Annotated in this window: 55 protein-coding genes and 1 tRNA gene; 25 read left to right on the top strand and 31 right to left on the bottom strand. The window is 66.5% G+C overall.

Annotated elements, in window-relative coordinates; genetic code table 11:
- Positions 1-356: 356 nt before the first annotated feature.
- Positions 357-971 (bottom strand): NIPSNAP family protein, encoded by a 615-nt coding sequence (locus U5798_RS32920; RefSeq protein ID WP_322084425.1) that lies wholly within the window; start codon positions 969-971, stop codon positions 357-359.
- 104 nt (positions 972-1,075) lie between these two features.
- Positions 1,076-2,209 carry an alpha/beta hydrolase gene (locus U5798_RS32915; protein ID WP_322084450.1) on the bottom strand — a complete coding sequence of 378 codons (1,134 nt, stop codon included), beginning with the start codon at positions 2,207-2,209 and terminating at the stop codon, positions 1,076-1,078.
- A gap of 258 nt (positions 2,210-2,467) precedes the next feature.
- Here U5798_RS32915 and U5798_RS32910 point away from each other — a divergent pair, with 258 nt between their 5' ends.
- On the top strand, positions 2,468-3,049 hold the full coding sequence (locus U5798_RS32910; RefSeq protein WP_322084424.1) for a TetR/AcrR family transcriptional regulator: 582 nt from the start codon (positions 2,468-2,470) through the stop codon (positions 3,047-3,049).
- Between the two features lie 268 nt (positions 3,050-3,317).
- On the opposite strand, the gene U5798_RS32905 is transcribed toward U5798_RS32910, so the two are convergent.
- The 9 genes from U5798_RS32905 to U5798_RS32865 all read right to left on the bottom strand — a co-directional run bounded on the left by U5798_RS32905 (position 3,318) and on the right by U5798_RS32865 (position 10,357).
- Complete coding sequence (locus U5798_RS32905) at positions 3,318-3,935, bottom strand: 3'-5' exonuclease (protein ID WP_322084423.1); 618 nt, start codon at positions 3,933-3,935, stop codon at positions 3,318-3,320.
- Positions 3,936-4,216: 281 nt separating this feature from the next.
- Positions 4,217-4,666, bottom strand: coding sequence for an acetyltransferase (locus tag U5798_RS32900; protein WP_322084422.1), 450 nt, complete (start codon positions 4,664-4,666; stop codon positions 4,217-4,219).
- Positions 4,667-4,763: 97 nt separating this feature from the next.
- A complete protein-coding gene (locus U5798_RS32895; protein WP_322084421.1) occupies positions 4,764-5,252 on the bottom strand; it encodes an NUDIX hydrolase in 489 nt (162 codons plus the stop codon).
- Positions 5,253-5,301: 49 nt separating this feature from the next.
- On the bottom strand, positions 5,302-6,186 hold the full coding sequence (locus U5798_RS32890; protein ID WP_124450532.1) for an NAD(P)-dependent oxidoreductase: 885 nt from the start codon (positions 6,184-6,186) through the stop codon (positions 5,302-5,304).
- A gap of 105 nt (positions 6,187-6,291) precedes the next feature.
- Positions 6,292-6,570: a gamma-butyrobetaine hydroxylase-like domain-containing protein gene (locus tag U5798_RS32885; protein WP_124450530.1), complete on the bottom strand. Its 279-nt coding sequence runs from the start codon at positions 6,568-6,570 to the stop codon at positions 6,292-6,294.
- The gene (locus tag U5798_RS32880; protein WP_322084420.1) at positions 6,567-7,562 is read right to left on the bottom strand and encodes a HEAT repeat domain-containing protein; all 996 of its coding nucleotides are present in this window, start codon (positions 7,560-7,562) and stop codon (positions 6,567-6,569) included. Before U5798_RS32880 ends, U5798_RS32885 begins: the two co-directional genes overlap by 4 nt.
- Before the next feature lie 31 nt (positions 7,563-7,593).
- Positions 7,594-7,839, bottom strand: coding sequence for a ferredoxin family protein (locus U5798_RS32875; RefSeq protein ID WP_069353262.1), 246 nt, complete (start codon positions 7,837-7,839; stop codon positions 7,594-7,596).
- Between the two features lie 11 nt (positions 7,840-7,850).
- Positions 7,851-9,590, bottom strand: a complete 1,740-nt coding sequence (locus tag U5798_RS32870) for a fumarate reductase/succinate dehydrogenase flavoprotein subunit (RefSeq protein ID WP_124450524.1) — start codon at positions 9,588-9,590, stop codon at positions 7,851-7,853.
- A complete protein-coding gene (locus U5798_RS32865) occupies positions 9,587-10,357 on the bottom strand; it encodes a GntR family transcriptional regulator (protein WP_322084419.1) in 771 nt (256 codons plus the stop codon). The genes U5798_RS32870 and U5798_RS32865 overlap by 4 nt, the downstream gene beginning before the upstream one ends.
- A gap of 290 nt (positions 10,358-10,647) precedes the next feature.
- On the opposite strand from U5798_RS32865, the gene U5798_RS32860 reads away from it, so the two are divergent.
- From U5798_RS32860 to U5798_RS32810, 11 genes are all read left to right on the top strand, one after another.
- Positions 10,648-11,865 (top strand): MFS transporter, encoded by a 1,218-nt coding sequence (locus U5798_RS32860; RefSeq protein ID WP_322084418.1) that lies wholly within the window; start codon positions 10,648-10,650, stop codon positions 11,863-11,865.
- 280 nt (positions 11,866-12,145) lie between these two features.
- On the top strand, positions 12,146-12,547 hold the full coding sequence (locus U5798_RS32855; RefSeq protein ID WP_012328731.1) for a DnaJ family domain-containing protein: 402 nt from the start codon (positions 12,146-12,148) through the stop codon (positions 12,545-12,547).
- Positions 12,544-13,140, top strand: coding sequence for a tRNA adenosine(34) deaminase TadA (gene tadA / locus U5798_RS32850; protein ID WP_124450518.1), 597 nt, complete (start codon positions 12,544-12,546; stop codon positions 13,138-13,140). The genes U5798_RS32855 and tadA overlap by 4 nt, the downstream gene beginning before the upstream one ends.
- A gap of 81 nt (positions 13,141-13,221) precedes the next feature.
- Positions 13,222-14,160: a muramoyltetrapeptide carboxypeptidase gene (ldcA, locus tag U5798_RS32845; protein ID WP_124450516.1), complete on the top strand. Its 939-nt coding sequence runs from the start codon at positions 13,222-13,224 to the stop codon at positions 14,158-14,160.
- A 306-nt stretch (positions 14,161-14,466) separates the two neighbouring features.
- Positions 14,467-15,171 carry a GntR family transcriptional regulator gene (locus U5798_RS32840; RefSeq protein WP_124450514.1) on the top strand — a complete coding sequence of 235 codons (705 nt, stop codon included), beginning with the start codon at positions 14,467-14,469 and terminating at the stop codon, positions 15,169-15,171.
- 149 nt (positions 15,172-15,320) lie between these two features.
- Positions 15,321-16,805 carry an NCS1 family nucleobase:cation symporter-1 gene (locus tag U5798_RS32835; protein ID WP_322084417.1) on the top strand — a complete coding sequence of 495 codons (1,485 nt, stop codon included), beginning with the start codon at positions 15,321-15,323 and terminating at the stop codon, positions 16,803-16,805.
- 10 nt (positions 16,806-16,815) lie between these two features.
- Positions 16,816-17,607: an aspartate/glutamate racemase family protein gene (locus tag U5798_RS32830; RefSeq protein WP_322084416.1), complete on the top strand. Its 792-nt coding sequence runs from the start codon at positions 16,816-16,818 to the stop codon at positions 17,605-17,607.
- A gap of 148 nt (positions 17,608-17,755) precedes the next feature.
- The gene (puuE, locus tag U5798_RS32825) at positions 17,756-18,709 is read left to right on the top strand and encodes an allantoinase PuuE (protein ID WP_322084415.1); all 954 of its coding nucleotides are present in this window, start codon (positions 17,756-17,758) and stop codon (positions 18,707-18,709) included.
- The gene (gene uraD / locus U5798_RS32820; protein ID WP_124450506.1) at positions 18,706-19,227 is read left to right on the top strand and encodes a 2-oxo-4-hydroxy-4-carboxy-5-ureidoimidazoline decarboxylase; all 522 of its coding nucleotides are present in this window, start codon (positions 18,706-18,708) and stop codon (positions 19,225-19,227) included. The genes puuE and uraD overlap by 4 nt, the downstream gene beginning before the upstream one ends.
- Before the next feature lie 62 nt (positions 19,228-19,289).
- Entirely contained in the window at positions 19,290-20,303 is a 1,014-nt protein-coding gene (gene alc / locus U5798_RS32815; protein ID WP_322084414.1) for an allantoicase, read from the top strand.
- Positions 20,300-20,812 (top strand): ureidoglycolate lyase, encoded by a 513-nt coding sequence (locus U5798_RS32810; protein ID WP_124450504.1) that lies wholly within the window; start codon positions 20,300-20,302, stop codon positions 20,810-20,812. Before alc ends, U5798_RS32810 begins: the two co-directional genes overlap by 4 nt.
- 97 nt (positions 20,813-20,909) lie before the next feature.
- Here the strand turns inward: U5798_RS32810 and U5798_RS32805 are convergent, their stop codons facing one another.
- Positions 20,910-21,872, bottom strand: coding sequence for a LysR substrate-binding domain-containing protein (locus U5798_RS32805; RefSeq protein ID WP_322084413.1), 963 nt, complete (start codon positions 21,870-21,872; stop codon positions 20,910-20,912).
- 152 nt (positions 21,873-22,024) lie between these two features.
- Between U5798_RS32805 and U5798_RS32800 the strand changes: the two genes are divergently transcribed.
- Entirely contained in the window at positions 22,025-22,429 is a 405-nt protein-coding gene (locus U5798_RS32800; protein ID WP_322084412.1) for a RidA family protein, read from the top strand.
- A gap of 16 nt (positions 22,430-22,445) precedes the next feature.
- Here the strand turns inward: U5798_RS32800 and U5798_RS32795 are convergent, their stop codons facing one another.
- Entirely contained in the window at positions 22,446-23,261 is an 816-nt protein-coding gene (locus tag U5798_RS32795; RefSeq protein WP_322084411.1) for an aminotransferase class IV family protein, read from the bottom strand.
- 133 nt (positions 23,262-23,394) lie between these two features.
- On the opposite strand from U5798_RS32795, the gene U5798_RS32790 reads away from it, so the two are divergent.
- The gene (locus U5798_RS32790) at positions 23,395-24,315 is read left to right on the top strand and encodes a LysR substrate-binding domain-containing protein (RefSeq protein WP_322084410.1); all 921 of its coding nucleotides are present in this window, start codon (positions 23,395-23,397) and stop codon (positions 24,313-24,315) included.
- A gap of 72 nt (positions 24,316-24,387) precedes the next feature.
- A complete protein-coding gene (locus U5798_RS32785) occupies positions 24,388-24,798 on the top strand; it encodes an ACT domain-containing protein (RefSeq protein ID WP_322084409.1) in 411 nt (136 codons plus the stop codon).
- 100 nt (positions 24,799-24,898) lie between these two features.
- On the opposite strand, the gene U5798_RS32780 is transcribed toward U5798_RS32785, so the two are convergent.
- Positions 24,899-26,092 carry a urate hydroxylase PuuD gene (locus tag U5798_RS32780; protein WP_124450496.1) on the bottom strand — a complete coding sequence of 398 codons (1,194 nt, stop codon included), beginning with the start codon at positions 26,090-26,092 and terminating at the stop codon, positions 24,899-24,901.
- 52 nt (positions 26,093-26,144) lie between these two features.
- Positions 26,145-26,498 carry a hydroxyisourate hydrolase gene (gene uraH / locus U5798_RS32775; RefSeq protein ID WP_011352401.1) on the bottom strand — a complete coding sequence of 118 codons (354 nt, stop codon included), beginning with the start codon at positions 26,496-26,498 and terminating at the stop codon, positions 26,145-26,147.
- Positions 26,499-26,992: 494 nt separating this feature from the next.
- On the opposite strand from uraH, the gene U5798_RS32770 reads away from it, so the two are divergent.
- The gene (locus tag U5798_RS32770) at positions 26,993-28,405 is read left to right on the top strand and encodes an 8-oxoguanine deaminase (protein ID WP_322084408.1); all 1,413 of its coding nucleotides are present in this window, start codon (positions 26,993-26,995) and stop codon (positions 28,403-28,405) included.
- 100 nt (positions 28,406-28,505) lie between these two features.
- Here U5798_RS32770 and U5798_RS32765 read toward each other — a convergent pair whose 3' ends face one another.
- Both U5798_RS32765 and U5798_RS32760 read right to left on the bottom strand, forming a co-directional pair.
- Positions 28,506-29,435, bottom strand: coding sequence for a LysR substrate-binding domain-containing protein (locus tag U5798_RS32765; protein ID WP_006478550.1), 930 nt, complete (start codon positions 29,433-29,435; stop codon positions 28,506-28,508).
- Between the two features lie 220 nt (positions 29,436-29,655).
- Positions 29,656-29,865 carry a dodecin gene (locus tag U5798_RS32760; protein ID WP_006493215.1) on the bottom strand — a complete coding sequence of 70 codons (210 nt, stop codon included), beginning with the start codon at positions 29,863-29,865 and terminating at the stop codon, positions 29,656-29,658.
- A 146-nt stretch (positions 29,866-30,011) separates the two neighbouring features.
- Between U5798_RS32760 and U5798_RS32755 the strand changes: the two genes are divergently transcribed.
- Complete coding sequence (locus U5798_RS32755; RefSeq protein ID WP_322084407.1) at positions 30,012-30,905, top strand: NAD(P)-dependent oxidoreductase; 894 nt, start codon at positions 30,012-30,014, stop codon at positions 30,903-30,905.
- A gap of 66 nt (positions 30,906-30,971) precedes the next feature.
- Here the strand turns inward: U5798_RS32755 and U5798_RS32750 are convergent, their stop codons facing one another.
- The 4 genes from U5798_RS32750 to U5798_RS32735 all read right to left on the bottom strand — a co-directional run bounded on the left by U5798_RS32750 (position 30,972) and on the right by U5798_RS32735 (position 34,342).
- Positions 30,972-31,418: a hypothetical protein gene (locus U5798_RS32750; protein WP_027784713.1), complete on the bottom strand. Its 447-nt coding sequence runs from the start codon at positions 31,416-31,418 to the stop codon at positions 30,972-30,974.
- A 333-nt stretch (positions 31,419-31,751) separates the two neighbouring features.
- On the bottom strand, positions 31,752-32,183 hold the full coding sequence (gene mscL, locus U5798_RS32745) for a large conductance mechanosensitive channel protein MscL (protein ID WP_124450490.1): 432 nt from the start codon (positions 32,181-32,183) through the stop codon (positions 31,752-31,754).
- Between the two features lie 223 nt (positions 32,184-32,406).
- On the bottom strand, positions 32,407-33,570 hold the full coding sequence (locus U5798_RS32740) for a tetratricopeptide repeat protein (protein ID WP_322084406.1): 1,164 nt from the start codon (positions 33,568-33,570) through the stop codon (positions 32,407-32,409).
- Between the two features lie 91 nt (positions 33,571-33,661).
- Complete coding sequence (locus U5798_RS32735) at positions 33,662-34,342, bottom strand: PspA/IM30 family protein (protein WP_059233905.1); 681 nt, start codon at positions 34,340-34,342, stop codon at positions 33,662-33,664.
- A gap of 442 nt (positions 34,343-34,784) precedes the next feature.
- Here U5798_RS32735 and U5798_RS32730 point away from each other — a divergent pair, with 442 nt between their 5' ends.
- Positions 34,785-37,307 carry a penicillin-binding protein 1A gene (locus U5798_RS32730; protein WP_322084405.1) on the top strand — a complete coding sequence of 841 codons (2,523 nt, stop codon included), beginning with the start codon at positions 34,785-34,787 and terminating at the stop codon, positions 37,305-37,307.
- A gap of 83 nt (positions 37,308-37,390) precedes the next feature.
- On the opposite strand, the gene U5798_RS32725 is transcribed toward U5798_RS32730, so the two are convergent.
- The 4 genes from U5798_RS32725 to mfd form a co-directional block, all read right to left on the bottom strand.
- Positions 37,391-37,819 (bottom strand): DUF3574 domain-containing protein, encoded by a 429-nt coding sequence (locus U5798_RS32725; RefSeq protein ID WP_124450484.1) that lies wholly within the window; start codon positions 37,817-37,819, stop codon positions 37,391-37,393.
- Between the two features lie 144 nt (positions 37,820-37,963).
- Positions 37,964-38,983 carry a threonine/serine dehydratase gene (locus U5798_RS32720; RefSeq protein ID WP_322084404.1) on the bottom strand — a complete coding sequence of 340 codons (1,020 nt, stop codon included), beginning with the start codon at positions 38,981-38,983 and terminating at the stop codon, positions 37,964-37,966.
- A gap of 60 nt (positions 38,984-39,043) precedes the next feature.
- Positions 39,044-40,264 (bottom strand): acetylornithine deacetylase, encoded by a 1,221-nt coding sequence (gene argE, locus U5798_RS32715; RefSeq protein WP_322084403.1) that lies wholly within the window; start codon positions 40,262-40,264, stop codon positions 39,044-39,046.
- Between the two features lie 105 nt (positions 40,265-40,369).
- Positions 40,370-43,840 carry a transcription-repair coupling factor gene (gene mfd / locus U5798_RS32710; protein ID WP_322084402.1) on the bottom strand — a complete coding sequence of 1,157 codons (3,471 nt, stop codon included), beginning with the start codon at positions 43,838-43,840 and terminating at the stop codon, positions 40,370-40,372.
- Positions 43,841-43,947: 107 nt separating this feature from the next.
- On the opposite strand from mfd, the gene ispD reads away from it, so the two are divergent.
- Together ispD and ispF are read left to right on the top strand one after the other, a co-directional pair.
- On the top strand, positions 43,948-44,658 hold the full coding sequence (ispD, locus tag U5798_RS32705; RefSeq protein WP_124450477.1) for a 2-C-methyl-D-erythritol 4-phosphate cytidylyltransferase: 711 nt from the start codon (positions 43,948-43,950) through the stop codon (positions 44,656-44,658).
- A 28-nt stretch (positions 44,659-44,686) separates the two neighbouring features.
- Positions 44,687-45,172: a 2-C-methyl-D-erythritol 2,4-cyclodiphosphate synthase gene (ispF, locus tag U5798_RS32700; protein ID WP_034188783.1), complete on the top strand. Its 486-nt coding sequence runs from the start codon at positions 44,687-44,689 to the stop codon at positions 45,170-45,172.
- Between the two features lie 137 nt (positions 45,173-45,309).
- Here the strand turns inward: ispF and U5798_RS32695 are convergent, their stop codons facing one another.
- The 4 genes from U5798_RS32695 to ompR form a co-directional block, all read right to left on the bottom strand.
- Complete coding sequence (locus U5798_RS32695; RefSeq protein ID WP_322084401.1) at positions 45,310-45,837, bottom strand: carboxymuconolactone decarboxylase family protein; 528 nt, start codon at positions 45,835-45,837, stop codon at positions 45,310-45,312.
- A gap of 76 nt (positions 45,838-45,913) precedes the next feature.
- Complete coding sequence (locus U5798_RS32690; RefSeq protein ID WP_006478563.1) at positions 45,914-46,462, bottom strand: peroxiredoxin; 549 nt, start codon at positions 46,460-46,462, stop codon at positions 45,914-45,916.
- A 189-nt stretch (positions 46,463-46,651) separates the two neighbouring features.
- A complete protein-coding gene (locus tag U5798_RS32685) occupies positions 46,652-48,013 on the bottom strand; it encodes an ATP-binding protein (RefSeq protein WP_124450475.1) in 1,362 nt (453 codons plus the stop codon).
- 40 nt (positions 48,014-48,053) lie between these two features.
- Complete coding sequence (ompR, locus tag U5798_RS32680) at positions 48,054-48,788, bottom strand: two-component system response regulator OmpR (RefSeq protein ID WP_006478565.1); 735 nt, start codon at positions 48,786-48,788, stop codon at positions 48,054-48,056.
- A 258-nt stretch (positions 48,789-49,046) separates the two neighbouring features.
- Here ompR and U5798_RS32675 point away from each other — a divergent pair, with 258 nt between their 5' ends.
- From U5798_RS32675 to U5798_RS32665, 3 genes are all read left to right on the top strand, one after another.
- Positions 49,047-49,325 carry a hypothetical protein gene (locus U5798_RS32675; protein WP_124450473.1) on the top strand — a complete coding sequence of 93 codons (279 nt, stop codon included), beginning with the start codon at positions 49,047-49,049 and terminating at the stop codon, positions 49,323-49,325.
- A 132-nt stretch (positions 49,326-49,457) separates the two neighbouring features.
- On the top strand, positions 49,458-50,960 hold the full coding sequence (locus tag U5798_RS32670; protein WP_322084400.1) for a DUF1800 domain-containing protein: 1,503 nt from the start codon (positions 49,458-49,460) through the stop codon (positions 50,958-50,960).
- A 67-nt stretch (positions 50,961-51,027) separates the two neighbouring features.
- A complete protein-coding gene (locus tag U5798_RS32665) occupies positions 51,028-52,248 on the top strand; it encodes a DUF1501 domain-containing protein (protein WP_124450469.1) in 1,221 nt (406 codons plus the stop codon).
- Positions 52,249-52,258: 10 nt separating this feature from the next.
- Here U5798_RS32665 and hpnD read toward each other — a convergent pair whose 3' ends face one another.
- On the bottom strand, positions 52,259-53,092 hold the full coding sequence (gene hpnD, locus U5798_RS32660) for a presqualene diphosphate synthase HpnD (protein ID WP_124450467.1): 834 nt from the start codon (positions 53,090-53,092) through the stop codon (positions 52,259-52,261).
- Positions 53,093-53,328: 236 nt separating this feature from the next.
- Here hpnD and U5798_RS32655 point away from each other — a divergent pair.
- Positions 53,329-53,415, top strand: a tRNA-Leu gene (locus tag U5798_RS32655).
- 173 nt (positions 53,416-53,588) lie between these two features.
- Positions 53,589-54,791 (top strand): tyrosine-type recombinase/integrase, encoded by a 1,203-nt coding sequence (locus U5798_RS32650; RefSeq protein ID WP_322084399.1) that lies wholly within the window; start codon positions 53,589-53,591, stop codon positions 54,789-54,791.
- Between the two features lie 287 nt (positions 54,792-55,078).
- Here the strand turns inward: U5798_RS32650 and U5798_RS32645 are convergent.
- A partial coding sequence (locus U5798_RS32645; protein ID WP_322084398.1) for a hypothetical protein occupies positions 55,079-55,799 on the bottom strand: 721 nt, incomplete at its 5' end.

The following is a 55,799-nucleotide window of genomic DNA, read 5'->3' as shown; positions in this document are numbered from 1 at the left end:
CACAGCCAATCCCTTTAACCACGGGGGTTTGGGCGATCTGTTGATGATTGAGTGGGAGTGACTCGACGTCCTTCAGGGACTATCGCCAGCCGCCGAAAAAATCGTCGTGACGTATTGATTTGAAAATGCGTCGCGGCACGTATCGGGGGTTATCGCCGGCCAGCAAAAAGGTTGGCGATAAAACCGGCGGCAAGAATCGAGGGCGGACTGAGACGCTCTCATTCACCATTCGGACTTTTACCGTCCTTGACGGTAAAAGTCTTCTCGGGAAAGCGGGTGTTACGCCGCAGTCCCAGATTGACGAGGCTTCTGCCCGGCGCGGCGCCGTGCGCAAGCCCATATCGCTCTCGTTGACCTCAGCACATCGGCGACCACGCTTCAGGCAGGCAGATGGTCGAGGTCGCCTTTTCGATCTGCTGGGGGCCGCCCTTGGGTGGCCAGAGCCCCGCGGAATAATGCTGCGCGCGCAGGTTCATGCGTTCTTCCAGGCTCGAGAATCCCCAGATGTGGGTGATGCGAGGCGGGCCATCGAGCGCGTACATGTTTGCGACCAGATGCGACGTGTAAGCCTTGGCCGGTGCGATGGCCTGCTCCCAGGCGGCGATGGTCGGCGCGATTCCACCGGGTTTCAACCAGTAGCGGCGAAGTTCGTAAAACTTGCCGAACGTCGCGGGTTGAACCTCGGGCAAAAAAGGAAACAGCGCATAGCTTTCCATATCCAGCCGGATGTGCGGGTTCGTTACATGAAACGGCTGTCCGGCCAAATAAGCGCGTTCACGTTCGCGCTGGAGTTCGTGCAGGTTCTCGAACTTGCGCAACACGATGATTTGCCCGAGCTCGCCGATTTCCGTTCGCCATGAACCCAGGAGCGTGCCAGCCGCGTCAGTGTCCGACACCCAGCGGCGGGCGTCGTCGGATACGGTGGCCTGCTCCAGAAGCGAGCACGAAAGGGTCGTCAGTTCATACAGCATGCCAATGCTCCTTTCCCGGTTCCGAAATGCATCCGTTCGTTTCTTCATCGAAAGGGTGAGCCGGGCAGGCGATCTTTTCGAGACCGGACGACAGGCCCCCCGACCTAACCGACGGTGTGATGATCCACCGCGCCCACGTCCTTGACGAAGGCAAGCAGGTGTTCGGCGAGTCGAGCCGGCTGCTCCTGCTGGATCCAGTGACCGGCGCCGTCGATCAGCTCGATGCCCGCCATTCTCGTCGCCGCCTTCGTCCTCATGAGATCGAGCGAGCCAGGCGCGGAATACGTGCCCCAGTCGCTTTTCCCGCCAATGAAAAGCGAAGGGACATCGATCGTCTTGCCCGAGAACAGGCGCAACTCGGCGTTCAGGCCAGGATCGGAAAAGACACGATAAGCCTGCAGCGCGCCTTGAAACCCCGTGCGGCCGTACTCCGCCGTGTACACCGCGAGTTCCGGCTCGGTGAGCCATGTGCAGGCCATGACCTCGGCGGCGGAAGGGTGGAATGGTGCGACGGTCTCGGGCATCGTCTTGCCGAGATCCATGACGTAATAGGTGGGCATCCGTGCAAATTCCGCGGCGGTTGGCGCCTGCAACGGATGCGGCTTGTTTCCCGGCCAGTCGGCGCTCTTGACGTGGAAAAATGCACGAAGTAACGCGTGCAAGCCTTGAGGCGGGTGCCACATGTCAGGGTTCGCCGCTCGTGAGCTCAGGTATTGCTGGTAATACTGCCTCGGCGGATCGAGTGCCGCCAGCGCGGCCGCCAACTTTTGCATGCCCGTGTTCGGCTGAACCGACGAGACTTCGTTTTCCGCGACGTCGAACGGAAACGTCGGCGGACCGGGGAACGGCGCGCTCATCAGCACCACCGACGGAAAGACGTCAGGTCGGGCCAGCGCACAATAGGCCGCCACGGGCGAGCCGAGATCGTACCCGGCGAGCATCGCCGTACGCCGATAACCCAACGCGAAAACCAAGCCCAGGGCGTCGCGCGTCATGTTCAGCAGGCTGAAGGGCGCAAGCGGGGCGTCATAGTCGTTCACGGAACCGGTGGTGCGGCCACAACCGCGCTGGTCAGGCGCCACGACGTGGTAGCCGGCGTCCGCCAGCAACGGGATCACGTGCCGCCAGCCGTAAGCCAGATCGGGGAAACCATGCAGAAGCAGGGCGAGCGGCCGACCGGGGCTTTCGTAACCGGCCTCGAGGATATGGACGTCGAGGCCGTTGACACCATGGACCATCCGCGAGCGCACCCCCGTCGGAAGGGTTCCGTCGCCATACATTGACGTGGTCAAAGCAGTTCCTCCTATCGGGGTTGCGCCGGCAGCAGGTCGAATTGAAGCCGCAACCAGGCTGGCCGCGCCCATCGCCAGGAAGGCTCGACGGGACGCCGATGGCTTGTCGGGGTCATGGGGCATCGTCGGGGCTCGAAATATGGTGATCACCATAGTATGGCGGTCACCATAGCGACGTCAAGCGAGACGTGGTACGTTTTCGGAATGACACGCAAGACTGACGCGCGCGACCGCGCGATTGCCACGGCCGAACGGCTGTTTCGCATCCAGGGCTACACCGCGACGGGATTGACCCAGATCCTGAATGAGAGCGGTGCGCCCAAAGGATCGTTCTATTTCCACTTTCCACGCGGCAAGGCGCAACTCGCGGAAGAAGCAATCGACAATTACATCGCGGCGCGAATGGCGGTACTGCGCAACATCTCGTCGGAGACGACGGGCGATGCGCTGAATTTTGTCCAGCGACTGTTCGGCACATTCGCGGCTGAAATGGTTGCCGCTGATTTCCAGTATGGATGTCTGATGCAGAATCTGGCGAATGAGCTGCCCGCGCTCGACGCCGACCTGACCCAACGGGTAGCGCGCGGATTCGTTGCGTCCACCGAGATCATTGCGCAGCATTTCAGGGGATGCGGTTTCGCTCCCGCGCGCGCGTCGTCTACCGCGGCCGCATTGGTCGCGGCCCTCGAAGGCGCGCGGACGATCGCCCGCCTGGAGCGTACGCCCGCCATATTCGAGGCGCTGGCGGAGGTGAGTGCCCAACGATTGGCTGCTCCCGGCGGGTGATCCGGGTCAATGTTCCCGGTCGGATGAAACGGGTATCGGTCGCCTTGGGGAGCGCGTCGCATCTTTGGCGAATGTCCATTCGCAGAAGCAACTTCATGGATTCAGGGGCTTCCGTGGTCGGCGCGTCGCGATGGTCCGCAAGCGGATTGGCGATTCGGTTGGCTGGTTGTCCCCGTTTCGGGCGGAGGCAAGAAGCGACCCGGTTGTCTTGCGCTAACGCGCGAAGTCGGTCAGACAACGCCGCGTTGCCGTTCCTGGGCCGGATTCGTCACGCATGCGCCCGCACGAGCGACCGCAGGTACATCGGCACCTTCGCCTTGGTCGTCACCTGAACACGCGACATCAACGCGTGATCGATCCGCTCCAGTCCATAAGTCCGCGAAATATCCTGCTGCAACCGGCACCACAGATGGCCGGCCATCTCGGCATCGACCATCGCGCGGTGCGCACGGCCCGTTTGCGGCAGCCGCAGCATCTCGGCGAGGCTCGACAGGCGGTGACTCCGCGCATCCGGGTAGATCCGTCGCGCCACCAGCATCGTGCACGCAAACGCATGGTCGGCCGACATGCCGAGCAGCCCGAGTTCCGACTGCCAGAAGCGCTTGTCGAAACCGGCGTTGTGGGCCACGACCGCATGCTTGCCGACGAACGCCGCCGCTTCCTTCATGACTTCGGACGCGGGCGGCGCCGCTGCGATCATGTCGTTCGTGATGCCGGTGAGCGCAACGACATCGGACGGGATGCGTCTGCCTGCATTCATCAAGCTCTGGAAACGGTCGACGACCTGCCCGTCGCGCAGCAGGATGACGGCAATTTCGGTCGCACGGTCGCCCAGGTTCGGCGACAGGCCGGTTGTTTCGAAGTCCAGTACCGCGACGGTTTGCATGGTTGAATTCGGGTGCTTCATCAGAGGGTGTCGAGTTTGGCCGAGAGGGTAGCATCTTCGGGCGTGCGGCGAAAATCCCGCACCAGGCCATTCGAACGGGCTGCCGCGACTCAACCGACGCTACCCGGATTCGATGCGCTGCCGCCGGTTCCCGTGCACTGCTTCTTTTTCGCCGTGATGCCGGATCCGGCCACGGCTATGCGCATGTCGCAAGTGCGCTGTCGTTTTCAGCGCATCCGGACCGGGCGCGTGCAGTGTCTCGTCGTTGCCCGGACGTCGGCTCAGTCCCGATCGTCACCGCGATAACGAAGGTGTATCAGCGGATAAGGTCGCCCTTGTCCATCCAGCGCCGATCGCCCGCAGCGCTCGAATCCGAGCCGTTCATAGAATCGCGCCGCCGCCTCGTTCTGTTCGTTGACGTCGGTCGACAGGCCGGGGTGGCGCTTGAGCGCTTCTTCGACCAGTCGCCGCCCGACCCCCGCGCCATGGTGGGCGGGATCGACGAACAGCGCCTCCATGTGGCTGCCGTCGAGCAGCATGAAGCCGATCGGACGATCGGTCTCGTCGACGGCCAGATCGAGCGGTGCGCCCGGCAGAAACGCGACGACTTCGGATTCGATCGAACGACGATCGTCGTCGCTCAGGAAGTGATGCGTGGCATCGACTGCGGTGCGCCAGATGTCCAGCACGCGTGTGCCGTCGGCCTTGGTGGATCGGCGAATTCTGATCATGGTTTGATGGGTGATGATGCGGCGCTCGGCGGGTAGCCGGCGCCGTGATGAATCGAACGCGTCGCGCGCAGGGTGACGCGCAAGCGGCAGTGGTGTGTCAGGCGGATGGTGGACGCGCGTTGCCCAGCATCGCCGCCCGCTCGAGCGCCCGTCGCGCGACGTCGCGCACGCCGGCGCTCATCGGCAAATCGTCGCGGTCGAGTTCGGCGATGCCGAACCAGCGCGCGTCGAGCGCGTCGTCGCCGGCGGCCGGCGTGCCGCGCAACCATCTGCACAGCACGGCGACCATGACGAAATGCTGGCGCACGGCGCCGTGCGCATCGTAATCGAACGCGTCCAGCGCGGTAAAGGCGTCGAGGGCCTCTACGTCGATCGTCGTTTCTTCCGCGATCTCGCGCACGACCGCATCCGCGAGCGGCTCGCCGGGCTCGATCTTGCCGCCGGGGAAGCCCCAGCAGCCCGCATCGGGCGGATTCGCGCGGCGCACGAGCAGCACGTCGCGCTCGCGCAGCACGATGCCGATCACGGCGGGAACGGGGCGCAAGGAAGCAGCGTTGCCGGTTGCGGAGGTGCCGGTTACGGACATGGTCGCGCCTACCTGTCGGCGCGATCGAGCGCGTGGGCGGGCACGCGGCTCATCGCGCGTCCCCGGTACGCTGTTCGATCGCACGGATCACGGCGACCATGTCGGCCGCGCCATGTCCAGCCTGCTCGGTTTCGCCGTAAAGCGCATGGCAGATGTCGAGCAGCGGCGAAGCGATGCCGATGCCGCGTGCCGATTCGGCGACGAGGCGCGCGTTCTTCAGCACGTCGGTGATCGCGGCCTGTACCGAGAAATCTTCCGCGACGAGCTTGCCGAGCTTCACGCGCGACACGTCGCTGGCCATCGGGCCCGCGTTCAGCACGTCGGCGAAGCGCGCGAGGTCGATACCGTGGCGTTGCGCGAAATGTGTGGCTTCGGCGAGACCGGTGACCATCGTGATCAGGAACAGGTTGACGGCGAGCTTCATCGTCAGCGCCGACGGCACGTCGCCGCATACGAAGCTGTCGCGGCACAGCGGTTTCACGAGCGCGCGCACCGCATCGACGTCGTCCGGTGCACCGGCCAGCATCACGACGAGCTGGCCAGCTTCGGCCGGCTTGCGCGAGCCCGACACGGGCGCCTCGACGTAGCGGCCCGACGCGGCGGCGATTTCATCGGCGAGCGCGCGCGAGTATTCGGGCGCATTCGTGCCCATGTTGACGATCGTGCGGCCGCCGACGCGAGCGGCAAAACCGGGCATGCCGCGCGCGAGGACGGCATCGATAGCCGCGTCGTTCGCGAGCATCAGGATCACGGTGCGGCAGGTCGCGAATACGTCGTCGACGTCCTCGGCGACGTGTGCGCCGGCGGCGCGAAGTGCGTCGTCGCTGCCGTGCGAACGGCTCCATGCGACGAGCGGCGTGCCGGCCCGCGCAAGATTGAGCGCCATCGGCGTGCCCATCACGCCGAGGCCGATGAATCCGACTGCGGTCTGCATGTCCTGGCTCCCACGGTGGGTGAAGACGATCGTGGGCGCCAGTATCGCAGCGTTTGCGCATGCCTGCATCCCGCTCGTACGACCGCGGTAGCCGCATGACGGGCGCTAGGCGATGCCCGCCAGATACGGCCACGGATAGATGCCGCGCGCGTGGCCGTCGCCGAACATGAAGCGGATGCCGTAGCCGGCCGGTTCCACGCCTTCCAGCGTCAGGTCGGGCCGTGCATCGACGCGACCGCCGTCACGCCGGATCCGTCGGCATTCCGCGCACGGGCAATCGCCGCGCAATTGCGCGTAGCCGATGCGCTGCGTGTTGCCGTCCGGCCAGCGCAGCGTCAACGCGCGTGACGGATGATCGAGTGCGATTTCGGTCGGCGCGCTCATCGCGGAGCGTCGCCGATTTGGCCGATCGCGATCCGCACGGCCTTGCGGACTTCGGGGTCGCGATCTTCGAGCGCGTCGGTCAGCGCCGGCAGTGTTGCACGGTCGCGCAATTCGCCGAGCGCAAGCGCGGCTTCCTTGCGCAGATTGCTGATCGCATGCGAGAGCAGTGCGACGACGGCCGGCGCCGCAGCCGCATCGCGCAACTGTCCGAGCGCGCGCGCGGCACGCAGGCGCACCTGCCAATATTCGTCGTCGAGCGCGGCGACGAGCGGCTCGCGTGCCGTCGGCACGCGCAGCTTGCCGAGCGTCGTGGCGGCTTCCTCGCGCACCTGCCATGCGCGGTCGCGCAGCGCGGCGAGCAGCGCGTCGACGACGGTCGCATCGTCGGCTGCCGCGAAGCCGATCGAGCCGACCGCGGAACGTCGCACGTCCGCATCGGTGTCGGCCGTCGCGATGCGCGCGAGCGGCGCCAGGGCGCGCGGATCCTTGAGCCAGCCGAGCACCGCAACGGCTTCGGCGCGCACGGCCGGCAGCTCCGCATCGAGCGCGCGCAGCGCGGGTGCGAACGCGCCGGGGTCGCGCAACTCGCGCATTCCCCGCAGCACGGCACGGCGCACGAACGGCTCGGGCCGGTCGGCCCAGCGGCCCAGCACGGTACCCGATGCCGCGTCCTTCAGTTCGGACAAGCTCTGTGCGGCGGCGGCGCGCACGTCTTCATCGGGATCGAGCAGCGCGCCGCACAGTGCGTCGACGACATCGGGCTGTTCCCATGCACCAAGTACACGGGCGGCTTCGCCGCGCACGTCGGCCGACGGGTCGGTGCGCAGCACGGCAACGAACGACGGCACGAGTTCGGGATCTTCGAGATCCGCGAGTTCGAACAGCGCGACGCGGCGCACGGACGCGTCGGGCGCGGCGAGGCGGGCGACGAGTGCGGCCTGGTCGTGCCCGTATGCGCCGGGTAGCGGGGAAGCGAAGGAGGAGTCGGTCATGAGCGAGGGAGAAGGGCGCTGAAGCACGCGGTCAGCGCAGCAGGTAAGGGATGTCGACCTTGACCGCGCCGGTCGGGCAGTCGCGTTCGCACGGCATGCAGTACCAGCATTCGTCGAACTGCATGTAGGCCTTGCCCTTGGCGACGTCGATCGCGAGCAGGTCGAGCGGACACACGTCGACGCACACGGTGCAGCCCTTGTCGGCGATGCACAACGACTCGTCGATCGTCACGGGCGCGCTGCTGCGCTGGAAGATGTCGTGCGGGGTATGGGGCATGGCAAGGTTCCTCAAAGGGCGGCCGCGAGCGCGGCCGGTTCGCGAATGCGCAACTGCGCGTAGGCGCCGCGTTCGTCGTCGGCAAGCGGCACGACGTACGGTTCGACCGGCCGCTTTTCGCTGCGCATCGCGCCCGCGGCATCCTTGCGCAGCCACGTGTGGCAGAACCATTCGGCGTCGTTGCGGTGCGGAAAGTCGACGCGATGGTGGTACAGCCCCCATCGGCTTTCGGTGCGGAACAGCGACGCGCGCGCGGCCATTTCGGCACAGTCGCGGATCGCGCGTACTTCGGCCGCGCGCATCAGTTCGTGCGGGTTGTCGGCCTTTATTTTTTCGATATCCTCAGTAATTTCGTCAAAACGCTGCAGCCCGATTTCCATCTTGCGCGTCACCTTCGGCGGTTGCAGGTAGTCGTTCACCATGCGGCGCAGCTTGTACTCGACCTGCGCCGGCGCCAGGCCGCGCTCGCGCAGCAACGGCGCGAGCACGCGGGTGCGCTCGGCGTCGACCTGTGCGTCGTCCACCGGGGCGTGTTCGCGGCCGGCCACGTAATCGGCCGCGTTCTGCCCGGCGAACCAGCCGTACGTGAACGCACCGAGCATGTAGTTGTGCGGGACGGCCGCCATGTCGCCGGCGGCGTAGAGCCCCGGCACCGTCGTCTCCGCGCGTGCATTCACGTACACGCCCGATGCGCTGTGGCCGCTGCAGAAGCCGATCTCGGAAATGTGCATCTCGACCATCTGGCTGCGGTAGTCGGTGCCGCGCCCGGCATGGAAGCGGCCGCGGCTCGGCCGCTCGTTCGTATGCAGGATCTGCTCGATGGTCTGGATCGTTTCCTCCGCGAGATGGTCGAGCTTCAGGAATACGGGGCCGTTGCCGCTCTGCAGTTCCTGGTAGAACTCCCACATCATCTGGCCGCTCCAGTAGTCGCATTCGATGAAGCGCTCGCCCTTGCCGTTCGCGGTGAAGCCGCCGAGCGGGCCCGTCACGTACGCGCATGCGGGGCCGTTGTAGTCCTTGATCAGCGGGTTGATCTGGAAGCACTCGAGATTCGCGAGCGCGGCGCCTGCGTGATAGGCCATCGCGTAGCCGTCTCCCGCGTTGGTCGGGTTCTCGTAGGTGCCCATCAGGTAGCCCGACGCCGGCAAGCCGAGACGGCCGGCGGCGCCGCAACAGAGGATCACGGCCTTCGCGCGGATCACGTGAAACTCGGCGGTGCGGCAGTCGAAGCCGAGCACGCCGCTCGCGCGGCCCTGCGTGTCGGTCAGCACCCGCGTCGCGACGATCCGGTTCGTGATCGCGATGCGCGCGCGCTTCAGTTGCCGATACAGCACCTTCTTGATGTCGTGTCCTTCCGGCATCGGCAGCACGTACGAGCCCATGTGATGGACCTTCTTCACCGCGTAGTCACCGGTGCCGTCCTTCTCGAACTTCACGCCCCAGCGGTCGAGCTGCTCGATCGTCGCGAAGCTGTGCGTCGCATACGCGTACACGGCTTCCTGGTCGACGATGCCGTCGTTGGCGATCGTGATCTCGCGCGTGTACTGCTCGGGCGTCGCATGACCGGGGATCACCGCGTTGTTCAGGCCGTCCATCCCCATCGAGATCGCGCCGCTGCGCTTCACGTTGGCTTTCTCGAGCAGCAGCACGCGCAGGGACGGGTCGCGCTCCTTCGCCTTGATCGCCGCCATCGGGCCGGCCGTGCCGCCGCCGACCACGACGACGTCGTATTCATGAACCTGGGTCGTCATTGCTGTTTCCTTGCAGATTTGCGTGCCTTTTGCCGGTCGATGCGCAGCCGGTACTGGAATGCGTCGCCGCGGAAGTAGAGGTATTCGTAGTCGATCGGGGCACCTGACGCGTCGTGCGTGAGGCGCTCGATGCGCAGCACGGGGCTGCTTTCCTCGACGTGCAGCGCGTCGACGATCTCATCGTCGGCGAGGATCGCGTCGATCGACACGTCGGCATGGCCGAGCGGGATGCCGCAGTCGTTTTCCAGCACGAGGAAGATGTCGCGGGTCGCGAGATCGGCGCCCGCGAGGCGCTTGCCGAGCGCTTCGGGCACCCAGGTCTGTTCGAGCGACACCGGTTCGCGGTTCAGCAGCCGCACGCGGTGGATCTCGACGAGCGGCGCGCCCTCCGGCACGTTCAGTTTCGTCGCGAGATGGCGGTCGGCCTTCACGGTGCGGAAGCTGCGCAGCTGGTTGACGATCTCGTAGCCCATCGACGACATCGCCTCGGCGAAGCCCTGCAGCGACGTCACGTTCTGGAACGCCTTCGGCTTCGACACGAACGTGCCCTTGCCGTGCAGCTTGAACAGCAGTCCTTCCTTCTGCAGGTCGCCGAGCGCCTGGCGCACCGTGATGCGGCTGACGTCGAACATCGTGCAGAGCTCGTGTTCGGACGGCATCCGGCTGTGCGGCGCGTAGGTGCCGTCGAGAATGCGCGCGCGCAGCGTGTCCTTGATCTGCACGTAGAGCGGGGCCGCCGACAGCGGCACGACGTTGGATGAGGTCATCGATCAACTTGTTATGACAAGATGATCCGAGTGTAGTCAGCACGGTCGCGCGGCCCAACCAACCATTTCCGATATCGAATTTCCGATTCCGGAAAAGCAGGGCGAGCGCGTGATCTGCCCCTTGCCGGCCACGCGAATCGATCGACAATAAAAAAATCGCCGGCCCATCGGTCGAGCATGTCGATTTCCCGCCGGTTCGCCCGTCGTATCCATGTCGACCGGGCATTGCGCCGCACACGCGGCCTGCGCCCGGTTTCCGAGGAGAGGCGAAACGAACCAGGAGACGTCAAATGACGGATTCCCGATACCGCTGGGTGATCGTCGCCGCGGGCGGCCTGATGGGCTGCGTCGCGATCGGCGCGATGTTTTCGCTGCCGGTGTTCCTGCGCGCCATCGCGCGCGACACGGGCTGGTCGATGACCGGCATTTCCACTGCGATGACGCTGGGCTTCATCGCAATGGCTTTCGCGAGCATGGCATGGGGCAGCCTGTCGGACCGGATCGGCACGCGGCCGGTCGTCGTCGCGGGCGCGGTGCTGCTGTCGGCGAGTCTCGCGCTGGCGAGCCGCGCGCCGTCGCTGCTGGTGTTCCAGCTGACCTTCGGCCTCGCCGTCGGCGGCGCGACGGCCGCGATATTCGCGCCGATGATGGCGTGCGTGACGGGCTGGTTCGACACGCATCGCAGCCTCGCGGTGTCGCTCGTGTCGGCCGGCATGGGGATGGCGCCGATGACGATGGCACCGCTCGCCGCGTGGCTTGTGTCGGTGCGCGACTGGCGCACGTCGATGCTGCTGATTGCCGCGCTGGCGGCCGTCGTGATGATTCCGGTGTCGCTGCTGGTGCGGCGGGCGCCCGCGCTCGGCCAGGCACCGGCGCCCGCCGCGCCTTCGCCCACCGGCACGCCCGCGGCGATGTCGGTCGCGGACGCGCTGCGCTCGCCGCAGTTTATGATCCTGCTGCTGACCAATTTCTTCTGCTGCGCGACGCACTCGGGCCCGATCTTCCATACGGTCAGCTACGCGGTCACGTGCGGGATCCCGCTGATCGTCGCGGTGTCGATCTACAGCGTCGAAGGGCTCGCGGGCATGGGCGGCCGGATCGCGTTCGGGATTCTCGGCGACCGCCTCGGCGCGAAGCGCATGCTGGTGGCCGGGCTGCTCGCGCAGGCGCTCGGCGCGCTCGGCTATTACTTCGTGCGCTCGCTCGACGGGTTCTACGCGGTCGCGACGCTGTTCGGCTTCATCTATGCGGGCGTGATGCCGCTGTATTCGGTGCTGGCACGCGAGAACTTCCCGCTGAGGATGATGGGCACCGTGATCGGCGGCTGCGCGATGGCCGGCAGCCTCGGGATGGCCGCGGGCCCGGTCGCCGGCGGCCTGATAGTCGATACGTTCGGCAGTTACGGCTGGCTGTACCTCGGTTCGTTCGCGATCGGCCTCGGTGCGTTCCTGATTGCGTCCATGTTCCGACCGTTCGCGAAACCGCGGGCAGAAACGGCGGCCGCGTGACGCGGCAACGCAAGCCGCGCGTCTGCCGTTGCGCGGTATCGGCGCGGCCCGACGCGCGTCGTCGCGAACAAAAAACAGGGCCTGATACCGCTTGCGTTTGCGACGGTCCGGACGGCGCTCAGCCCGCTGCAGCGCAGCAGAGCGGCATTCGACGGCGATCGGCGTGCATGCGCTGCGATTCGGCCCCTAAAAAACACAATATCGAGCATATATTCGAAGGGCCTGTCATAGCCGCGTCACCCTGCTAGAATTCGGCCTGCCGCATTGTTCCGATTGACTGATGAGATTGCTTGACGCCCTGGTCGAACAACGTATTGCCGCCGCCGCCGCGCGGGGCGAGTTCGACGATTTGCCGGGTACCGGCGCGCCGCAGGCGCTGGATGACGACCTGCTCGTGCCCGAGGAGGTGCGGGTGGCCAACCGTATCCTGAAGAACGCGGGCTTCGTGCCGCCGGCCGTCGAGCAATTGCGCGCGCTGCGCAACCTGCATGACGAAGTGCAGGCGGTCAGCGACCGTGCCGCGCGCTGCCGCCTGCAGGCCAAGATCCTCGCGCTCGACATGGCGCTCGAATCGCTGCGCGGCGGCCCGATGGTGATGCCGCGCGACTACTGCCGGCGCATCGCGGAGCGCCTGTGCGAGCGCGGGCTCGACGAAGCGCCCGCCGAAGCGGGGCCGATGTGACGTCCGGCGCGCTGCACGACGCAGCCCCGTCGGCAACCGCCCCGGCGGCCGAACCGGCCGCCGATTCTCCTGTTTCCGAAGCCGCGCCCGTGTCGGCGCGCGACCTGCATTTCATGCGGCTCGCGCAGGCCGCCGCCGAAGAGGCGCGCGCGGCCGGCGAAGTGCCGGTCGGCGCGGTGCTCGTGCGCGGCGACGAAGTGATCGCACGCGGCTTCAACCACCCGATCGGCGGGCACGACCCGTCGGCGCACGCGGAAATGGCTGCGCTGCGGATGGCCGCGCAGCATCTGCAGAACTACCGGATGCCCGGCTGCGAGCTATATGTGACGCTCGAGCCGTGCCTGATGTGCGCAGGCGCGATCATGCATGCGCGCATCGCGCGGGTCGTCTACGGCGCCGCCGACCCGAAGACGGGCGCGTGCGGCAGCGTGATCGACGCGTTCGCGAATCCGCAGCTCAACCACCACACCGAAGTGACGGGCGGCGTGCTTGCCGACGAGTGCGGCGCCGCGCTGAAGTCGTTCTTCGCCGAGCGCCGCCGCGCGCTGCGCGAAGCGCGGCTCGCCCGCGATGCCGAATCCGGCGCGTCATAAGCACACCGGCCCGGCATGACGCCGTGAACCGGAGACGGTTCAGACCCTCTAAGCAGGTTTGACGACCCGACACCTTTCGCCATGTCCTTCCAGCCCGCCGCGTCCTACACCATCCGCCTGCTGGCGCCGTCCGGCTATCCGCACGACCCGGACGCGATCAACCGCGCGCTCGAGCGCCTCAGCACCGCGCAGCACCGTATCGAGAACATCGAGGCGACGCAGCGACGCTTCCAGCGCTTCGGCGGCACCGACGGCGAGCGGGCAGGCGACCTGAACCGCCTCGCCGATCCCGAGCGGCCGCTGCCGGACATCGCGCTCGCGGTGCGCGGCGGCTACGGCGCCGCGCGGATCCTGCACGGGCTCGACTATCGCGGGCTCGAACGCAGGCTGCGCGACCAGCCGGTCGCGCTCGTCGGCCATAGCGACTTCACCGCGATCCAGCTCGCGCTGTACGCGAAGGCGCGCATCAAGACGTTCGGCGGCCCGATGCTGTCTGCCGACTTCGGTGCGGAAACGCCGAGCGATTTCACGATGCAGCACTTCTGGCAGACGCTGACGCAACCGGGCACGACGATCGTCACCGAGGCGCCGCAGGTGCAGACCGTGAACGTGACGGGCACGCTGTGGGGCGGCAACCTCGCGATCCTGACGTCGCTGATCGGTACGCCGTACATGCCCGACATCGAGGGCGGCATCCTGTTCATCGAGGACGTCAACGAGCAGCCGTTCCGGATCGAGCGGATGATCTATCAGCTGCACCTGTCGGGGCTGCTCGCGCGCCAGCAGGCGCTCGTGCTCGGCCAGTTCACCGGCGCGCGGCCGTTCGAGTACGACAACGGCTACGACATGCAGGCGATGATCGAGCAGGTCCGCGCGACGATCGGGATCCCGGTCGTCACGGGGCTCCAGTTCGGCCATGTGCCCGACCTGCTGACGCTGCCGTTCGGTGCGCAGGCGCAACTGGTCGCGAATGCACACGGCTTCCGGCTGACACTGTCGGACTATCCGCATCTCGGCTGATGCCGGCGCGATCGATCGAAAGGCGGGCTTCCCGCCTTTTTCTTTAGGTAAATGCGCAACTAACGGTCGAAGATTTCATCGGCATGAGACCGGTCGTTGCCAGGCTGTGCACCATTTTTGTCAACAAAAAAGCCGGGTGGGTATACGACGAGAAGGGCCTCTGTCCTGCCTGTAACGCTTGTCGTGCATGGAAGACGCGCATCCTGCACCGAGCATGGTCATATCGATGCACGACGGTTGTGCGCAATCCCGTAAAAGAATTGTTGACAATATTTATGTCCGACCTAGGATGAGGACCATCACACGATGCAGATCATGAACGAGCCCGATTCCCATCCGTCCGGCGCAGCCGGTCCCGAAGCGATCGCCGAGCGGATCCGCACCGCGATCCTCGAGCATCGGCTCGCGCCCGGCGCGAAGCTGACGGAGGCGCAACTCTGCGACGTGTTCGACGTGAAGCGCGGGACGATTCGCCAGGCGCTCGCGCAGCTCGCGACCGACAAGCTGGTCGACCTCGAGCCGAACCGCGGCGCGTTCGTCGCGAGCCCGACGCTGCAGGACGTGCACGAGGTGTTCGAGATGCGCCGGATCATCGAGCTTGCGGTGGTCGAGCGGCTTGCAACCGGGCCCGGCGCGAAGCGGCTGAAGGGCGTCGCCGCGCTGATCGACAAGGAACGCAGGGCGTTCGAGCGGCACGACTTCGCGGCGTGGATCCGGCTGTCGGGTGAATTCCATACGGCGCTCGCCACGCTGATGGGCAATGCGACGCTCAGCGAGTGCCTCGAAGGGCTCGTCGCACGCTCGACGCTGATGTCGGCGCTGTACGAATCGCACGGGCGCAGCCCGTGCTCGTGCGACGACCACGACGAGATCCTCGCCGCGCTGGAGGCGGGCGATCCGAAGCAGGCGGTGACGCTGATGGCGCGCCACCTGCAGCATGTCGAACTGAAGATGCTGGACCGGCCCGCACAAGGGCAGGTCGATTTGCGCGAAGTGTTCGGCGGCGCCTGAGCGGCGACGCGAACCCGGCCGCGCGCCACAGAACGAGCGAAATGCAGGCCCGCGGCATGTGCCGCGGGCCGCTGGTCCGACTCCGGGCGACGATCCGGAGCGATATCGATGACGGTGGAGCGGCCGTCCGGCCGCGTCAAGGAGAAGTCATGGCTCAGTTCAGTGTGGCGCACGAGAGCGCCTATCCGGCGGAAGAAGGCGGCGAGGGCGGCGACCCGATGCTGCCGAATGGATACAGCGAACGTCTGTACAACGAAGATTTGGCACCCCTGAAGAATCAGACATGGGGTTCGTACAACATCTTCGCGTTCTGGATGTCGGACGTGCACAGCGTCGGCGGCTACGTGTTCGCGGGCAGCCTGTTCGCGCTCGGGTTGACGAGCTGGCAGGTGCTGATCGCGCTGATCGTCGGCATCGGCCTCGTGAACGCGCTGTGCAACCTGATCGCACGACCGAGCCAGCAGATCGGCGTGCCGTATCCGGTCGCCTGCCGCGCGACGTTCGGCGTGCTCGGCGCGAACGTGCCGGCCGTGATCCGCGGATTGATCGCGATCGCGTGGTACGGCATCCAGACCTATCTCGCGTCGAGCGCGCTCGTGATCGTCGTGCTGAAGTTCTTCCCGCAATGGCTGCCGTACGCGGACGTCCATCGCTACGGCTTCCTCGGGCTCTCGGCGGTCGGCTGGGCCGGCTTCATGCTGCTGTGGGTGCTGCAGGCGTTCGTGTTCTGGAACGGGATGGAGACGATCAAGAAGTTCATCGACTTCGCGGGGCCGGCCGTCTACGTCGTGATGTTCATCCTCGCCGGCTACATGGTGTGGCGCGCGGGCTGGCGCAACATCGGCATCAATCTCGGCGGCGTCAAGTATCACGGCGCGGAAGTGATCCCGGTGATGATCACGGCCGTGTCGCTGGTCGTGTCGTACTTCTCCGGGCCGATGCTGAACTTCGGCGACTTCTCGCGCTACTGCCGCTCGTTCGGCGACGTGAAGCGCGGCAATTTCTGGGGGCTGCCCGTCAACTTCCTCGCGTTCTCGCTCGTCACGGTGATCACCACCGCCGCGACGCTGCCGGTGTTCGGCGAACTCATCACCGACCCGGTCGCGACGGTCGGCCGCATCGATCATCCGACTGCGGTGATCCTCGGCGCGCTGACGTTCACGATCGCGACGATCGGCATCAACATCGTCGCGAACTTCGTGTCGCCCGCGTTCGACTTCTCGAACGTCGCGCCGCGCCTGATCAGCTGGCGCGCGGGCGGGATGCTCGCGGCCGTCGCGTCGATCTTCATCACGCCTTGGAACCTGTTCAACAACCCGGCCGTGATCCACTACACGCTCGACGTGCTCGGCGCGTTCATCGGCCCGCTGTACGGCGTGCTGATCGCCGACTTCTACCTCGTCAAGCGCGGCCGGCTCGTCCGCGACGACTTGTACACGATGTCGGAAAGCGGCACGTACTGGTACACGGGCGGCGTGAACCGCCGCGCGCTCGCCGCGCTGCTGCCGGCCGCGGTGATCGCGGTCGTGTGCGTGATGGTGCCGGGCTGGCAGGGCGTCGCGAACTTCTCGTGGTTCATCGGCGCGGGGCTCGGCTTCGTGTTCTACCGGCTGCTCGCGAGCACGAAGGCATGAGGAGCCTGCGATGAAGATCCGACTGATCAATCCGAACACGACGCAGCGGATGACCGACGCAATGGGCCGCTGCGCACGCGAGGTCGCGGCCGCAGGCACGGAGATCGTCGCGGTGAGCCCGCCGATGGGGCCGCCGTCGATCGAAGGGTATTACGACGAGGCGCTCGCGACGCCGGGCCTGCTCGCCGAAATCGCGCAGGGCGAGCGCGACGGCTGCGATGCGTATGTGATCGCGTGCTTCGGCGATCCGGGCCTGTACGCGGCGCGCGAGCTCGCGCGCGGGCCGGTGATCGGCATCGCCGAGGCCGCGATGCACGCGGCGAGCGTGCTCGCGCCGGGCTTCTCGGTCGTCACGACGCTCGCGCGCACCTGCGGGATGGCGTGGCACCTCGCGGAGCGCTACGGGATGAAGCGTTTCTGCCGCAACGTGCGCGCGACCGACGTCGCGGTGCTCGAACTCGACCGGCCGGGTTCGGCCGCGCGCCGGATCATCGTCGACGAATGCCGGCGCGCGCTCGACGAGGACGGCGCAGACGCGATCGTGCTCGGCTGCGCGGGGATGGCCGAGTTCGCGCACGAGATCGAGCAGCAGATCGGCGCGCCGGTGGTCGAGGGCGTCACGACGGCCGTCAAATGGGCCGAGGCGCTCGTCGCGCTGCGCCTCGCGACCGCGAAACGCGGCGATTTCGCGCGGCCGCTGGCGAAACGCTACGACGGCGCATTCTCCCGCTTCAGCCCGCCGGACGGGGATGCGGCGGAACCGGTCGCGAATTTGCCGCAACCGCACATACACACCGTCTGACACGCACTATCTGCGCCGCTGTATGGGCGCGTATGAACGTTTTCGCTACACTGGGCCGTCATCGCATCGGCTTGTGCGGTCGGCCTCCGGGTGCCGCGCAGTCGATGCGAACCCATTATTTCAGCCCGCTTCGCCGTACTTCGAACCCATGTCACTCGATCCCAACTATCCTCGCGACCTGATCGGCTACGGCCGCCATCCCGTTCAGGCGAACTGGCCGGGGCGCGCCCGCGTCGCCGTGCAATTCGTGCTGAACTACGAGGAAGGCGGCGAGAACTGCGTGCTGCACGGCGATCCCGGCTCCGAGCAGTTCCTGTCCGAAATCGTCGGCGCGGCCGCGTATCCGGACCGCCACATGAGCATGGAGTCGATCTACGAATACGGATCGCGGGCCGGCGTGTGGCGCATCCTGCGCGAATTCGAGAGGCGCGGGATGCCGCTGACGGTATTCGGCGTCGGCATGGCGATCGAGCGTCATCCGGAGCTCGCACGCGCCTTCGTCGAGCTCGGCCATGAAATCGCGTGCCACGGCTGGCGCTGGATCCACTACCAGGGCATGACGCCGGAACTCGAGGCCGAGCACATGCGCCTCGGGATGGAAGCGATCGAGCGCGTGACGGGCGAGCGTCCGCTCGGCTGGTATACCGGCCGCGACAGCCCCAATACGCACCGCCTGGTCGCCGAATACGGCGGCTTCCTGTACGACTCCGACAACTACGGCGACGACCTGCCGTTCTGGATGGACGTCAAGGTGTCGGGCGGCGGCACGTCGCCGCAACTGATCGTCCCGTACACGCTCGACACGAACGACATGCGCTTCGCGACGCCGCAGGGCTTCAACACCGGCGATCACTTCTTCGACTACCTGCGCGACGCATTCGACGTGCTGTACGCGGAGGGCGACGAGGCGCCGAAGATGCTGTCGATCGGCATGCACTGCCGGCTGCTCGGCCGGCCGGGCCGGTTCCGCGGGCTGCAGCGTTTCCTCGATCACATCGAGAAGCACGATCGCGTATGGGTGACGCGCCGTGTCGATATCGCGCGTCACTGGCGTGAACATCATCCGTATCAGCCCAATCATCAAAACGAAGGGAAAGCATGAAGGCGATGCGCTACACGTTGGAACAACTGAACACGATGGCGCCGAGCGCATTTGTCGCGGCGCTGTCCGGGATCTTCGAACATTCGCCGTGGGTGGCCGAGGTCGCCGCGGGCCAGCGGCCGTTCGCGAGCATCGACGCGCTGCACGAGACGATGTCGGGTGCGGTGGAGGCGAGCGGCGAAGCGCGCCAGCTCGCACTGATCAACGCTCACCCGGAGCTGGCCGGCAAGGCCGCCGTGCGCGGCGAGCTGACGGCCGAGTCGACGCGCGAGCAGAGCGGCGCGGGCCTCGACCAGTGCACCCAGGAAGAGTTCGACAAGCTGCTGACGCTGAACCGCACGTATCGCGAGAAGTTCGGCTTCCCGTTCATCCTCGCGGTGCGCGGCTACGACCGTCACGGCATCATCGCGAACTTCGAGTCGCGCGTGAATCATTCGCGCGCCGAGGAACTGCGTACGAGCCTCGACCAGATCTACCGGATCGCGCGCTTCCGCCTCGACGACCTGATCGACGCCTGACCCCGTACCATGGCCTGCTGCGTCGCGGCGGCCCGATCGCCTCACTGAAACAAGGAAACATCATGGCTGTTCCGCTTCTCGATCCCAACGCACCCGATTTCACGCGGCGCTACGTGAATCTTGCCGACCCGCGTCTCGGTGCGCAGGCGCTCGAGGCCAGCGACGATTTCTTCGCGCCGAAGGACCGGATGCTGAACCCCGAGCCGGCCGTCTTCATTCCCGGCAAGTACGACGACCACGGCAAGTGGATGGACGGCTGGGAAACGCGCCGCAAACGCACGACGGGCTACGACTGGTGCATCGTCAAGCTCGCGCGCCCGGGCGTGATCAAGGGCTTCGACATCGACACGAGCCACTTCACCGGCAACTTCCCGCCGGCCGCGTCGATCGAGGCCGCATTCGTGGCCGACGGCGCGCCGACGCATGCGACCGAGTGGGTCGAGATCGTCCCGTCGACGACGCTGCAGGGCAACAGCCATCACTACGTCGAGGCGAGCGATGCGCGTGCGTTCACGCACCTGCGCGTGAACATCTACCCGGACGGCGGCATTGCGCGCCTGCGCGTGTACGGCCAGCCGCAGCTCGACTGGGCCGGCGCGAGCGCGACCGAGCAGTTCGACCTCGCGGCGATGGAAAACGGCGGTTACGTCGTGACTGCCAACAACCAGCACTTCGGCGTTGCGTCGAACCTGCTGCTGCCGGGCCGCGGCGTGAACATGGGCGACGGCTGGGAAACCCGCCGCCGCCGCGAACCGGGCAACGATTGGGCGATCATCGCGCTCGCGCAGCCGGGCGTGATCCGCAAGATCGAAGTCGATACCGCGTTCTTCAAGGGCAACTACCCGGACCGCTGCTCGATCCAGGCCGCCTACGTGTCGGGCGGCACGGACAGCTCGCTGATCACGCAGTCGATGTTCTGGCCGGTGCTGCTCGGCGAACAGAAGCTGCAGATGGACAAGCAGCATTATTTCGATCACGACATCGCGTCGCTCGGCCCTGTCACGCACGTGCGACTGAACATCATTCCGGACGGCGGCGTGTCGCGCCTGCGTCTGTGGGGGACGCTCGACAAATGAAGACGCTGGCCATCGAACCGCTGACCAAGGAAGCCTTCGCGCCGTTCGGCGACGTGATCGAAACGGACGGGGCGAAGCAGATCCCGATCAACCTCGGCACGACGATCCGCTTTCACGATCTCGCGAAAGTCGACGTGACCGACGAAGACGGCCGCACGCTCGTCAACCTGTTCCGCGGCCAGCCGCGCACGCTGCCGTTCGAAGTGAAGATGCTGGAGCGGCACCCGCTCGGCAGCCAGGCGTTCGTGCCGCTGAACGACCAGCCGTATCTCGTCGTCGTCGCGCCCGCGGGCGATCTCGATCCGGCGAAGATCCGTGCATTCGTGACGAGCGGCTGGCAGGGCGTCAACTACGCGAAGGGCGTGTGGCATCACCCGCTGATCGCGCTCGGCGGCGTAAGCGACTTCATCGTCGTCGATCGCGGCGGTGACGGCCTGAACCTGAACGAACAGGATCTGCAGGAATCGCTGTGGCTCACCGACGAAGCGCTGCATGCGCTGACGGCCTGAGTCGGCGGCGTACGCGCGACTGACCGGCTGTCTGCCTGTCTGCCGAAGCCCGCGCAAGGTGCGCGGGTTTTTTTATGTGCGGCCGCTTTCTCTCGATTCAGGTTGCGACGGTTTTGCTCGTGTCGCGCGAACTGCCGCCGCGGCGCCGGTTCGCGACCGGAGCATGCTGCGCCATCAGGTCGGCGACCCACTCGACGAACACGCGCAGCTTCGCGCTGACGTGCCGGTTCGGCGGGAACGCGACGTACATCGGCATCGGTTCGAGCTGCCATTGCTCGAACAGCGGCACCAGTTCGCCACGCGTGCGATACGCGGTGGCCATGTAGTCGGGCAGCCACAGGATGCCGAGCCCTGCGAGACCGGCTTCGAGATACGCATTGCCGTCGTCGACAGCCAGCACGTAGCGTCCGCGTACGGTGATCTGCTCGCCGTCACGCGCCATCGCAAACGGCAATGCCTTGCCGGTGCGCGCCCACAGAAACCCGACGATGCGGTGATGCGTATCTTCGAGTTCGCCCGGATGCGTCGGTGTGCCGGCGCGCGCGAGATAGGCCGGCGATGCGTACACGCCAAGCCGCAGGTCGCCGACGCGGCGCGCGACCAGCGAGCGGTCGGTCGGCTCGCCGCCGCGCACGACGCAGTCGACGTTCTCGCCGATTACGTCGACCACGCGGTCGCTTACGCCCATGTCGAGCTGGAGGTCCGGATAGCGCGCATGGAACGCGGGCAGCGCGGGGATCAGGATCAGGCGCGCGAACGGGCTTGGTACATCCACGCGCAGCCGCCCCCTCGGCGACGCCGACGCAGCGGACAGGCTCGTTTCGGCGTCATCCATGTCGGCCAGCAGGCGCACGACGCGGTCGTAGTACGCGGCGCCGTCGGCTGTGACCACGACCTTGCGTGTCGTGCGGTTGAACAGCTTCACGCGCAGCCGCGCTTCGAGTTGCTGCACCAGTTGCGTGACGGTGGTGCGGCTCATGTGCAGCGTGTCGGCCGCTTTCGTGAAGCTGCCGGCTTCCACCACGCGGGCGAACGCCTGCATTGCGTCGAATCGATCCATCGGGTCAGGGCTCCGCGTCGCTCGGACATTGTTTGGAGAGCGCAAACAGTGTTGGACAAGGTTGCCGGTTTATCCGCCGCGCAACGGTCCTTAAAGTGCCTTCATCGTTGATACAGGGGCGGCTTCGCCCCGCAGACTGATGGAGGTGTCGAATGGCAAAGCGTAGCGTAGTTTTTCCGCCCGGTCGCCAGGCGCTGTACGACCGCAACCGTTATTCGCCGGCGGTGCGCTCGAACGGCTTCCTGTTCGTGTCCGGGCAGGTCGGCAGCCGCGACGATGGCTCGCCCGAGCCGGAGCTGGGCGCGCAGGTCCGCCGCGCGTTCGACAACCTGAAGGCGGTGCTGCGCGCGGCCGGCTGCACGTTCGACGACGTCGTCGACGTGACGGTGTTCCTCGTCGATCCGGAAGCGATGTTCGAGCGGATCTGGGAGATCGTTCCCGAATACTGGGGCGATGCCCCGCATCCGACGCTGACTGCCGTCGGCGTGACCTGGCTGTACGGCTTCCAGTTCGAGATCAAGGTGATCGCGCGGCTGCCGGAGACCGTTGACGGTTGAGCAGGGCGTGCGCGTGTCACGGCGCGACGGGCGGCTCCTGTTCATATGCGCGATGCAGCAGCACGGCGAGCGACGACGAATCGGGCAGCGTCGCCGTGCCGAGCCGGCGCACGGCGATTCCCGGCGTCCACGAATTCATCACGACAGCGCCGCTCATCGACGGCAGGTCGGCCGGCGTAACTTCGCGATCGTGCTGCGTGATACCGAGGCGCGCCAGTTGCCGCCGCAGGATGCCCATCGTGACGCCGCCGAGCATGCCGGCCACCGGCCATACGACCGCGTCGCCGGTCCGGAACGCGACGTTCCAGATCGAGCCTTCGCTGATGCGCCCATGACGATCGACGAACGCCGCATCGTCGAAACCTTGCGCGACCGCGCGGCGCAGAAAGTGCGTCTTCGCGGCTTCGCCGACGTGCTTGATGTCCGGCAGCACGCGCTCGTGTTCGAACAGCGCGAGATCGAGCGGGCCGGCCGGCCCCGACGACGGCGCGGCAGTGCGCACCAGCACGTCGAGCGCTTCGTCGTCGCGCGGCGCGACGAATTCACCCGTCGTCGCATGCACGGTCGCGGTCAGCGACAGCGCCGACGGCGCACAATCGAGCGCGGCGCGCAGGAACGCGCGAATCCGCTCGTCGGGCAGCGCATGACCGAACAGCGCGTTCGACGCGCCGCGCAACCGTGCGAGGTGCAGGTCGAGCCCGCGCACGCGGCCGTCGCGTATCTGCATCGCGGTGAAATGCGCGTGGCCCGCGAATGCCAGCGCAGCGAGCGCATCGGGCGTGGCGGCCACGCCGTTGATCTGGGCGACGGACGGGAACGGTGCTGCGGTCATCGGCGAATCTCCAGGTTGGCCGCGGGCGCCGGGCGGCACGCGGCATCTTCAAGAAGACCTATTGTTTGCCGATTGATGGTGTCGCGAAAAGCGAGTAGTTTTGGAGCGGTCATCAAATTCTTTTTGAAGGTCGATGGAACGCATGTGGCCCGGTACGCGCGCGCTGAGAACGTTCGATGCGGCGGCGCGGCACCTGAATTTTTCGCGGGCGGCCGACGAGGTCGGGCTGACGCCGGCAGCCGTCAGTCACCAGATCAAGGAGATCGAGGCGCAGCTCGGCATGGAATTGTTCGTCCGGACGAGCCGCAACATCCGGCTGACGCCGGCCGGCGCGGTGCTGGCTGCGGCCGCTGCCGATGCGCTGGCGGGCCTGCGGCACGCGACCGCGCGGGCGCGACGGATCGCGCGCGAGCAGACGGAACTGCGCGTGTCGGTCGGCGCGCGCTTCGCGACGCACTGGCTGCTGCCGCGCCTGCCGCGCTTCAAGGCCGCGCATCCGGCACTCGAACTGACCTTCGACATCACCGACCGCTTGCGCGACTTCGACGGCGACGATGTCGATGTCGCGATCCGCTTCGGCACCGGGCGTTATCGCGACGCGTGCGCGCAGCGCCTGTTCGGCACGTCGGTCGTCGCGATCTGCAGCCCCGCGCGGTTGTCGGCCGGCCCGCCGTTGCGCAAGCCGCGCGACCTGTTGCGTCACACGCTTTGCCACGCCGACTGCGAAGTCGACGGCGTGACCTGGCCGCGCTGGTCGGCATGGATGGCCGCAGCCGGCATCGACGGTTTCGACGACAGCCGGTGTGTCGCGTTTCCGGATTCGAGCCACGTCGTGCAGGCCGTGATGGACGGGTCGACGGTCGGGCTGGCGGAGCCGCACATGATCGCGCGCGATCTTGCCGACGGGCGCCTCGTTCGGTTGTTCGACGTGAATGTCGAGGTGGCGCCGGGGCTCGCGTATCACGTCGTGTATCCGGCGCACACGCAGGATGATCCGCGCATCGTCGCATTGCGCGACTGGCTCGCGGACGAAGCGGCGATGGTGCACGCGTAGCCGTGGCAGCGCGCGTGCTATCGTGCGCGCATCACCACCGCGCGTTTGCCCGCTTCCGGGCACGTCCCTCCGATGAGCCAACCTGAAAACGACCTCGCGGTCCTGCTGCGCACGATGCGACCTGAACTGCATCCTGGCGCCTTCGCGTTCGTGTCGCTGCCGTCCGGCGCAAACGTATCGCTATCCGAAGTAATCGCGACGTTCCGCGAAGCGGAAGGGCTGACGGTCGTGGTCGACGAGGAAACGGCCGCACGTCACGCGTGGCCCGTGCTGTTCCGCGCCGCGTGGATCACGCTGACCGTGCATTCCGATCTCGCGGCCGTCGGGCTCACCGCTGCATTCGCGCGCGCACTCGGCGCGGCGGGCATCAGCTGCAACGTGATGGCCGCCGCGTACCACGATCACATCTTCGTACCGTTCGACGACGGTCCGCGCGCACTCGAGGCACTCGTCGCACTGCAGCGCGACGCGCTGCACGGCTAGCGCAAGAAGCGCATTCCGGGCCCGCAAAAAAAGCGGGCCCGTCACCGGGCCCGCGAACGGAGAGGATTGCGCCGGCGAATGCCGTCCGGCGCCCGGCGGCTTACTTGACCGCGCCACCCTCGAACCAGGCGGCGAGCTTCACGCGCTCGTCGTCGGTCATGTGCGTGACGTTGCCGATCGGCATCGCCTTCAGGCGCACGGCCTGTTCGTAGATACGCTGCGCGTTCTTCGACACTTCGTCCGGCGTGTCGAACATCACGCCCGCGGGTGCGCTGCCCATCAGCGTCGGCTTCGACGAGTGGCACTCGACGCAACGCTGCTGCAGGATCGGCATGATGTCGTTGATCACGATCTTCGGCGCGTTCGCGGCCTGCGCTTCCGGTGCGACCGGCTTCGGCATCGTCCACACCAGCGCGCCCGACAGCAGCGCGACGCCGCCGATCGGCAGGTACCACAGCTGCTTGCCGCGGTGACGCATCACGAAGAACTGGCGAATCAGCGCGCCGGCCAGCATGATCAGCACGAGTACGACCCAGTTGAATTTGTTCGTGTACGTCATTGCATAGTGGTTCGACAGCATCGCGAACACGACCGGCAGCGTGAAGTACGTGTTGTGCACCGAGCGCTGCTTGCCGCGCTTGCCGTAGATCGGGTTCGGCTCTTCGCCCTTGAGCATCTTGTCGACCATCTTGCGCTGGCCGGGGATGATCACGAAGAACACGTTCGCCGACATGATCGTCGCGAGCATCGCGCCGACGATCAGGTAGGCGGCACGGCCCGAGAAGATGTGGCATGCGAGGTACGCGGCGACGACGACGTAGAGGCCCACGCAGATGCCGAGCACGCGGTCGTTGGTGCCGAGGATGCGGCACAGCGAGTCGTAGACGATCCAGCCGGCCGCGAGGAAGCCGAGTGCGGATGCGACGGCGACGACCGGGCCCATGTCGAGCACGCTCTTGTCGATCAGGTACGTGTTCGGCGCGAGCAGGTACAGCACGAAGAACAGCGAGAAGCCCGACAGCCAGGTCGTGTACGACGGCCACTTCGACCAGTGCAGGTCATCGGGCATTTCCGGCGGGGCGACCGTGTACTTCTGCATGTTGTAGAAACCGCCGCCGTGGACGTGCCACAGCTCGCCGAACACACCGCGCTTGCGCTGGTTCGGGTCGGTCGGCGGTTTCAGGCTGTTGTCGAGCGCGACGAAATAGAAGGACTCGCCGATCCACGCAATGGCGACGATGACGTGCAGCCATCGCAGCGCGAGGTTCAGCCAGTCGGTGATGAAGCCTTCCATGAAACTCCTCCAGACTCAAATCGTTTGTTTGATGCGGGCGCTGATTCGAATGTCAGCTGCCGCGATAGGTGCTGTACGACCACGGCGACACGAGCAGCGGCACGTGGTAGTGCGAGCCGGTGTCGGCGATGCCGAAGCGGAGTACGACGCGGTCGACGAAGCGGGGTTCGGGTACCTTCACGCCGAGCGACGCGAAGTAGTCGCCGGCATGGAACACGAGTTCGTATTCGCCGGCGGCGAGCGCGGCGCCTTCGAGCAGCGGTTCGTCGCAGCGGCCGTCGCTATTGGTCAGCACGGTCTTGATCGCGCGGCGCGATTCGCCGTCGAGCGCGTAGAGGTCCACCTTGATTGCCGCGCCGGGACGGCCGTGCGCCGTATCGAGTACGTGGGTAGTGAGCTTTCCCATTCGTTGTGTCCTTGTGTGAATGCGAGGTTCGGCGGCGACTCGATCCATTGACTATGCGGCGGATCGAGGCTCCACGTCACGTGGCTACATACCCGTCGGCGAGATTGAAGCGAGCGCCGTGCAGGCATTGTAAAAAGGTTCCCTGCGCAAATACGGGCGCGATATCAAAGATAATGCGCCGCGCATGAGCGGCTGTCGACGGCACGCCGGACACGGCTTCGGGCGCGGTTGTCGGGCGCCCGGCGGCGTACCATACCGAATCCCTGAAGGACGGTATTCCGGATTGCGCATTGTGTGCGGCGCGCGCTTGGGCGATCCTCCCGCCGTGCGCGTCGGCCAGTGGCCCGCGCGTACCCCGAAGACGGCGAGCACGCCGGGTAACCGGGCCAGGGCGTTCGAACGGACGCAGGCACCGGGGCGTGCCGCGATTCAGCGTTCGAACGAGTGTGACCGCCTCCAGGCAGCCCCTGGGGGCAGACCGACGCGGAGAACGCATGAACCTCGAGCAGCACGCTGGCGCACGCGCGCCGAACACCTCCTCATCCCGCCCGAAGACCCTGCTGGTCAAGCACGCCGACGTGCTCGTGACCATGGACGACACGCGCCGCGAGCTGCGCGACGCGGGGCTCTACATCGAAGACAACCGGATCGTCGCGGTCGGCCCGAGCGCCGAACTGCCCGACACGGCCGACGAAGTGCTCGACCTGCGCGGCCACCTCGTGATCCCGGGGCTTGTGAACACGCACCACCACATGTACCAGAGCCTCACGCGCGCGGTGCCCGCGGCGCAGAACGCCGAGCTGTTCGGCTGGCTCACGAACCTGTACCGGATCTGGGCGCACCTGACGCCCGAGATGATCGAGGTTTCGACGCTGACCGCGATGGCCGAGCTGCTGCAGTCCGGCTGCACGACGTCGAGCGACCACCTGTACATCTATCCGAACGGCAGCCGGCTCGACGACAGCATCGGCGCCGCGCAGCGGATCGGCATGCGCTTTCACGCGAGCCGCGGCTCGATGAGCGTCGGCCAGCGCGACGGCGGGCTGCCGCCCGATTCGGTCGTCGAGCGCGAGCCCGACATCCTGCGCGACACGCAGCGCCTGATCGAGACCTATCACGACGAGGGCCGTTACGCGATGCTGCGCGTGGTGGTCGCGCCGTGCTCGCCGTTCTCGGTGAGCCGCGAGCTGATGCGCGACGCGGCCGTGCTCGCGCGCGAATACGGTGTGTCGCTGCATACGCACCTCGCGGAGAACGTCAACGACATCGCGTACAGCCGCGAGAAGTTCGGGATGACGCCGGCCGAATATGCGGAAGATCTCGGCTGGGTCGGCCACGACGTGTGGCATGCGCACTGCGTGCAGCTCGACGACGCGGGCATCGGCCTGTTCGCGCGCACCGGCACGGGCGTCGCGCACTGTCCGTGCTCGAACATGCGGCTCGCGTCGGGTATCGCACCGGTGAAGAAGATGCGTCTCGCGGGCGTGCCGGTCGGCCTCGGCGTCGACGGGTCCGCGTCGAACGATGGCGCGCAGATGGTCGCGGAAGTGCGGCAGGCGCTGCTGCTGCAGCGGGTCGGCTTCGGGCCCGATGCGATGACCGCGCGCGAAGCGCTCGAGATCGCGACGCTCGGTGGTGCGAAGGTGCTGAACCGTGACGACATCGGCGCGCTGAAGCCCGGCATGGCCGCGGACTTCGCCGCGTTCGACCTGCGCCAGCCGCTGTTCGCGGGCGCACTGCACGATCCGGTGGCGGCGCTCGTGTTCTGCGCGCCGTCGCAGACGGCATACACGGTGGTGAACGGGAAGGTGGTGGTGCGGGAAGGGCGGTTGGCGACGCTCGATCTGCCGCCTGTCATCGAGCGTCACAACGCGCTTGCACATGCGCTCGTCGAGGCGTCGCGCTAGGCAACGCTGACATCGTCAGTCGGCCGCCTTGCAGGGGTGCCGCCGGCCGTCGTCGTGCCGCGAGGTGTCGCGTGCCACGACGGCGCGGGCGGCGTAGCCGCTACGCCTCGATCAGCGTGCGGGTGGCTTCGGCGACGAGGCTGCGCAGCCAGCGCACTTCGTCGGAGTAATGGCAGCGCTCGTGCCACAGCTGGTAGTACTGCATCGGCGGGAAGTCGAGCGGCGCCGGCACGACCGACAGCGGCAGGAACTTCGCGTAGTGATCGGCGAACAGGCGCGTCGTCGTGAAGATCAGGTCCGACTTCACGAGCACGTACGGCGCGAGGTTGAAGTACGGCAGCGTGACGACCACGTGGCGCTTGAGCCGTTCGCGCGCGAGATGCACGTCGATCGCGCCGCGCTGGCCGACCGAGTACGGCGTCGGCGCGAGATGCGGCGCGTTCAGGTACTGGTCGAGCGTGAGCCCGCCGCGCTTCGCGAACGGGTGCGTGTTGCTCATCAGGCAGACGATTTCGTCGACGAACAGGTTCGACAGGTGCAGCTGCTCGGGCGGCTCGGGCCAGTTGCCGACGACGATGTCGAGCTTGCCGTCTTCCAGCGCGAGCTCGTAGTCGAACGCGGGGCCGAGCGAGTGGAACTCGAGCGTCGCATTCGGCGCGGCCAGGCGGAAGCGCTCGACGACGGTCGGCACGAACAGCACGTTCAGGTAGTCGGGGCAGCCGATCCGGTAGCAGCGGATCGACGTGGCCGGGTCGAAGTTGTGCTGCTGGAACTTGATGCGCTCGATTTCACGCAGTGCGTTCTGCACCGGCTCGAGCAGGCGCAGCCCGTATTCGGTCGGCACCATGCCGGATTTGCCGCGCACCAGCAGCGGATCGCCGGTAATGTCGCGCAGGCGCCGCAGCGCGGCGCTGATCGCCGGTTGCGACTGGTTCAGTTTGACGGCCGCGCGCGTGACGCTGCGCTCCATCAACAAGGTGTGCAAGACGCGCAAGAGGTACGTGTCGATCGCCTCGCGTTGCTGACTCATGTTATCTCCGGTTTATATAGCTGGGCTGATCGAGGGATGGGGTGGGTATATCGTTTTTAATATGAACGAAAATCAGCGTCAAGAGATGGATACCCGCGGATGCCGGCCGGCCGGGCCGCGACAAGGGGCCTGAACGGGGCGAAAAGCAGGTGGGCGCGGCGCCGCGCGGATGCGCATTGCACGCATCCGGCGTCCGGCAGGGGGCGCCGCGTGCGGCGCGTCAGTCGTCGATGCGCATGCCGACCTTCAGCGTGACCTGCCAGTGCACGACCTGGTCGCCTTCGATGTGGCCGCGCGTTTCGGTCACCTGGAACCAGTGCAGGTTGTGCAGCGTCTTGCCGGCTTTCGAGATCGCGTTGCGGATCGCGTCGTCACTCGATTGCCGCGACGAACCGGTCAGTTCGATCATCTTGTACACGTGGTCGCTCATGATTCGCTCCCTGGGATATCGGTCTGTATTGCCGGTGCAAGGCGCGGTCCCGAAGCGGTCCCGCTACGGTGCCGTGCGTGCCCGGCTTCTTGAGTGATAGGTATGATGGGCGGCAAGTGCAACCCATATCGGAGACGAGGAGCATCGTGGAAGTCGGATTTTGCGGACCGGGATTGATGGGCGCGCCGATGATTCGGCATTTGCTGGCGGCAGGGCATCGCGTCAGCGTGTGGAATCGCTCGCGCGACAAGGCAGAGGCACTGGTCAAGGACGGCGCGCAGGTGGTCGGCACGCCGCGCGAGCTGGCCGAACGGGTCGATACGGTATTCGTGTGCGTGCTCGACAGCCGGGCGGTCGGCGACGTCGTGTTCGGCGAGCACGGGTTGCTCTCGGGCGATGCCGCAGCGCGCCGACTGCTGCGCATCGCCGATCATTCGAGCATTCCGCCTGCGGCGACGCGCGACTATGCGGCGCGTGCCGCTGCACTCGGCGTCGGCTGGGTCGATGCGCCGGTGTCCGGCGGCGTGCCGGGCGCGCAGGCCGGCACGCTCGCGGTGATGGCCGGCGGCCGTGCAACCGATCTCGACGCGGTGCGCCCGCTGATCGACACGTACGCGTCGCGCATCACGCACATGGGCGACGCCGGTGCGGGCCAGACGGCGAAGCTGTGCAACCAGGCGATCGTCACCGCGACGGTCACGGCCATCGCCGAGGCCGTCGGTCTCGCGCAGGCGAGCGGTATCGACGCCGCGCGCCTGGCCGAGGCGCTGACCGGCGGCTGGGCCGACTCGGTGCTGCTGCAGACGTTCGTGCCGCGCATGACGTCGGGCGGTCATCCGCCGATCGGCGCGCTCAGTACGTTCCAGAAGGATGTCGATGCAATCGCCGACGCCGCACGCGACACGGGCGCGGTGATGCCCGTGTCGGCCACCGTCCAGCAGGTGTTGCGGCTCGGTGCCGCGCAAGGGCTCGCCGGCGCCGATTTCGCCGCATTCATCGACATCGTGCGGCCGGGCAACGGCCGTCGGCAGGCGTCGTGACGGGCAAGCGGGGTGCGTGAATGGCAGATGGGCCGCCCGGAGGCGGCCCATCGGAGGACTGATTGATCAGCCGAGCGAACGGGGTGTCGTGTCGCCGGCGTTCTGGCGGCCGAGCCCGCCGCGCAGGCTCGCTTTCGTGCCTGCACCAAACTCGGGCAGGATGCGCGCACGCGCACGGCTCGCGAAGACGAGGAAGCCGAAGCCGTTCGCCTCGTACCAGTAGCCGCCGTTTTCGAGGCCGTCGAGCGGCTGCTCGAGCGCATTGGCGATCGATTCGATGCAGCGCTTGCGCAGTTCGGCGATCGCCGGATAGGGCGGTTGGGCACCGCGCACGCTGCACAGGAGCACGTCGAGACCGGGCAGCACATGCGCATAGAGGACGGGTTCGTCCTGCGCACGGGCGCGGGCAATCTTGGTGTCGAGTTGAGCAAACGGTTTCGAGTGGCGCAGGACCGCGAGGAATGACTCCTGGCCATCCTGTTGCGCACGCCGACGTTTTTTCGGGAAGGACATAAACACTCGCCTCAAAAACAATTGCAAGAAATGCGGCACTTTCATGCGACCCACTCCCGGCTATGTACGCCGCATGTCGATCCTTTATAGCACACGAAAATGCTGCATTCGTGCAGTACGACGATCAATGTCTCCCGTCGACCTGCTCGCCATGATCGACACAGCCAGCGTCTTGGCGCCCGTACTGTCGTTTAGTCTCCATCATAGACCTGCTTTCCCCGCGCGTGCATTCGCCCGTCACAAAAAAGTGAGATGGGCCGCATGCGGCGGTGCACCGCGCGCGCAATAAAAAGGCCCGCACGCGGCGGGCCTGGCGGGCGGAGCGTTCGACGCTCAGCGCTGCTTCAACGAATCGCGGATCTCGCGCAGCAGCACGGTGTCTTCCGGCGTCGCGGCCGGGGCGGCTTCTTCCGGCTTGCGCAGCTTGTTGATGAATTTCACCATCATGAAGATGATGAACGCGAGGATGACGAAATTGATCGCCACGGTGATGAACGAGCCGTAACCGAATGCGGCGACGCCGGCGGCCTGCAGGTCCTTGAACGAATCGGGATTACCCTTGAACGTCGGGGGGATGGTGCCGAGCAGAACGAACTTGTTCGAAAAATCCAGACCGCCGGTCACCACGCCGATGACCGGCATGATGAGATCTTTCACGATCGAATCGACGATCTTCGAGAACGCGCCGCCGATGATCACACCGACGGCGAGATCCATCACGTTGCCCTTGACGGCGAACTCCTTGAATTCCTTGATGATGCTCATGAGCGGCTTTCTCCTGGTTGGGGCGTGGGGAGGCATGCCGCGACGCGCAGGATTGCATTGCGTCGAATGAGGGTCGGTGGCACGCCGATGGCCGCATGATAGCGAACGCTCCCCATTGCCGGTAGTCCATCTTGAAATGATTGACAAATTCGCGCGTCGGCGCGACCGGCCAGGCAGGGGAGCGGGGCGTGCGCGGCAGCGCGTTCAGACGCGCTGCGCACCATCAAGAGTTGTCGTCGGTCCAGCCGTCGTCGTTGCTGCCGAGGTCCATGCCGCCGCCGCCGCTGTTGCCGTCGCTCCAGTTCGACGTGTCGCCGCGGCCGAGGTCGACGCCCGGGTCGGTTTCCTGCCGGCGGCGCTCGCCGTCGACGATCACGTCGCGTTCGACCACGCGCTCGCGGCCGCCCGACATCGCCTCGCCGAGCAGCACGCCGGTCAGCAGCCCGCCCATCCCGCCGCCGAAACCGCCGCCGCCTTGCTGGATCACGACGGGCGGCTGCTGTTGCGGATACGGTTGCGGCGGGTAGGGCTGGCCCTGCGCGCCCGTCATGCGATCGGCTTCCTGTGCGTACACGGAGCCGCTGCCGTTCGCCGGTGCCGCGGGTTGTGCGGCCGGGTCGGGGCGGCCCTCGACACGCGCCTTCACGCTCGCATGGCGCTGTTCGAGTTCGTCGACGCGATACGGCGGCACCGGATTCTTGCCGTTCGACAGCGCCTCGACGAGCGTGCGCGCGTCGGTCTCGATCGCTTCGATTTCACCGACGAGCGCCGCGGCGCCGGGCGCCGTCGACAGCTTCGCATCGAGTTTCAGCGGACGGATGTCGTTCAGTACGTCGGTCGCGCGCTTGAGCTGCGTGCGGCGTTCGTCGTCAGCGCGGCCGTCGTCGGCCGTGCGCGCGCGCCGCAGCGTCCAGCGCAGCACCAGCGCGATGACCGCGACGATCAGCCCGAGGCCGATCCACATGCCGGTCGACGGGCCGTGTTTTTCGGCCGGTACGGCGGGCGCGAGCCCCGGCTGCAGCGTGCCGGCCTGCGTGGCCGTCGGCGCATTGCCGCTCACGCGCGCGGCGTCGGCGCGAATGCGCGACTCGGTCTGTGCGAAGCGCGACGCGTCGGTGAACTTCAGTTGCGGGTCGAGCGACTTGGCGCGCTCCAGTTGCGCGAGCGCGTCGGACGCGCGGCCTTCGCGGTCCAGCACCTGCGCATACAGGTAGCGCGCATGCGCGTTGTTCGGATGGGCGTCGATGACTTGCGACAGCTGTGTGTCGGCTTGCTGCCAGTTGCGCTGCGCGATCGATTGCTCGACCTGCTGCAGCGACGGGACCGCAAACGCGGCGGACGACAGCAACATCAGCGAGAGGCCGAGTGCGGCGAGAGATTTCTTCATGGTCGAACCGGGCGCAGGCGCCCGTCTCCTGACAATCGGTTCGCGCCGCGCGCCCGGGGCCGGGCCGCGGCGCGGTTGCCCGCAGTGGCCGTTACTGCGCGGGCGTATCGAGCTGCTTCTTCAGCGCGGCGAGGCGATCCTCGACCGATGGGCCCTTGTTCAGCGCGGCGAGCTTGTCGTCGAGCGCCTTGCCGCTCGACGTATCGGCCGAATTCAGGCGGGCGTCCGAGCGGGCGTTCTGCAGCGCGACCTTGTCCTCGAGCTTCTGGAAATCCTCGGACAGGTTCTTGCCGCCGATGCCGCCCAGCGCGCTGGCTGCGACGTCCTTCGCCTGCGCAATTTCCTGCTTGGCCTGCAGGATGTTCGAGCGCGCATTCAGGTCGTTGCGGCGCTGGCGCATGTCGGCGATCTGCCCCTTCAGCTTGTCGACCGACGGTTCGAGCGTCGTCAGCTCGGCCGCGAGCGCATCGCGCTCCGCTTCCGCGTTCGACTGCGCGGCAAGGGCCTCGCGGGCGAGCGCTTCGTCACCGGACTGCAGCGCGCGCTTCGCGCCGTCCTCGTACTTCTTCACCTTGTCGTCGGCCGCATCGCGCTTGCTGCGCTGCGTCGCGACCTGTGCCTCGATCTCGATCAGCGAATTCTCGGCACGGCCGATGCTGTCGTCGAGCTCCCGCACGATCTGCCGTGCGTCGCGCGACGGATCCTGTACCGAATCGGCCGCATCGTTCAGCAGGCCTTTGATCGTGCGCGAAACAGAGTCGAAAAGCGACATGAAATCCTCCGTGGTTAAAGGCGCCGCGCATTCGCGGCCGTGCCCGCTGCGGGCCGGTTGCGACCCGCGTGAGCCGGCGGATATTACACCACCGGTTCACTTAAATACGGCTTAAACGCGCGAGTTCAAGCGGCTCGTGTATCCGGATGCCGAACCTTTCGCGACTGAAAGAAAGAGCCGGTAATACGCGATATCGCGTGTCCATCATAGGCCGAGGATGCCGACAATACGCGCCGCAAATCACGGCATTGCGGGAATTTTTACAAAAAATCGCGAAGCCACCCGGTCGATTTCATTAAAATGCGCTGTCACGTCGCGGGAACGGATCGCCGCGCGGCGGGGTCTGTCGACGTGACAGCCGCATCTCGATGCACCCACTCTGATTCATCCGCTTGCATTTCCGCATGCGTCCGAGGGCGCCACGTACGCCCGCCATTCCGACATGCCAATTATCAAACGACCGCCTTCTTCTTCCGACAGGAACGAACCCCACTACTCGCTGCGCCGCTCGCCGTCCGGGGCCTATTACCCCGATGACGACGATCGCGACGACGACCGTCGCGCGCGGCAGCGCAGCGGGGGCGGCGGCGGACGCCGCCGCACGTTCGGCTCGCGCGTCGCGCTGTGGTTCGCCGGCCTGTTCGCGACGCTGGCGATCGTCGGCGCGCTGATCGTCGGCTATGCGCTGGTCGTGATGGCGCCGCAACTGCCGTCGCTCGATGCGCTGACCAACTACCAGCCGAAGGTGCCGTTGCGCGTGTTCTCGGCCGATCACGTGCTGATCGGCGAATTCGGCGAGGAGCGCCGCAGCCTCGTGCGCTTCCAGGACATTCCCGACGTGATGAAGAAGGCCGTGCTCGCGATCGAGGACTACCGCTTCTACGAACACGGCGGCGTCGACTTCGTCGGCATCCTGCGGGCGGGCGTGGCCGACCTGATGCACGGCGGCGCGCGGCAGGGCGCGAGCACGATCACGATGCAGGTCGCGCGCAACTTCTTCCTGTCGAGCGAGAAGACCTACACGCGCAAGATCTACGAAATGCTGCTCGCGTACAAGATCGAGAAGGCCCTGACGAAGGACCAGATCCTCGAGCTGTACATGAACCAGATCTATCTGGGCCAGCGTTCGTACGGTTTTGCAGCCGCTGCACGGGTGTATTTCGGCAAGGACCTGAAGGACATCACGCTGGCTGAGGCGGCGATGCTCGCGGGGCTACCGAAGGCGCCGTCCGCGTATAACCCGGTCGTCAATCCGAAGCGCGCGAAGGTGCGTCAGGAGTACATCCTGAAGCGCATGCTCGAGGTCGGCTACATCACGCAGCCGCAGTACGACGAAGCGATCAAGGAAGAGATCCACGTGCGCACGCCGGGCAACCAGTACGCGGTGCACGGCGAATACGTCGCCGAGATGGTGCGGCAGATGATGTACCAGCAGTACAAGGACGAAACCTATACGCGCGGGCTGACCGTCACGACGACGATCAACTCGGCCGACCAGGAAGCGGCGTACCAGGCCGTGCGCCGCGGCATTCTCGACTACGAGCGCCGCCACGGCTATCGTGGGCCGGAAGCGTCGATCAACCTGCCGGCGGCCGGCGACGAGCGCGACGAGGCGATCGACGATGCACTCGCCGATCACCCGGACAACGGCGACCTGCAGTCGGCGGTCGTGCTGTCGGCGTCGCCGGGCGCGGTCGAGGTGCAGTTCGTCGGCGGCGCGACCACGACGATCGGGCCGGCCGGGCTGCGCTTCGTGGCGGCCGCATTGGGCCCGCGCGCGAACAACGCGCTTCGCATCAAGCCGGGCTCGGTCGTGCGCGTGCTGAAGGACGGCAAGACGGGCTGGCAGGTCGTGCAGCTGCCGCAGGTCGAAGGCGCGCTCGTCGCGATTGCGCCGCAGGACGGCGCGATCCGCTCGCTCGTCGGCGGCTTCGACTTCAACAAGAGCAAGTTCAACCACGTGACGCAGGCATGGCGGCAGCCGGGCTCGTCGTTCAAGCCGTTCATCTACTCGGCGTCGCTCGACAAGGGGCTCGGGCCGGCGACGATGATCAACGACGCGCCGCTGTACTTCCCGCCGAGCGTGCCGGGCGGCACCGCGTGGGAGCCGAAGGACGACGACCAGCCGGACGGCCCGATGACGATGCGCACCGGCCTGCAACGCTCGAAGAACCTCGTGTCGATCCGGATCCTCGCGTCGATCGGCACGCAGTATGCGCAGGAGTACGTGACGCAGCGCTTCGGCTTCGATCCGGCGAAGACGCCGCCGTACCTGCCGATGGCGCTCGGCGCGGGCCTCGTGACGCCGCTGCAGCTCGCGACCGGTTACGCCGTGTTCGCGAACGGCGGCTACAAGGTCGATCCGTACCTGATCGCCGAAGTCGACGATGCACGCGGCCAGCCGCTGCAGAAGGCGCAGCCGGTGATCGCGGGCGGCACGGCGCCGCGCACGATCGAAGGCCGCAACGCGTACGTGATGAACAGCCTGCTGCACTCGGTCGCGACGGCCGGCACCGGCGCGGGCACCAACGCGCTGGGCCGCAGCGACCTGCAAGGCAAGACGGGTACGACAAACGACGCGAAGGACGGCTGGTTCGCCGGCTACCAGCAGTCGCTCGTCGCGGTTGCGTGGATGGGTTTCGACCAGCCGAAGAGCCTCGGCAGCCGCGAATTCGGCGCGCAGCTCGCGTTGCCGATCTGGGTGAACTACATGCGCACCGCGCTGAACGGCGTGCCCGAGCAGCAGATGCCGATGCCGGACGGCCTGACCTCGATCGACGGCGAGCTGTACTACGCCGATCGCACGCCGGGCAACGGCTTCGTCGCGAACGTCGACATCAACCCGGCCGAGAACGCGATCAGCGCGAACGACGCGCTCGGTTCGGCCGGTGCGGCCGGGCTCGCGCCGCCGCCCGTCACGCCGCAGGAGAAGCAGCAGATCATGGACATGTTCGAGAGCAAGTAAGCGGTACTTTGTTCGTCAGACATGCGACGGGCGCTTTCGGGCGCCCGTTTTTTTGCGCGAATGGCCGGCGGCAGCAGGGGGAATCAGAACGACGCGCAGGCCGGCACGACCGTCATGCCGACCGATTGCTGGTGGAAGCGCTGCATGTACGCTTGCCGGATCGCGGCGAGCCGCGTGCGCGTGTCGGGCGTATCGTCGGCGATGATACGGATCACGAAGCTGTCTTCGCGCGTGACGCCGCCGGTCGTGCGGTCGCGCCACTGGCCGTGGGTGTCCCAGTAGGTGAGGCCGTCGGGGAAGCGCGGCGTGACGGTATCGGCGAGGAACGCCGTGCGTTCTGCGTCGGTGACGGGGCCGCGCCCCGTGATGTCGCGCCCGAACAGCAGGTCGGCCTGCAGCATGCGGCTTTCGCCCGGTAGCGTGCAGGACGCCGGCTGCGCGACGGGCGAGGGCGCCGTCGCGCAGCCGGCGAGCAGCGCGAGCGCCGCCGCGCATGCAACCAGCGGCCGCATCTGCCCATTTCGTGACGATCGACCTTCGCGCGCGCAAAACGCTGCGCGCTCAACCACTTGCGTGCTTGTCCGGCGGGTTATCAACAGGGCTGTCAACATAATCTGGGGATAACCCTAGGTTGGGCGCGGGTGTCCGATGTGGCGTCAGTGCTGCAGTTTCGCGTGGGCGAGATGCATGCCGAGCGTGCCGGGATCGGTGTTCGTGCCCGACAGCAGCACGCCGACGCGCTTGCCCTGCAGCGTTTCGCGCAGCGGGCCGAGCAGTGCCGCGAGCGCGGCCGCGCACGCCGGTTCGACCGACAGCTTCAGGTGCGAGAACAGGAACAGCATCGCGGCGCGCAGCGCGTCGTCGGACACGGTGACGATGCGGTCGATGTGGCGCCGGCACAGCTGGTAGCTGTATTCCTCCGTATGCGGCGCCATCAGCGAATCGGCGATGGTCTGCATCGCGCCCATCTTGATCGTGTGGTTCGCCGCGAAGCTGCGGCTCATCGCGTCAGCGCCTTCCGGCTCGACGCCGTACACGTGCACGCGCGGATTCGCGAGCCGCAGCGCGGTCGCCATGCCGGCCGCGAGCCCGCCGCCGCCGATCGGCACGATCACCGCGTCGAGGTCGGGCGTCTGCGTCGCCCATTCGTAGCCGAGCGTCGCGGTGCCGAGGATCGTGTGATAACCGTTGAACGGATGGATGAAGAAACGGCCTTCCTCGGCCTCGATGCGTCGCACGAGATCGAAGGCCTGCGATGCGCTGCCCGCGAGCACGACTTCCGCGTGGTACTGCTTGCATTGCGCGATGCGCGTCGGGCTCGCGGTGTGGAACATCACGACCTTCGCGCTGCTGCCGAGCCGCATCGCCGCATACGCGACGGCCGCCGCGTGATTGCCGGCCGACACGCAGGTGACGCCCGCGTTCTTGCGCGCCTCGTCGAGTGCGAGCAGGTGCGTGAACGCACCGCGCGCCTTGAAGCTGCCGCTCGCCTGCAACAGCTCGAACTTGAAGTTGACGTGCGTGCCCTCGAGGGACGGCAGGTCGGCGCGCTCGAACACGGGCGTGCGCGCGACCCACGGCGACAACGCGAAATGCTGCGCGGCGATTTCGTCGAGCGTCGGAATCGGCTCGCCGTCGATCGTCGTATGGGCGGTGCCCTGTTGTTCAGTCGACATGACGTGGCGGGTGGCGGAGTGGGCCGGCCCGCACACGCGGGCCGGCGTGGCGGGAGGCAGTCAGTGCGCGTCGACCGACATGCTGCGGATGAACTTGCGCAGGAACTGCTCGCAGGCGGCGAGCTGCGCAAGCTCGACGTACTCGTTCGGCTTGTGCGCCTGCTCGATGTTGCCGGGCCCGCACACGACGCTCGGGATGCCCGCGCGTGCGAACAGCCCGGCCTCGGTGCCGTACGCGACCTTGCGCTTGTCCTGGTCGGCCGTCAGCGCGCGCACGAGCTGCGTGATCGCGGCCTGTTCGGTCGCGTCGAGGCCGGGTGCCGCGGCGATCTTCGAGAACTCGATCGCGGCATTCGGATGCTCGCGCAGCATCTGCGGCAACAGCGTTTCCTGCGCATACGCTTCGATGCGCGTGAAGATCTGCTCGGGATCGAGCGTCGGCAGGTTGCGGAATTCGAAGTCGAAGCGGCACTCGGCCGGCACGGTGTTGATCGCGTTGCCGCCCTGGATCGTGCTTGTCTGCGCGGTCGTGAACGGCACGTCGTACAGTTCGTCGAACGGGCCTTCGGCACGGAAGCGCTCGGCGATGTCGCGGATATGGCAGATGAGGCGCGCCGCATACTCGATCGCGTTGAGCCCCTTCGGCGTCAGCGACGAGTGCGCCGCGTGGCCGCGCACGCAGCAGCGGTATGCGTTGATGCCCTTGTGCGCGATGATCGGCCGCATGCTGGTCGGCTCGCCGACGATGCAGCCGGACGGCTGCACGCCGCGCTTCACGAGGTCGGCGATCATCAGCGGCGCGCCCGCACAGCCGATTTCCTCGTCGTAGGACAGCGCGAAATGGATCGGCTTCGCGAGCTTCGTCGCCTGCATCTCGGGCAGCAGCGCGAGCGCCGCGCCGATGAAGCCCTTCATGTCACAGGTGCCGCGGCCGTACAGGCGGCCGTCGCGAATCTCCGGCGCGAACGGGTTGCTGTCCCATTGCTGGCCGTCGACCGGCACGACGTCGGTATGCCCCGACAGCACGATGCCGCCGTTGGTCGAGCCGTCGTGCGCGGGCACGGTCGCGAACAGGTTTGCCCAGCCTTCGCGCGGATCATGCGTGATCGTCGACGCGATGCCTTTCGCGGCGAGTGCGTCGCGCACCGTTTCGATCAGGCCGAGGTTCGGCACGCGGCTCGTCGTGTCCATCGACACCAGTTGCTTGACCCACGGCAGGCTGACGAGCGATTCGTCGCCCCGGGTTGCGGCGGACGGCGCCGTCGCGTCGAGAGTGGACATGGCAAAACTCCGTCGGATGAATGGGAAAATCATACTCAAAAACGCGCTGGCCCGCCTTCGTCGGGCGCGATGCGGTGCAGCAACGTCGCGCCCGTCGGTATCGCGTCAGCGCGCCGCGGCGGCCGCGCCCTGTTTCGGGCCGAGCGCGCGCAGCGTTTCCTTGATCGTCGACACGCGGATCGCGAGATCGGGCGAGCGCGTCTCGATGCGCAGCTTGTCCTGCCCCGCGAGCTTGATGTGGCGATGCTTCTGCACCATGTCGATGATCCGCATCGGATCGATCGGCGGATTCGGCTCGAACTGCAGCCCGATCGCGACTTCGCTCGCATCGATCTTCACGATGCCGAGCGGCTTCGCGGCGATCCGCAGCCGGTGTGTCTCGACGAGTGCATGCGCCTGCGGCGGCAGCTTGCCGAAGCGGTCGATCAGTTCCTCCTGGATGCCGTCGATCGCGTCGCCGTGCTCGCAGTTCGCGAGCCGCTTGTACAGCGACAGCCGCTCCTGCACGTCCGCGCAGTAGTCGGCCGGCAGGATCGCGGGCGCATGCAGGTTGATTTCCGTCGTCGCGGCGAGCGGGGCGGTGAGGTCGGGCTCCTTGCCGTTCTTCAGCGCCTTCACCGCGTCGTTCAGCATGTCCGTGTAGAGCTGGAAGCCGATCTCGTGGATCTCGCCCGACTGCTTGTCGCCGAGCACTTCGCCGGTGCCGCGGATCTCGAGGTCGTGCATCGCGAGATAGAAGCCCGAACCGAGTTCCTCCATCTGCTGGATCGCCTCGAGCCGGCGCTGCGCCTGCTTGGTGAGCGACTGCGGATCGTGGACCAGCAGGTACGCATAGGCCTGGTGGTGCGAGCGGCCGACACGGCCGCGCAGCTGGTGCAGCTGCGCGAGGCCGAACTTGTCCGCGCGGTGCATGATGATCGTGTTCGCGCTCGGCACGTCGATGCCGGTCTCGATGATGGTCGTGCACAGCAGCACGTTCGCGCGCTGCGCGACGAAATCGCGCATCACGCGTTCGAGTTCGCGCTCGTGCATCTGGCCGTGCGCGATCACGATGCGGGCCTCGGGCACGAGCGCCTCGAGCATCGCCTTGCGGTTCTCGATCGTCTCGACCTCGTTGTGCAGGAAATACACCTGGCCGCCGCGCTTTAGCTCGCGCAGCATCGCCTCGCGGATCACGCTTTCCTCCTCGCGCCGCACGAAGGTCTTGATCGCGAGCCGCTTCTGCGGCGCGGTCGCGATCACCGAGAAGTCGCGCAGCCCTTCGAGCGCCATCCCGAGCGTGCGCGGGATCGGCGTCGCGGTGAGCGTCAGCACGTCGACCTCCGCGCGCAGCGCCTTCAGCGCTTCCTTCTGGCGTACGCCGAAGCGGTGTTCCTCGTCGATGATCACGAGGCCGAGCCGCTTGAACTGCACGTCCGACGACAGCAGCTTGTGCGTACCGATCACGATGTCGACGCTGCCTTCGTTGATCTGCGCGATCGCCGCGTTCACTTCCTTCGCGGTCTTGAAGCGCGACAGCTCGACGATCCGCACCGGCCAGTCCGCGAAGCGGTCGGCGAAGGTCTGCGTGTGCTGCTCGGCGAGCAGCGTGGTCGGCGACAGCAGCGCGACCTGCTTGCCGCCCAGCACTGCGATGAACGCCGCGCGCAGCGCGACCTCGGTCTTGCCGAAGCCGACGTCGCCGCACACGAGGCGGTCCATCGGCTTGCCGCTCGTCATGTCGCCGATCACGGCCGCGATCGCCGCGGCCTGGTCGGGCGTTTCCTCGAAGCCGAAGCTTTCCGCGAATTTCACGTAATCGCGCGGGTCGAGCGAGAACGCGTGGCCTTCGCGGGCCGCGCGGCGCGCGTACAGGTTCAGCAGTTCGGCGGCCGTGTCGCGGATCTGCTGCGCGGCCTTGCGCTTCGCACGCTCCCACTGGCCGGAGCCGAGCGCGTGCAGCGGCGCGCTGTCGGGATCGGCGCCGCTGTAGCGCGAGATCACGTGCAGTTGCGCGACGGGCACGTAGAGTTTGCTGTCGCCCGCGTATTCGAGATGCAGGAATTCGGTCTCGCCTTCGCCGAGATCCATCGACACGAGGCCCATGTAGCGGCCGATGCCGTGCTGGGCATGGACGACCGGGTCGCCGACCTTCAGCTCCGACAGGTCGCGCACCATCGCGTCGACGTTGCTCGCCTGTTCCTGCCGCCGGCGGCCCGCGCGGCGGCCGAGCGCGCCGTACAGCTCGGTTTCGGTGACGAGCGCATAGCCTTCGCCCGGCACCGCGAAGCCGTTGGCGAGCGGCGCGACGCCGAGCGCGAAGCGTTCGTCGCTCGCGAGCCAGCCGGCGAAGTGGTCGTTCGACGCGGGGCGCAGGTGATGTTCGGCGAGCAGTTGCAGGATCGTCTCGCGGCGGCCGGCCGATTCGACCGTCAGCAGCACGCGCTTGCCCGACGATTCGACGAACGTGCGCAGCGACGCCAGCGGATCGTCCGCATGGCGGTCGACGGTGAGTTCCGGTAACGCGGTCGCCCAGCCGCCGGCCGGCTGCGCGGGCAGCACGACGCGCGCGAACGGCTTCGCGAACGCGAAGAAATCCTCGTCGGACAGGAACAGCCGCTGCGGCTCGAGGATCGGCCGCTCGCGATCGTGCGCCAGGAACGCGTGACGCTGCTTCGTGTCGGCGGTGAAGCGCCGGATCGACGCCTCGAGATCGCCGGTGAACACGAGGTGCGCGTCTTGCGGCAGGTAGTGGAACAGCGTGGCCGTTTCGTCGAAGAACAGCGGCAGGTAGTACTCGATGCCGGCCGACGGCACGCCGTTGCCGATGTCCTTGTAGATCGGCGCGCGGCTCGGGTCGCCTTCGAAGGTTTCGCGCCAGCGGCTGCGGAAGGCCGTGCGCGCGGCTTCGTCGAACGGGAACTCGCGGCCGGGCAGCAGGCGCACGTCGCGCACCGGGTAGAGGCTGCGCTGCGTGTCGGGATCGAACGCGCGGATCGAGTCGACCTGGTCGTCGAACAGGTCGATCCGGTACGGCAGCGGCGAGCCCATCGGGTACAGGTCGATCAGCGAGCCGCGTACGCAGTATTCGCCGGGCCGCACGACCTGGCTCACGTGCTCGTAGCCGGCCAGCGTCAATTGCGCCTTCAGCTTCGCCTCGTCGAGCCGCTCGCCCTGCGCGAACGCGAACGTGTACGCGGCCATGAACGATGCGGGCGGCATCCGGTACAGCGCGGTGGTCGCGGGCACGAGCAGGATGTCGCAACGGCCTTCGCCGAGATCGTGCAGCGTGGCGAGCCGCTCGGACACGAGGTCCTGGTGCGGCGAGAACGTGTCGTACGGCAGCGTTTCCCAGTCCGGCAGCAGGCGCACGCGCGCATCGGGCGAAAAGTAGCGGATTTCCTGCGACAGCCGTTGCGCGTCGACCGCGTTCGCACAGATCACCGCGAGGAGCGGCACGTCCTGGCGGTTGTCGGCGAGATAACGGGCGATGGCGAGCGCGTCGGCGGAGCCGTGCGTGCCGTCGAAGGTGAAGCGCTGGCCGGGTTTGACGCGCGCAACAGGCGAGGCGGACGGGGTGGAAGCGTTATCTGGCATAGGGACGACAGGGGTGGCGTGCACGGGCGCATCGCGGTGCGCCGGTCGAGACGAAAGACCTATTATAAAATCCGCTTCTCGATTTCATCTTTCCGGCGTTTCCCTTCGTGACTCCCCGACTTTTCGCCCTGATTCCCTGTGCCGGCACCGGCAGCCGTTCCGGCTCGGCCGTGCCGAAGCAATACCGCACGCTGGCCGGCCGCGCGCTGCTGCACTACACGCTCGCGGCGTTCGACGCGTGCAGCGAGTTCGCGCAGACGCTCGTCGTACTCGCGCCCGACGATTCCCATTTCGACGCGCGCCGCTTCGCGGGCCTGCGCTTCGCGGTGCGCCGTTGCGGCGGCGGCTCGCGGCAGGCGTCGGTGCTGAACGGGCTGCTCGAGCTGGCCGAATTCGGCGCGACCGACCAGGACTGGGTGCTCGTGCACGACGCGGCGCGCCCCGGCATCACGCCGGCGCTGATCCGCACGCTCGTCACGACGCTGAAGGACGACCCGGTCGGCGGCATCGTCGCGCTGCCGGTGGCCGATACGCTCAAGCGCGTGCCGGCCGGCGGCGACGCGATCGCGCGCACGGAGTCGCGCGACGCGCTGTGGCAGGCGCAGACGCCGCAGATGTTCCGCATCGGCATGCTGCGCGAGGCGATCCTGCGCGCGCAGCGCGAGGGCCACGACCTGACCGACGAAGCCAGCGCGATCGAATGGGCGGGCCACACGCCGCGCGTCGTGCAGGGCAGCCTGCGCAATTTCAAGGTCACGTACCCGGAAGATTTCGCGCTCGCGGAAGCGATCCTCGCGCGCCCCGCGAACGCTTCCTGACTTTCACCCCATCTCAATCGGAACACGCATGGATTTCAGAATCGGACAAGGCTACGACGTGCACCAGCTCGTCGAAGGGCGCCCCCTCATCATCGGCGGCGTGACGATTCCGTACGAGCGCGGCCTGCTCGGCCACTCGGACGCGGACGTGCTGCTGCACGCGATCACCGACGCGCTGTTCGGCGCGGCGGCGCTCGGCGACATCGGCCGCCATTTCTCCGACACGGACGCGGCGTTCAAGGGCGCGGACAGCCGCGTGCTGCTGCGCGCATGCGCCGAGCGCGTGAAGGCGGCCGGCTTCACGATCCAGAACGTCGACAGCACGGTGATCGCCCAGGCGCCGAAGCTCGCGCCGCACATCGACGGGATGCGCGCGAACATCGCGGCCGATCTCGGGCTGCCGCTCGATCGCGTCAACGTGAAGGCGAAGACCAACGAGAAGCTCGGCTACCTCGGCCGCGGCGAAGGCATCGAGGCGCAGGCCGCCGCGCTGCTGGTGAAGCAGGGCGGCTGACGGCGGCTGGCGGCGCGCGCGGTGCGCGCCGTACGCCGTCCCGCGGAAATGAAAAATGCCACGCATGAGCGTGGCATTTTCGTTTGAAGCGGGCGCCGCTTCCGGCATCGCTGCCGGTCGAGCGGTGCAGCAACCGCTTATTCGCCTTCGGCGGCGATCACTTGCGCGGTGGCGTTGATCACCGATGCGATGCGGCCGACATCGCGCAGCTGCGTGACGGTCATCCCTTGCTCGTTCTTCAGCAGCGCATAGTGCGACTTCACGCAGAAGTGGCACTTGCCGACGATCGACGCGGCGAGCGCGTACATCTCGAACTTGCGCTTGTCGACGCCGCCGTGCGTCGCATACGCGCCCATCCGCAGTTCGGCGCGCTGCGTCTTCAGGTCGGCGTCGTCGGCCATCTCGACATACGGATACCAGGTGTTGTTCATCCCCATCAGCGCGGCCGCCGTCAGCACGGCGTTCGTCTCTTCGGGCGACAGGACGCCGGCTTCGCGGATCGTCTTGATGAGCACCGTGCTCTTCGCCGCGATCGCAGCCGCCAGCGCTACGCCGACCGCGTCGGTGCCTTCGAGCGACGAGCGCGAGATCGTGCCATCGAGGTTCAGGCGAATGTCCTTCGCGTAGTCGGGGATGCGTGCCTTAATCGAGTCGATGAATTCCATTGATATCTCCTATGGGTTGGCCGTTAAAAAAGCCCGCAGGCAGGACGTGCGCCGCGGGCTTCGTGCATTGCTACGCTTACAGCGTTGCGCCGCCGACTGCGCGGTTGCACGGGCACAGTTCGTCCGTTTGCAGGCCGTCCAGAATGCGCAGGACTTCTTCCGGGCTGCGGCCGACGTTCAGGTTGTTCACCGAAACGTGCTGGATCGTGTTGTCCGGATCGACGATGAACGTTGCACGCAGGGCCACGCCGGCTTCCTTGTCGCGCACGCCGAGCTGGTCGATCAGCTCGCCCTTGACGTCGCCGAACGAGTAGTGGTTCAGCTTGTCGAGGTCCTTGTGTTCACGGCGCCATGCGAGCTTGACGAATTCGTTGTCCGAGCTGCCGCCGAGCAGGACGGCATCGCGCTCTTCGAACTGCTTCGTGAGCTTCGCGAATTCAACGATTTCCGTCGGGCACACGAACGTGAAATCCTTCGGATAGAAGTAGATGATCTTCCACTTGCCCGGGAACGACGCTTCGGTGACGGTCTCGAATGCCGACTGGCCGTTTTCCTCGTGATTGTTGAAGCCCGGCTTCGCGGCTACGACGGTGAAAGCTTCGAGTTTATCGCCCACGGTTTTCATGCGGATACTCCTGTGTGAGTTGGGAAGAAGACTGAGTCAAGCTACCTCGGTGCTGCAACGATGATGTGACAGCATGAGTAAAACTATAACACTATTAGTAAAGCGCTTCAATAGATTTTGGCTAACGATCTTCATAGCTTTTTTCAACCGGATCGATAGTGTGCGGCGCAAGAAGCGTGCGCGAGCGCGTCACGCAGTCGCACGTGCCTTGCCGGCACCGGGGAATTCGAGCGTGACTTCGAGACCCGCTTCGGGGTTCCGGTTGCGCAGGCGCAGCGCGCCGCGATAGCGGCCGACGAGCCGCAGCACGATCGCCATCCCGAGGCCCGTGCCGTCCGCCTTGGTGCGTGCGGTGTCGACGCGGTAGAACGGCCGCATCACGAGCGGCAGCTGATCCTCGGGGATGCCGGGGCCTTCGTCGCTCACCGACAGCTCGACGCGCGCATGCGACACGCGGGTCTCGACCGTGATGCGCGAGATGCCGTCCTGCTTGCTCTGGCCGTACTTGCGCGCGTTCTCGACGAGGTTGCCGATCACGCGGCGCATGTCGGTCTCGTCGGCCTCGATGACCGCGCTTGGCGCGAGCCGCGTGCGGATCTCGACGCCGTCCTCGCCCGAGACGCGCGCGGCGACTTCATGCGCGATCGACGACAGGTCGACCGGCTCGGGCTTGCGCTGCGACGGGCGCGCGTAGTCGATGAAGGCCGCGATGATGCGATCCATCTGCTCGATGTCGTCGACCATCGCGTCCTTGGTCGCCTGGTCGGACGGACTCATCTCGGTTTCGAGCCGCAGCCGCGCGAGCGGCGTGCGCAGGTCGTGCGAGATGCCCGCGAGCATCAGTGCGCGGTCGGCCTCGAGCTGCTCGAGGTCGCGCACCATCTGGTTGAAGCTGCGATTGGTCTCGGCCGCGACGCCCATTCCGCGCTCCGGCAGCAGTTCGGGCGTTTGGCCCGAGCCGATCTGCCGCGCGGCGAGCGCGAGCCGCGAGAACGGCCGGTTCACGAGGCTCGTGATGAATGCGGAGCCGAATAGCGACAGCGCAAGCGCGAACAGCCCCCAGCCGGCCCACTGCAGGCCCGTGACGTTGTCGAGCTGGTCGCGGTCGAGCGCGACCCAGTAATCGTCGTCGTCGATCTTGAAGCTGATCCACACGCCGGGAATGTCGTTGACCGATTGCGCGATCACGGTATCGTCGCCGAGGCGGCTGCGGATGTCGTGTTCGATCAGGCGGTTCAGCGATTCGTCGGGCTGCAGCTTGAACTTGTCGGTTTTCTCGCGCGGGTACACGCGCACGCCCTCGTTGCTCTCCAGATCCTGCAGCAGCGCGCGCCGCAGATCGGGATCGGAATAGAGCAGGGCGGTGCGCGTGAGCTTCACGACCGCGACGAGCTGGAGAGCCACGCGCTGCGCACGCGGCTCGCGCTCGATCACGCGAAAGCTCTGGAACCACGCGGCGAGACTGACCGAGATCAGCAGCGCGATCAGCAGGAAGGTGCGCCAGAACAGCCCGCCGAACGCGAGCTGCAGGAGGCGCCGGTCGATACGCATGGGACGGGCCGTGGGCGGGCGAAACCGGAAAGGAAAAAGATCAGGCGGCGCCGTCCGGGATGAACACGTAGCCGAGGCCCCAGACAGTCTGGATAAAGCGCGGGCTGCCCGGATCCGGTTCGATCAGCTTGCGCAGGCGCGAGATCTGCACGTCGAGGCTGCGGTCGAACACTTCGTATTCGCGGCCGCGCGCGAGCTCCATCAGCTTTTCGCGCGACAGCGGCTGGCGCGGATGGCGGGCGAACACCTTCAGCACCGAGAATTCGCCGGTCGTCAGCGGAATTTCCTGGCCCGACTTCGTCAGCGTGCGCGTGGCGAGGTTCAGCGAGAATTCGCCGAATTCGAACACTTCGGTGGTTTCCGACGGTGCGCCCGGCAGTTCGGCCGGCGCCTGGCGGCGCAGCACCGCATGAATGCGCGCGACGAGTTCGCGCGGGTTGAACGGCTTCGGCAGGTAATCGTCGGCGCCCATCTCGAGGCCGACGATGCGGTCGACATCCTCGCCCTTCGCGGTGAGCATGATGATCGGCGTGCGGTCGTTGCTGCCGCGCAGGCGGCGGCAGATCGACAGCCCGTCTTCACCCGGCAGCATCAGGTCGAGCACGAGCAGGTCGAAACGCTCGCGTACCCAGAGCTTGTTCATCGCGGTCGCGTTTTCCGCGACGTATACGTTGAAACCCTGCTCGCCGAGATAGCGGCGCAGCAGGTCGCGCAGGCGAGGGTCGTCGTCGACGACGAGAATCTTGGAGGGGTTTTTCGTTTCCATGATCGGCATCTTATCGCGAATGGGAATTGACGCACGGTCACGTATTTTCGTGCGTTACAGTCGGTTACAAAATTTACCCGTAGTGTCGCGCCGAGTAAAGGCAGGCTATAGAGATTCCTTTACTCGAAGCCGAAATTCGGTAGATACTCCCCTGCACTCCATCATTCATCTTTGTACACCCGATTTCCGCAGGGTTTTTCAAGTACCAGAGGTAGCCGGTTGCCGCGTGACGAAGGGAACAAATCGACCAAAGAAGCGAGGACGGTCATGCGATCTGCCCGGATTGCACTGATGCTGACGATCGCGCTCGCCGGTCCGTATGCGTCGAACTTCGCGTATGCGCAGCGCCCCGAGCAGGGCGCACCGTCGCGCAAGCTGCCGCGCGGCAAAGCGCCGCAGTCCGACCGTACCGCCGAGATGACGGTTCGTTCCGCCGTGCCCCCCGATCTCGAGCAGCACCGCCGCGACGGGCACATGACGCCCGAGGAGCGGCACTTGCTGCGCCAGCACATCGAAGACGCCGTTCGCGAGTTGTACAAGCGCTGATACGCGCCGTCTTTCGCCCCCGTGGACTTTCCCCTCGGAAAGAATTCGTAGCACTTTTTCCGTCAACTTTCGCCCACCGAATGCCGTTGTACCGGCATCCGCACCGCCGGTGCGTTCCGGGAGTCCATGACGATGAAAGCGAACGCTGCCGCACCGGCGCCGTCGCCTGCCATGCAGTCGCCGCTCGATGCCGACGACGCACTGTTTTTCCTGAGCCGCACCGGATTCTCTCCCGCGCCCGCCGACGTCGGACGCATCGTCGGCATGACGCGCGCACAGGTCGTGGCCGACACGCTCGGCCGCGTGCGCCGTGAACCCGTGACGACGTGGCCCGACTGGATCGCCGAACTGCCGCCGACGCGCGCGCAGCGCCAGGCGCTGACGCCCGACATGCGGCGCGACGAGCAGCGCGAGCGCAACGTCCGCTACGATGCGTTGCGCGCGGCCTGGATCAACGAGATGGTCGTCACGCCGTCGCCGCTGACCGAGCGCATGACGCTGTTCTGGCATGGGCACTTCACGTCGGGGCAGGACAAGGTGCCTTACCCGCAGACGATGGCCGCGCAGAACGCGCTGTTTCGCCGCGAGGCGCTCGGCAATTTCGGCACGCTGCTGCACGCGGTCGCGAAGGATCCGGCGATGCTGCAGTATCTCGACGGCGCGAGCAATCGCAAGGGGCGTCCGAACGAGAATTTCGCGCGCGAGGTGATGGAGCTGTTCACGCTCGGCGAGGGCCATTACACGCAATACGACGTGACCGAGGCCGCACGAGCGATGACGGGCTGGACGGTCGATCCCGATACGCTGCGCTTCGAGGTGCGGCCCGAAGCGCACGATACCGGTGACAAGACGATACTCGGTGAAACGGGGCCGTTCGACGGCGACGGCTTTCTCGACATCCTGCTCAAGCGGCCGGGCACCGCGCGCTTCATCGCCGGCAAGCTGTGGCGCGAGTTCGTATCCGATACGCCCGATCCGGGCGCGCTCGATACGGTGGCCGAACGGTTCCGCGCGAGCGGCTACGACATTCGCACGGCGCTTGCCGCGCTGTGGTCGACCGATGCGTTCTGGGATCCGCGCAACCGCGGCGTGCTCGTCAAGTCGCCGGTGGAATTCGTCGTCGGGTCGGTACGGCTGTTCGACGTGGCGTACGGCGACCCGCAGATGCTCGCGAACACCGTGCGCACGCTCGGGCAGAACCTGTTTTATCCGCCGAACGTGAAAGGCTGGCCGGGCGGCGCGCTGTGGATCAACAGCACCACGCTGCTGTCGCGCAAGCAGTTCGTCGAGCAGTTGTTCCGCGCGACGGAGACGGCCGGCATGCACCCGCCCGCGCATCCGATGGCGCCGCCGCCGAATGCGCGTGCGCATGCGATGCCGGTGGTCGATGCGGCGTCCGCGGCCGGCATGCGCGGCACGCCGGCGAAGCCCGCGCGCGGCGGCCTGCGGTTCGACCTCGAACGCTGGCTCGCGCAATATCGAGCGCGACCGCAGGCGATAGCGGGATTGTCGACCGAGCTTCAACTGCAGCACGCGGTGCTGCAACTGTCGCCGGTCGCCGCAATCGACACGGATTCGACCGGCAGCGCGTATCTCGAGGCGCTGCTGATGGATCCGGCCTATCAACTGAAATGAAGCAAACGACGACGAAGCGGGGCGCCGCAGCGGCAAAGGTGTCGGACGGCGAACCAAAGGATGCGCGATGAACCGACGTGATTTTCTGACGCTGACGGGCGCCGCCGCCGCGGCCGGCGTGTCGATGTGGCAAGCGCCCGCGATGGCGGCGGCCGCGACGCAGGCGGGGCGGCAACCGGCGACAGGCTATGCGAACGTGCTGATCCTCGTCGAGCTGAAGGGCGGCAACGACGGGCTCAATACCGTGGTGCCGTACACGGACCCGCTGTACTACCAGTTTCGGCGCAGCATCGGCATCAAGCGCGAGCAGGTGCTTCAGCTCGATGCGCATACGGGGCTGCACCCGTCGCTTGCGCCGCTGATGCCGCTGTGGCGCGACGGGCAGGTCGCGGTCGTGCAGGGCGTCGGCTATCCGCAGCCGAACCTGTCGCATTTCCGCTCGATCGAGATCTGGGATACCGCATCGCGCTCGGACCAGTACCTGCACGAGGGCTGGCTCACGCGCACGTTCGCGCAGGCGCCGGTGCCGCCCGGTTTCGCGGCGGACGGCGTCGTGCTCGGCAGTGCCGAGATGGGGCCGCTGTCGAACGGTGCGCGTGCGATCGCGCTCGTCAATCCCGCGCAGTTCATCCGCGCGGCGCGGCTCGCCGAGCCGTCGTCGCTGCGCGAGCAGAACCCGGCGCTTGCGCACATCATCGACGTCGAGAACGACATCGTGAAGGCGGCCGACCGGCTGCGCCCGCGCGGCGGCATGCGCGAGTTCCGGACGGCTTTCCCGGCCGGCGCGTTCGGCACGTCGGTGAAGACCGCGATGCAGGTGCTGGCCGCGTGCGAGGCGTCCGGGCCTGGCGCGCAGGATGGCGTCGCGGTGCTGCGCCTGACGCTCAACGGCTTCGACACGCACCAGAACCAGCCGGGGCAGCAGGCTGCGTTGCTCAAGCAGTTTGCGGAAGGGATGAGTGCGATGCGCGGCGCGCTGATCGAGCTCGGCCGCTGGAACCAGACGCTCGTGATGACGTATGCGGAATTCGGGCGGCGGGTGCGCGAGAACCAGAGCAACGGCACCGATCACGGCACGGCCGCGCCGCATTTCGTGATGGGCGGCCGTGTGGCCGGCGGGCTGTACGGTGCGCCGCCGGCGCTCGGCCGGCTCGACGGCAACGGCAACCTGCCGGTCGCGGTCGATTTCCGCCAGCTCTATGCGACCGTGCTCGGGCCGTGGTGGGGGCTCGATGCGACGCGCGTGCTGCAGCAGCGCTTCGATACGCTGCCGCTGTTGAAGGCGTGACGCGTGAGGGTCAGCGGCGGCGCGATGCGCGCCACGCGATCCACAGCTTGCGGATCGGCGTCAGCGCGATGCGCTGGTGCAGCACCTGGTAGCCGTCGCGCTCGATTTCGTCGAGCAGCGCGCCGGCCAGTGCGATCTGCGCGCGCAGCGTGCGCTGTGCGCGGCGTTCGGTTGACGGGATCGCCGCTCCGGCCGCCGCGAGCGCTTCACGCGCGCGGGCCGTCTGGAATTGCAGCAATTCGGTGAAGGCCGGGCTGTAGCGGCCATTCAGCAGATCGGCCGCGGTCACGTTGTAGCGCTGCAGTTCGTCGATTGGCAAATAGATGCGGCCGTGGCGCGCATCGTTGCCGAGTTCCTGGACGAACTGCGCGAGCATCAGCGCGCGGCCGGCGTCGGCGGCCCACGGCTGCGGGTCGGCCGGGTTCGCGGAACTTGCGCGCGCAACCAGTGACGCGAACGTGCCGCCGACTTGCGTGATGTAGCGCTGCAGGTTGGCGAAATCGAGGTAGCGCGCCTGTTCGAGGTCCATCCCGTAGCCGTTGACGAGCGTGCGCAACGCGTCGGCCTCGGCGGCGATCGCCGGATGATGCTGCGCAAGCGCCTTCGTGACGGGGTGCGACGGCTGCCCGTCGGCCAGCGCGGCGAGTTCCTTGTGCCACCATGCGAGCTTCGTGTGTCCGACGGTCGGGTCGCTGGTTTCCTTGACGGTTTCCTCCAGTTCGCGGCGCAGCGCGAACAGCGCCGTCAGGCGCGGCTGCGTGGCGAGCGGCGCCTGCCGCAGTGCGTAGTAGACGCTGGAGCCCGCAGGGGCGGCCTTTTGCTGACAGTAGTCGTCGAAGTTCACGGGCGGAATCGGGTGGGGGCGGGTTCGGGGCACGCGCGGCGGCGCGGTGCCGAAACGTCGAGCGCGGCATTCTAGCATCGCTGCACGACGGGTGCCGGCGGGGCGAGACAAGGCCGCACGGATCGGGTAGAATCTCGCGCTCGCCTGATCGGGCGTGCCGGTTTTCGGGCCGGCATGAAGTCCCGGGCGCGTGGCGCATGCTTCTTGCGTGCCGCGCGGTCAGGCGACAGGAATGCGCGTGAGTGGCGAAATTGGTAGACGCACCAGGTTTAGGTCCTGACGCCCGCAAGGGTGTGCCGGTTCGAGTCCGGCCTCACGCACCAACTCAAGTTCCGGTTTGTTCCCGGGAACTCTTGAAACCCGCGACAGCTCAAGGCTTCGCGGGTTTTTTCATTCTGCGAAGTTCCGGTCATTACCGGTTGAAGCTGGGGGCAAGTTGGGGCAACATTGGGGATAACATCGAAGTGCATCCCGTTCCAGTCATGGAGTTGCCCCCATGCCGCTGACCGATACCGCTATCAAGAATGCCAAGCCTGCCGCGAAGCCTACGCGTTTGTTCGACGGTGGCGGCTTGTACCTCGAAATTTCTCCCGCTGGTGGGAAGTGGTGGCGATTGAAGTACCGCTTCGGCGGCAAGGAAAAGCGGATTTCTCTTGGGGTCTATCCCGATGTCTCGCTACAAACGGCGCGCAAGCGCCGCGCCGAGGCGCGCGAGCGTCTCGCGGGAGGGGCTGATCCGGGAGAGGTGAAGAAGGCGGACAAGCGCGCCGCCAAGCTGGCAGCGTCGAATTCATTCGAGGCTGTCGCGCTAGCTTGGATGGAGGAGCGCCGCGCTTCGGTCGAACCCGCGCAGTACGAAAAGACGCTGGCGCGGTACAGGAATGATGTGTTCCCGTGGATCGGCAAGCGGCCAATCGCCGAGATCGACGCGCCGGAGGTGCTTACGCTGCTCAAGCGTATTGATTCGCGAGGTGCGCGCTATACGGCTCATCGAGTACGTGCGGAACTCAGTCAGGCGTTCCGATATGGCATCAAGGAAGGTTACTGTAAGGCCGATCCGGCACGTGACCTGCTTGGAGCAATTCCATCGACACGCACGATTCACTTCGCCTCGATCACCGAGCCGATCAAGGTGGGCGAAATGCTACGCGCGTTCGACGGCTTCACCGGTACTTTTCCCGTTCTCTGCGCGCTCAAACTGGCCCCTCTGCTGTTCGTACGCCCCGGTGAGCTGCGGAAGGCTGAATGGTCGCAACTCGATCTTGACAAGGCCGAGTGGCGTTATCTCGTTACGAAGACAAAGACTGATCATCTCGTGCCGCTTGCGACTCAGGCGGTCGCGATTCTCCGTGACTTGCACTCGCTGACCGGAAGCGGTCGCTACTTGTTTCCTGGCGCGCGCGATCGGAATCGCCCGATGAGCGATGCCGCTATCAATGCCGCGCTGCGTCGACTCGGCTACGACACACGTACAGAAATAACGGGACACGGATTCCGCGCGATGGCCAGAACGATCCTCCATGAGGAACTTGAGCAGAAGCCGGAAGTAATCGAGCATCAACTCGCGCACGCGGTTCCTGATGTGCTCGGCGGCGCATATAACCGGACGCGGTTCATCAAAGAACGCCGGGCGATGATGCAGAAGTGGGCCGACTACCTCGACCGGCTCAAGACGGGCTCCGCAGTCACTGTTCCGTAGGGATGTGCACTCGGACAATTCGCGGCCATGCCGATAACCGGAAGCTTTGCTGCCGGATGCTCGACATTGGCGGCTATCGGAGCGAAGCAATCATGGTCTGGACGAAACCAAGCACGTCGGATCAGAAGCTTGATCCAAACCTTGCGGCTATCAATCTCGACTCCGCCCGTTTACTTTTAGGCAAATGGCGAATACCCGCTGCGGCGCGATTATGCCGGTCATAGCAAAAGCCCGCGGATCTGCTTTGCATTGGTGCGCGTCGCGAGCTTTCCTGCCGGCCACAACGGTCATCGGCGTCGCTCAGGCCGGGGAAGCGCCGCATAGTCAAAATTCACGAATGGGTCATCCATATTCCTTAATTCCTGCCACTCGAATTCATATCTATCAGCGGCTGGCCAATCTTCCGGAAATCTTATTCGTAACGAGCAACCAATCGAGGGATCCATGCCATCGTTCCCCTCATAGTAGTAGTCAGCACCCATCACGCCGATGCCCTTGGAACCCGGCCCATAATCCTCGTCCATGAATTGTGCGGACAATAAGACGTTCAGCCCGCAATAGGCGTCGAGCAACGCGTCAAAGGTTGCCAAATGGAAGTTTTCATGTCGGTTATGCTTTGCTTTGTTGTATGCGCGATACCAACCAAGGCGACCGTCTTCCTCCGACCATGGAAGAAACGGTCGACGTGTTCCACGATCTCCCGTCCAGCCGGGAATCCGAACCTGGAATGACGAAAGTCTGTGTGACGTATTAATCAGCTTGTAGTCGTTGATGTTGAACCGTGTGTCATTATCACCGAATCCATTGTCCAAGAAGATTGCGGTGAAGTTTGCCTCTACCTCAATGCATGCTCTAATCAGCAACTGCTGGATACGGTGAGAGTAGGTATTGAGGTTCGCGTCGCTCGGCTCGACATACGAAAAGAGGTCGAGGATATCCTCCTGAAGCAGCAGGAACGCGCGAACGTAGTGGCGTGGGTCTGTCGCATATTTCGGGTGCAAGAGATAC

Source organism: Burkholderia sp. BCC1972 (assembly GCF_905339605.1).
Lineage (GTDB): Bacteria > Pseudomonadota > Gammaproteobacteria > Burkholderiales > Burkholderiaceae > Burkholderia.
This window is presented reverse-complemented; position numbering and strand designations above follow the sequence as displayed.

Coding starts and splice junctions, on each gene's coding strand:
- U5798_RS32920 (WP_322084425.1), bottom strand. CDS start 971: ATGCTGTATGAACTGACGACCCTTTCGTGCTCGCTTCTGGAGCAGGCC.
- U5798_RS32915 (WP_322084450.1), bottom strand. CDS start 2,209: ATGGTCCATGGTGTCAACGGCCTCGACGTCCATATCCTCGAGGCCGGT.
- U5798_RS32910 (WP_322084424.1), top strand. CDS start 2,468: ATGACACGCAAGACTGACGCGCGCGACCGCGCGATTGCCACGGCCGAA.
- U5798_RS32905 (WP_322084423.1), bottom strand. CDS start 3,935: ATGCAAACCGTCGCGGTACTGGACTTCGAAACAACCGGCCTGTCGCCG.
- U5798_RS32900 (WP_322084422.1), bottom strand. CDS start 4,666: ATGATCAGAATTCGCCGATCCACCAAGGCCGACGGCACACGCGTGCTG.
- U5798_RS32895 (WP_322084421.1), bottom strand. CDS start 5,252: ATGTCCGTAACCGGCACCTCCGCAACCGGCAACGCTGCTTCCTTGCGC.
- U5798_RS32890 (WP_124450532.1), bottom strand. CDS start 6,186: ATGCAGACCGCAGTCGGATTCATCGGCCTCGGCGTGATGGGCACGCCG.
- U5798_RS32885 (WP_124450530.1), bottom strand. CDS start 6,570: ATGAGCGCGCCGACCGAAATCGCACTCGATCATCCGTCACGCGCGTTG.
- U5798_RS32880 (WP_322084420.1), bottom strand. CDS start 7,562: ATGACCGACTCCTCCTTCGCTTCCCCGCTACCCGGCGCATACGGGCAC.
- U5798_RS32875 (WP_069353262.1), bottom strand. CDS start 7,839: ATGCCCCATACCCCGCACGACATCTTCCAGCGCAGCAGCGCGCCCGTG.
- U5798_RS32870 (WP_124450524.1), bottom strand. CDS start 9,590: ATGACGACCCAGGTTCATGAATACGACGTCGTCGTGGTCGGCGGCGGC.
- U5798_RS32865 (WP_322084419.1), bottom strand. CDS start 10,357: ATGACCTCATCCAACGTCGTGCCGCTGTCGGCGGCCCCGCTCTACGTG.
- U5798_RS32860 (WP_322084418.1), top strand. CDS start 10,648: ATGACGGATTCCCGATACCGCTGGGTGATCGTCGCCGCGGGCGGCCTG.
- U5798_RS32855 (WP_012328731.1), top strand. CDS start 12,146: ATGAGATTGCTTGACGCCCTGGTCGAACAACGTATTGCCGCCGCCGCC.
- ldcA (WP_124450516.1), top strand. CDS start 13,222: ATGTCCTTCCAGCCCGCCGCGTCCTACACCATCCGCCTGCTGGCGCCG.
- U5798_RS32840 (WP_124450514.1), top strand. CDS start 14,467: ATGCAGATCATGAACGAGCCCGATTCCCATCCGTCCGGCGCAGCCGGT.
- U5798_RS32835 (WP_322084417.1), top strand. CDS start 15,321: ATGGCTCAGTTCAGTGTGGCGCACGAGAGCGCCTATCCGGCGGAAGAA.
- U5798_RS32830 (WP_322084416.1), top strand. CDS start 16,816: ATGAAGATCCGACTGATCAATCCGAACACGACGCAGCGGATGACCGAC.
- puuE (WP_322084415.1), top strand. CDS start 17,756: ATGTCACTCGATCCCAACTATCCTCGCGACCTGATCGGCTACGGCCGC.
- uraD (WP_124450506.1), top strand. CDS start 18,706: ATGAAGGCGATGCGCTACACGTTGGAACAACTGAACACGATGGCGCCG.
- alc (WP_322084414.1), top strand. CDS start 19,290: ATGGCTGTTCCGCTTCTCGATCCCAACGCACCCGATTTCACGCGGCGC.
- U5798_RS32810 (WP_124450504.1), top strand. CDS start 20,300: ATGAAGACGCTGGCCATCGAACCGCTGACCAAGGAAGCCTTCGCGCCG.
- U5798_RS32805 (WP_322084413.1), bottom strand. CDS start 21,872: ATGGATCGATTCGACGCAATGCAGGCGTTCGCCCGCGTGGTGGAAGCC.
- U5798_RS32800 (WP_322084412.1), top strand. CDS start 22,025: ATGGCAAAGCGTAGCGTAGTTTTTCCGCCCGGTCGCCAGGCGCTGTAC.
- U5798_RS32795 (WP_322084411.1), bottom strand. CDS start 23,261: ATGACCGCAGCACCGTTCCCGTCCGTCGCCCAGATCAACGGCGTGGCC.
- U5798_RS32790 (WP_322084410.1), top strand. CDS start 23,395: ATGGAACGCATGTGGCCCGGTACGCGCGCGCTGAGAACGTTCGATGCG.
- U5798_RS32785 (WP_322084409.1), top strand. CDS start 24,388: ATGAGCCAACCTGAAAACGACCTCGCGGTCCTGCTGCGCACGATGCGA.
- U5798_RS32780 (WP_124450496.1), bottom strand. CDS start 26,092: ATGGAAGGCTTCATCACCGACTGGCTGAACCTCGCGCTGCGATGGCTG.
- uraH (WP_011352401.1), bottom strand. CDS start 26,498: ATGGGAAAGCTCACTACCCACGTACTCGATACGGCGCACGGCCGTCCC.
- U5798_RS32770 (WP_322084408.1), top strand. CDS start 26,993: ATGAACCTCGAGCAGCACGCTGGCGCACGCGCGCCGAACACCTCCTCA.
- U5798_RS32765 (WP_006478550.1), bottom strand. CDS start 29,435: ATGAGTCAGCAACGCGAGGCGATCGACACGTACCTCTTGCGCGTCTTG.
- U5798_RS32760 (WP_006493215.1), bottom strand. CDS start 29,865: ATGAGCGACCACGTGTACAAGATGATCGAACTGACCGGTTCGTCGCGG.
- U5798_RS32750 (WP_027784713.1), bottom strand. CDS start 31,418: ATGTCCTTCCCGAAAAAACGTCGGCGTGCGCAACAGGATGGCCAGGAG.
- mscL (WP_124450490.1), bottom strand. CDS start 32,183: ATGAGCATCATCAAGGAATTCAAGGAGTTCGCCGTCAAGGGCAACGTG.
- U5798_RS32740 (WP_322084406.1), bottom strand. CDS start 33,570: ATGAAGAAATCTCTCGCCGCACTCGGCCTCTCGCTGATGTTGCTGTCG.
- U5798_RS32735 (WP_059233905.1), bottom strand. CDS start 34,342: ATGTCGCTTTTCGACTCTGTTTCGCGCACGATCAAAGGCCTGCTGAAC.
- U5798_RS32730 (WP_322084405.1), top strand. CDS start 34,785: ATGCCAATTATCAAACGACCGCCTTCTTCTTCCGACAGGAACGAACCC.
- U5798_RS32725 (WP_124450484.1), bottom strand. CDS start 37,819: ATGCGGCCGCTGGTTGCATGCGCGGCGGCGCTCGCGCTGCTCGCCGGC.
- U5798_RS32720 (WP_322084404.1), bottom strand. CDS start 38,983: ATGTCGACTGAACAACAGGGCACCGCCCATACGACGATCGACGGCGAG.
- argE (WP_322084403.1), bottom strand. CDS start 40,264: ATGTCCACTCTCGACGCGACGGCGCCGTCCGCCGCAACCCGGGGCGAC.
- mfd (WP_322084402.1), bottom strand. CDS start 43,840: ATGCCAGATAACGCTTCCACCCCGTCCGCCTCGCCTGTTGCGCGCGTC.
- ispF (WP_034188783.1), top strand. CDS start 44,687: ATGGATTTCAGAATCGGACAAGGCTACGACGTGCACCAGCTCGTCGAA.
- U5798_RS32695 (WP_322084401.1), bottom strand. CDS start 45,837: ATGGAATTCATCGACTCGATTAAGGCACGCATCCCCGACTACGCGAAG.
- U5798_RS32690 (WP_006478563.1), bottom strand. CDS start 46,462: ATGAAAACCGTGGGCGATAAACTCGAAGCTTTCACCGTCGTAGCCGCG.
- U5798_RS32685 (WP_124450475.1), bottom strand. CDS start 48,013: ATGCGTATCGACCGGCGCCTCCTGCAGCTCGCGTTCGGCGGGCTGTTC.
- ompR (WP_006478565.1), bottom strand. CDS start 48,788: ATGCCGATCATGGAAACGAAAAACCCCTCCAAGATTCTCGTCGTCGAC.
- U5798_RS32675 (WP_124450473.1), top strand. CDS start 49,047: ATGCGATCTGCCCGGATTGCACTGATGCTGACGATCGCGCTCGCCGGT.
- U5798_RS32670 (WP_322084400.1), top strand. CDS start 49,458: ATGAAAGCGAACGCTGCCGCACCGGCGCCGTCGCCTGCCATGCAGTCG.
- U5798_RS32665 (WP_124450469.1), top strand. CDS start 51,028: ATGAACCGACGTGATTTTCTGACGCTGACGGGCGCCGCCGCCGCGGCC.
- U5798_RS32650 (WP_322084399.1), top strand. CDS start 53,589: ATGCCGCTGACCGATACCGCTATCAAGAATGCCAAGCCTGCCGCGAAG.